Source organism: Streptomyces sp. NPDC030893 (assembly GCF_055571535.1).
The window spans coordinates 112,779-168,168 of sequence record NZ_JBVIFC010000002.1 but is presented as its reverse complement, the minus strand read 5'-3'; the positions used below and the strand labels follow the sequence as shown (position 1 = coordinate 168,168).

Here is a 55,390-nt window from a genome sequence, read left to right as displayed (position 1 = left end):
CCAGGAAGCGGCAGCCATCCGGTTCGGTGCAGGGGCGGCGCTATGCGCCCTGGGTGCCAAGCCCCCGGTAGGGGTTGCCCTCCGCAGGCGTCACCCGCCAATAGGTCTCGACCATGGCCTTGAACTGTCGGTGCGAGGGGTTCAGGCCCGTGTGTTTCAGCGCCCACATCTCCACCGGCTCAGGGGAGCCGTCCGACGCGGGAGCCTCCGCCCCACACGTCATGCACAGGGCGGAATGGATGGCCTGCGGGGCGCCCTCGCCGGTTTCCGGCCCCAGCGCCCACTGAGCCGCTTTGATGATCGAGCGATTGACGTGCTCCCCGCCCTAAAGGACGGGGATTCCAGCCTGGGCCGTCTGGCCCTTCTGGGGGCTTCCTGCTTCACGGCGCGGTGCGGGCACGGGTGCCCGACTTACCTGCGCTCCACAGGCGTTTAGCCTGTCCGCCCGTCCGGCGGCCAGGATGTTGCGTGCGGCGTTGACGTCGCGGTCGTGGACGGTTCCACACTCCTTGCACGTCCATGCGCGGACATGCAGGGGCTTGGGGCCGTCCTTGATCCCGCAGGTCGAGCAGACCTGGGAGGTCGGTTCGAAGCGGCCGATGCGGCCGAAGTACCGTCCGTGCTTGGCGGCCTTGTACTCCAGCATGCCGAGGAACGCGGACCATCCGGCGTCGTGCACGGACTTGGCGAGGCAGGTGCGGGCGAGGCCGGACACCGCGAGGTCTTCCACGTACACCGCTTGGTTGTCGCGGATGATCTTCGTGGATTCCTTGTGGTGCCAGTCTCGGCGCCGGTCCGCTACGCGGGCGTGCTGGCGTGCGACCCTGATGCGGGCCTTGGCCCGGTTCTTGGAGCCCTTGGCCTTGCGGCTGAGGTCCTTCTGCAACCGCTTGAGCTTGCGTTCGGCCCGGCGCAGGAAGCGCGGGGCAGCGATCTTCGTGCCGTCGGAGAGGACCGCGAATGCCGACAGGCCAAGGTCGATACCGGTCTCGCCGGCTGTCTCGGGGAGGAACTCGGGGTCGGTGTCCACGACGAACGAGGCCCAGTACCGGCCGGCCGCGTCCATCGTGACCGTGGCTGAGGTCGGTGCGGCCGGAAGGGGGCGCGACCAGCGCACCCGCAGGTCTCCGACCTTGGCCACGTACAGGCGGCCGTTGTCTCGCAGGCTGAACCCGTTGGCGGTGAGGCGGATGGACTGCCGGTTGTCCCGCTTGGACTTGAACCGGGGCGGCGCGACCTTCGGCCCTTTGCGCTTGCCGGTGACGGAGGAGAAGAAGTTCCGGTAGGCGGTGTGCAGGTCCCTCAGGGACTGCACCAGCACGACGGAGGACACCTCACCCAGCCACGCCCGTTCGTCGGTGCGCTTGGCGGCGGTGATGACCTGCTTCTGGAGGTCGGTGTCCTTGATGTACGGCAGTCCCGCCACGTGGGCTTCCTGACGGGCCCGCAGGCCGTCGTTGAAGACCACGCGGGCGCACCCGAACGCCCTGGCCAGCGCGCGGCGCTGGGCGGGCTCGGGGTACACGCGGAAGTTGTACCGGAGCTGCACGACCGTGACCCTACCATTTGGTCTATGACTACCGAGGGCGAGTACAGGCGTGGCAGGCACGTGGTTTCGGCGATGCACGTTCATTTGGTCTTCGTGACCAAATACCGGCGCGGCGTGTTCAACGACGACATGCTGACCGTGTGTGAGGCGACCATGCGGAAGGTGTGCGAGGACTTCGAGGCCGAGCTGGTCGAGTTCAACGGCGAGGACGACCACGTGCACCTGCTCGTGCACTACCCGCCGAAGGTCGCCGTATCGAGCCTCGTGAACAGCCTCAAGGGCGTCTCCGCCCGCATCCTGCGCCGGGACTTCACCGGCCGCGTGAACCGGGCGATCATGCACGGGCATTTCTGGTCACCGTCCTACTTCGCCGCCTCGTGCGGCGGTGCCCCGCTCACGGTGGTGCGGCAGTACATCGAGCAGCAGCGCCGTCCGCTGTAGCTTCGCTCTGCGGACCGTTCCGGCTTACCCCGCCCTGAAGGACGGGGCTTGCACCGGCACCATCCGGTCACCGTTCCCCCCGGCTCCGCGCGTTGGCCTCCGCCACCTGGGCGCGCATCTTGTCGGCTGCCCGTGCCCGGCAACACGGGCAGGCGCAGGGCGGAAACCCGCTGAAAAGGTCCGGCACCTTCGGAGGCTTGACCGTTCGCAATGGCCGGACCTGGGTGCGTACGCCTGTCCGCGGATTGATCCGATAGACCTCGATCGTCATCGTCACCGGACGTCCCCCCAGGGGTGCGCCCAGGGCCCTGCCCAGGGTGCTGCCGGGGTGTCTGCGCGATTGTTCCTGGGCGAGGCGGAGCTCAGGCGCGCCACATAGGGCCGGACAAGAGCGCCTGTCGGCTCCCAGGCTTCCTTTGCCTCCCAGTCGCGGAACGGCTCCGGGAGAGCCGGGCGCACCTTCGCGCGGAGCCTGCGCACGGTGATCAGCCTCGCCCCCAACACGTGGGGACAAGGCGAGAGTCGGGCCCTGCGAGGCGTAGCGGGGGTTGCGTGCCGCCTGTGCCTGCCGGGGGTGCGCGGTCCAAAGAGAACCGCCCTCACCCATTCGAGTGCCTGCGTGATAAGCATGGACTGTTGACGCTCCTAGATCAGCGTTGGCCACGCCCCCGGTCCGTTCGCGCGGTCGCGGGGGTCCTTCCGTCCGGCCACACTTCCGCGCGGCATGCAGGCTGCACCACGGCAGAAATGCTGCATTTGGGCGGCAGGAAGGCTGCAGGCGCTACGCTGACCAGGGCAGACGGCATCCCGGACGGAGTGCGGGCATGGCAGCAAAGCGGCACCGGCTGGCGCAACGCCGGAAGGCGAGCGGGTACACACAGGAACAGCTCGCGGACGCCCTGAGCGTCGACCGCACCACGGTGCAGCGCTGGGAACGGGGCGAGGCAGACCCCCAGCCGCATCAACGACCGAAGATGGCAAAGCTCTTGCGGCTCACGTCCAAAGAGCTTGATGAATTGCTGGCGGCAGATGTTCTGCCCGCTGCCATTGCACGCAATGGGATATCCCCCACTACGCCGGCCGACGATGATGAGATGGCCGCTTGGGAGTTGTCTCGGCGCGTGCAAGCCAGCGACGTGGGGTCCGAAACGCTCACCCGATTAGAGCGCGCCTTCGATGAGTTGGCGACGGCTTATCCGGCCACTTCTCCGACCGAACTCTTGGAGCGAGTACGGAAACACTCTGCATACGTCGTGCGACTACTCGACGCGCGCAAGACGCTTGCAGAGCACCGCCGGTTGCTCATCGTAGGGGGTTGGCTGTCTCTACTTGGGGCAACCTTGCATATCGACCTGAAACAGGAACATGCGGCAACGGCCGGACTGCAAGCTGCGGTTACTCTCGCACGGCAGGCGGAACACCCAGAAATCGAAGCATGGTGCTTTGAAACCGACGCGTGGCGTGTCCTCACGGATGGCGACTACGTGCACGCGCTTGAGCTGTCTCTAGCCGCTCAGAATGTCGCACCCAAGGGGACGTCTGCCCTTATTCAGGCGACCGCCCAGGAAGGGCGCGCACGCGCGAGGCTTGGTCACGCGAAAGAGACATACACAGCTCTCGACCGGGTACAGAAGATGGCTGCAAAGCTCGAAATTCCGGAGCGTCCGACAGAGCATCACTACCAATACGACCCGGCAAAGTGTCTCGCCTACACGGCAACGACCCTCGCATGGTTGGGTGACGCTGCCGCGGAGCCGTACGCGCGTGAGGTGATCGCGCGCCTGAGTCCGTCGAACGACGTCAGTAAATGGCCACGTCGTGTGGCTTCCGCGAACATCGATCTGGCGCTGGTGCTGCTCGCAGGAAACCGCCTTGATGAAGCCTGCGATTCCGTCCAGAGAGCCATACTGAGTGGTCGAGTAGTGCCCTCGAATCATTGGCGAGCACTGGAAGTCGTCAAGGTGGTTGAGGCTAAGCAACTACCGGAGGCGCCCGATTTGCGCGAGGCGTACGAGGGTTTAAAGGCTATCGGTGCCTGAGCGATGTCCTGTAATTCCTGCTCGAATCTGCGCAGGCTCCCATCTGGGACTGGTGCCAGCCCGATGTCTGGAGTGGCGGGGTCAGTTGCAGTCGGATGGGTCTTCCGGCAGGTGGTCGATGTGGCGTTGAAGGGTGCGCGGTGGCCGGTGAGTGGTGGCCTGCCAGAGCGGCGGCGTGAGCACACGGCGTTCCCGGCGCCGCAGGCCCCAGCACTGGCGGTGGCGTAGGTGATCCCGCTCACGACTCACCACCCCCAGAGGTCGCTCCGCGGCGTGCTTGAATCACCGGGTGATCGACTGGTCCGCACTCCACGACGCCTACGGCCCGGCACATGCGATACCCGGGCTGCTGGACCGAGCCATCGGTCGTGACCAGGAGGCCATCGACAGGCTTTGGGGGCGCTTGTGCCACCAGGGGACGATCACCCCGGCGAGCATCGCCGCACTGCCGCAGCTGGCGGACATCGCGAAGACCCAGGGCGCCGGGGACTGGGCGCTCGATCTGGCCGGAGCCATAGCGGGTGGCCTCCTCCAACCACACGGCGCCGACGAAGAAGTCGCACGCCGTGAGGAGACCTTGGCCGAGCTTCGCGCCCTGGCCGCCGCCCGGCTGCGGTCTGGCCTGGACGGGAAGATCTACCTGAGCAGACTGCGGGCCATGCTCGCGTTCGACGGCCAGCCCTTGTGGTTCGAGACCCTGGACGACTTCACCGATTCCTTCGTCACTGTCGCTTGTCCGCACTGTGACGCACCGGTGACGATCGCAATCGGCGACTACGGCTGCTACTCCTCGATCCGCGACTGGAATCTGGGAGATGTCCACCAGGTCCCGCTCCGGCCAGCCGGCCCGTACGAGCTGACCGGCACCGGGAGGATGTTGCACGAGACGGCCGTACGGGATGGCCAGCAACGGCTCGCCTGGGGCCTGACGCACCTGTTCGGCCAGGCGGAATGCCCAGGATGCGGGAGCGACTTCGGCATCGCAGACGAATACGCAGCCACCAATGCACCCGCCCCATGGGACTTCGCCCGAGGCCACACCAAGGACGCTCTCTGATGACCACCTGCAGGGCACTCGAAATCGAACAGTGAGCTCGTGCCCGCTGTCCAGACTTGACGGCTTGGTGCCGTGAGGTGCCTGGACAGCCCCGTTCCCCGGGCTGAACCCTCGCACTTTCGGCAAGCTGGTGACGGCGCTGCGGCGCCAGGGCGCGGCCACGGTCCGCAAGGGCCGGCGGTGGAGCCTCAGTGTTGTTTCGTGATCGGCGGCTCTGTCGGTGCTTCCTCATACGCTGCTGTGCATGGGGTATGAACTGCACATCACGCGGCGTGAAGACTGGTGGGACGAGGGGGGCGCTGAGATCAGTCGGCAGGAGTGGGAGTCCGCTGTTGCGGCCGATCCCGATCTGGTCATGCAGCCCATCCCTGATGGCTGGCCTGGCGATGCCTTTTCCTCGGCTTTGATGACGACGGGGTCGGGACGGGGGGACGGGATCGAGGCGCTGCACTGGGACCGGGGCCTGGTCAGCGCCAAGCACCCGAGCGACGTGTTGATCGCCAAGATGTGCGAGCTTGCCAGGCTCTTGGGGGCTCGGGTACTAGGCGACGACGGTGAGTGCTACGGCAGTTGAGCGCGGTCACCGCGAGACGGTCAACGGCTGTGTGGACCCTTGAAGATCGTGCTGTGGCCGCGGGCCACAGCACAGATGCAGTCCCTTGGCGGGCGATGTTCGACCAGGCCACAAAAACAGCGGAGAGCCCCGCTACTGCGATTGGGCCTGGATCGATATCGGCGCTGACGGTCACCGCCACCTACTGATCTGAACAAGCTGCTGGCCTGGTCGGCCTGGCGCAGGCTCCACCAGGCCACAGCTCGCAGGAGCCGTTGCCGACGACGGATCTTCCCTTCGAGCGAAGCCGAGAGTGGGGGAGGGAAGGGGCGGCGGGGGCGAAGCCCACGGACGCGAGCCGCCTCACCCCTCACCGTGCCCCACCCCCACCGCCCCCTCCCGCTTGCGCCCCGCACGGGGCAGGCGCACCGTGGGCCCTGTGCAAGCCCCCGCACCAGCCATCGGCACGAATGGGTAACGCCCCACGGAACCCCGTTCCCAGGAGTTTCTACGCGCGTTAATGTGCGCCGAACCGAGCGCCCGCTGCGGGGCTTTGGAGAATGGGGACTTCAGATGCGTCGGATATCCACACTGACCCGCGCCGCGGTGGGGGTCGCCTCGCTCGCACTCGCCGCCACCGCCTGCGGCGGCACCAGCAGCGACAGCAACGACAGCGGCGGCTCCAAGGAAGACCTCGGCGTCGCCATCGCGTACGACATCGGCGGCAAGGGCGACCAGTCCTTCAACGACGCCGCCTACGCGGGCCTGACCAAGGCCAAGGACGAGTTCGGCTACAAGACCGCGGACGTCGAGCCCACCGAGGGCGAGACCGACGCGGACAAGGAGCAGCGCCTGTCCTCGCTGGCGAAGCAGGGCTACAACCCCGTCATCGGCGTCGGCTTCGCCTACGGTCCCGCCATGGAGGCCGTGGCCGCGAAGTACCCGGACACCACCTTCGGCATCGTCGACTCCGTCGTCGAGGGCGACAACGTCGCCTCCCTCGTCTTCGCCGAGGAGCAGGCCTCCTACCTCGCCGGTGTCGCCGCCGCCAAGGCCACCAAGACCAAGACCGTCGGTTTCGTGGGCGGTGTGGACATCCCGCTGATCCACAAGTTCCAGGCCGGCTACGAGCAGGGGGTCAAGGACACCGACCCCGCGGTCAAGGTGATCCCGCAGTACCTGACGCAGACCGCGGAGGAGGGCGGCTTCTCCAGCCCGGACAAGGGCAAGGCCGCGGCCGAGGGCCAGATCGAGAAGAAGGCCGACGTCATCTACCAGGCGGCCGGTCTGTCCGGTCAGGGCGTCATCGAGGCCGCCGCCAACGCGAAGGTGTGGGCGATCGGCGTCGACTCCGACCAGTACCAGCAGGAAGCCCTCGCCCCGTACAAGGAGTTCATCCTCACCTCCGCCCTCAAGGACGTCGGCGGCGCGGTGTACGCCCTGTCCAAGTCGGTTCAGGACGACAAGCCGCTGACCGGCACCCAGGTGTTCGACCTGAAGGTGAACGGCGTCGGCCTCTCCGAGAGCAACCCGAAGATGGCCGAGGTCGCCGGCCTGACGGACGCCGTGGCCAAGGCCAAGGAAGGCATCATCGACGGCTCGATCCAGGTCAGGACCGAGTAGTACCGAGCACGGCACATCCGTTTCGGAGCGGGCGGGACCCCAGGGTTCCCGCCCGCTCCGCCGTGCCCGCCCGCTCCGCCGTGCCCGCCCGCTCCGCCGTGTCCGAAGCGAGGCCGTGCCCGCCCCGCCCCGCCCACCCACAGCCGCTCACCCACAGCCACCCCCCGTCAGCGGTAGGCAAGGCCGTGACCACGGCTCGGAGCCGGGTTGGGCACGGGCGCATAACAAGGTGGACAGAAGGGGTTTTCAGGCAGGTCTACGCGCGTTAATCTGCGGCGAAGCCAGCGCCGTAGCTGAACCGTCCCGGCGCTTTGTACGACTAGGAGCACCACACATGCGCCGGATTTCCCGGATCACGGTCGCAGGCGCAGCGACCGCCTCCCTGGCCCTCGTCCTCTCCGCCTGCGGCGGCACCTCCACCTCCTCGGGTTCCTCCGACTCGAAGGGCGGCGACAAGGGCCTCGCCATCGCCTACGACGTCGGCGGCCGCGGCGACCAGTCCTTCAACGACGCCGCCTTCGCCGGCCTGGACCTGGCGAAGAAGGAGTTCGGCTACGAGACGGCCGACGTCGAGCCCACCGACGGCGAGACGGACGCCGACAAGGAGCAGCGCCTGTCCTCGCTGGCGAAGCAGGGCTACAACCCGGTCATCGGGGTCGGCTACGCGTACGCCGCCGCCGTGAAGGGTGCTGCCGAGAAGTACCCGGACACCACCTTCGGCATCGTCGACGACGCCACGGTCGAGGCCGACAACGTGGCCGACCTGGTCTTCTCCGAGGAGCAGGCCTCCTACCTCGCCGGTGTCGCCGCCGCCCAGAGCACCAAGACGAACGTGGTCGGTTTCGTGGGCGGTGTGGACATCCCGCTGATCCACAAGTTCCGCGCCGGTTACGAGCAGGGTGTCAAGGACACCAACCCCAAGGTCAAGGTCATCTCGCAGTTCCTGACCCAGACCGCGGAGGAGGGCGGCTTCTCCAGCCCGGACAAGGGCAAGTCCGCCGCCGAGGGCCAGATCGAGAAGAAGGCCGACGTCGTCTACGCGGCCGCCGGTCTGTCCGGTCAGGGTGTCATCGAGGCCGCCGCCGCCAACAAGGTGTGGGCGATCGGCGTCGACTCCGACCAGTACAAGCAGGAAGCCCTCGCGAAGTACAAGGACTCGATCCTCACCTCGGCGATGAAGGACGTCGCCAAGGCGGTGTACAACCTGGCGAAGTCGGTCGAGGACGGCAAGCCGGCGACCGGTATCGTCAAGGGCGATCTGAAGACGGGTGAGGTGAGCCTGTCGAACTCCAACCCGAAGTTCGCGGACGACGCCGAGCTCCAGGAAGCCATCAACACGGCCAAGGAGAAGATCATCAGCGGCGAGATCAAGGTCAAGTCGAGCTGAGCAACCTTCCGAACCACCGCGGGGTCGCGACCGCTCGACGGGGTACGGGGAGCCAGGCTCCCCGTACCCCGTCGGCCGAGGGTGCCACCCCTATGTATGCCGTAGGGGCGCTACGCGCGTAGACGGCCCCCGTCCCCAGGAGTGTGCGTCATCAACGCGTCCAGCAGCCCTCCGGCCGGAGCGGCGGTCAACGATTCGGTGACCGCCGTGGAGCTCGCCGGGATCACCAAGCGCTTCCCCGGTGTCGTCGCCAACCACGACATCCACCTCACCGTCCGCAAGGGCACCGTCCACGCCCTCGTCGGTGAGAACGGCGCCGGCAAGTCGACCCTGATGAAGATCCTCTACGGCATGCAGAAGCCGGACGAGGGCACCATCACGGTCCACGGCGAGCAGGTGAGCTTCTCGTCGCCCGCCGACGCCATCGCCCGCGGCATCGGCATGGTGCACCAGCACTTCATGCTCGCCGACAACCTCACCGTCCTCGAGAACGTCGTCCTCGGCAGCGAGAAGCTCTACGGCATCGGCGCCCGCGCCCGCCGCAAGATCAAGGAGCTCTCCGACCGCTACGGCCTCGGCGTCCGCCCCGACGTGCTGATGGAGGAGCTCGGCGTCGCCGCCCGCCAGCGCGTGGAGATCCTCAAGGTCCTCTACCGCGGCGCCACCACCCTGATCCTCGACGAGCCCACCGCCGTCCTCGTCCCGCAGGAGGTCGACGCGCTCTTCGACAACCTGCGCGAGCTCAAGGCCGAGGGCCTGTCGGTCATCTTCATCTCCCACAAGCTGGGCGAGGTCCTCTCCGTCGCCGACGAGATCACCGTCATCCGCCGCGGCACCACCGTCGGCACCGCGGTCCCCGCCGAGACCACCCCGCGCCAGCTCGCCGAGCTGATGGTCGGCAGCGAACTGCCGACGCCCCAGACCGCCGAGTCCACGGTCACCGACCGCCCCGTCATCACCGTCGACAAGCTGCGCCTGGCCGCCCCCGGCGGCAAGGCCCTCCTCGACGACATCACGTTCACCATCCACGAGGGCGAGATCCTCGGCATCGCCGGCGTCGAGGGCAACGGCCAGACCGAACTCGTCGACGCCCTCATCGGCCTGCGCCACGCCGACTCCGGCGTCATCCGGATGGCCGACGAGGAGATCACCGCCTGGCCCACCCGCAGGCGCCGCGAGCAGGGCATCGGCTACATCCCCGAGGACCGCCACCGCCACGGCCTGCTCCTCGAAGCCCCGCTCTGGGAGAACCGCATCCTCGGCCACGTCACCGAGAAGCCCAACGCCAAGGGCGTCTGGCTGGACCCGAAGGCCGCCCAGGAGGACACCCGCCGCATCGTGCGGACGTACGACGTCCGCACCCCCGGCATCGACGTCACCGCGGCCTCCCTGTCCGGCGGCAACCAGCAGAAGCTGATCGTCGGCCGCGAGATGAGCCACAAGCCGCGCTTCCTGATCGCCGCCCACCCCACCCGCGGTGTGGACGTCGGCGCGCAGGCCGCCATCTGGGACCACATCCGCGAGGCCCGCCGCGAAGGACTCGCCGTGCTGCTGATCTCCGCCGACCTCGACGAGCTCATCGGCCTGTCCGACACCCTCCGGGTGATCTACGACGGCAAGCTGGTCGCGGACGCCGACCCCGCGACGATCACTCCGGAGGAACTCGGCACCGCCATGACCGGCGCCGCCGAGGGCCACCTCGAACACGACGAGACCCCCGAGACACCGGCCGGCCCGTCCGAGTCCGCCGCGTCTCCGGAAGACGAGGCCCGCTGATGAAGAAGTTCGACAAGGAGCGCCTGCTCCTCGCGGTGGCCGGGCCGGTCATCGCGCTGGCCGTGGCCTTCGTGCTCAGCGCGATCGTGCTGCTCGCCTCCGGCAAGAACCCGGTCGAGCCGTTCGCCCTCATGTTCGAGCAGGCCGGTTTCTCGGACATCCAGGTCCTGATCATCAACCAGGCGTCGATGTACTACATCGCGGCCCTCGCGGTCGCCATCGGCTTCCGGATGAACCTGTTCAACATCGGCGTCGACGGTCAGTACCAGCTCGGCGCCATGATGGCCGCCATCGTCGGCGCCCATGCCGCCCTGCCCTCCGCCCTGCAGATCCCGCTGCTGCTCCTCACGGCCGTATTGACCGGCGCCTTCTGGGCCGGCATCGCCGGTGTCCTCAAGGTCACCCGGGGCGTCAGCGAGGTCGTCGCGACGATCATGCTCAACGCGATCGCGACCTCCGTCATCGGCTACCTGTGGCTGCCCACCGTCTTCGGCGTCAAGGTCGGCAACAACAACACCACCGGCGAGATGAACGAGTCCGGCTGGATCCCCGGCATCGGCATGGGCGAGGCGGGCGAGATCTACGGCCTGGTCATCCTCGCCGTCCTGCTCGGCATCGCCTACTGGGTCGTCCTCAACCGCACCCGCTTCGGCTTCGACCTGCGCGCCTCCGGCGCCTCGGAGTCCGCCGCCTCCGCCAGCGGCGTCGACCCCAAGCGCATGGTCCTCACCGCCATGCTGCTCTCCGGCGCCATCGCCGGCCTCGCGGGCCTGCCGATCCTCCTCGGCGACTCCCACACGTACAACCTCAACTTCCCCACCGGTATCGGCTTCCTCGGTATCGGCATCGCCCTCCTCGGCCGCAACAGCCCGGTCGGCATCGCCTTCGCCGCCCTGCTGTGGGCCTGGCTCGACAAGGCCTCCCCCGAGCTGGACTTCCACGGCTACGACAAGGAGATCGCGGTCATCATGCAGGGCCTGATCGTCCTCTCGGTCGTCGTCTCCTACGAGGCCGTCCGCGAGTGGGGCCTGCGCCGCCAGCAGCGCCGGGTCGGCGCCGAACTCGCCGCCGGTCACGTCCTGGGCGCCGACAACAACACCACGAAGGAGGTGGCCGGCCGATGACCGCTCCGACCACAGCGACCGACGTCAACCAGCCGTCGCTCGAGCACACACCGCCGACCGGCCGCCGTATGTCGTGGCCCGTCCTGGCCCTGGTCATCGCCGGAGCCCTGGCCCTGGTCTCGGCCGTGCGCCTGATCACCGGCGCCGACGGCATCACCAACGTCAGCCAGATGTCCACCGCCCTCCAGCTCGCCGTCCCGATCGGCCTCGCCGGCCTCGGCGGTCTGTGGGCCGAACGCGCGGGCGTCGTCAACATCGGCCTCGAAGGCATGATGATCATGGGCACCTGGTTCGGTGCCTGGGCCGGATTCCAGTGGGGCCCGTGGACCGGCATCGTCGTCGGCCTCATCGGCGGCGCGCTCGGCGGTCTGCTGCACGCGATCGTCACCGTCACCTTCAACGTCAACCACATCGTCTCCGGTGTGGCCATCAACATCCTCGCCCTCGGCGCCACCCGCTACCTCGCCCCGCTGGCCTTCGAGGGCCACCAGGGCGGCTCCGCCAAGCAGTCCCCGGCGGTCGACTCCCTCGGCCACTTCACCGTGCCCGGACTGTCCGACTGGCTCAGCGACCTCAACGACCAGGGCTGGTTCTTCGTCTCCGACATCGCCGGCCTGCTCGGCGGACTGGTCACCGACGTCTCCTGGCTGACCCTGATCGCCATCGCCCTCGTCCCCGCCTCCTGGTGGATCCTGTGGCGCACCGCGTTCGGCCTGCGGCTGCGCTCCTGCGGCGAGAACCCGGTCGCCGCCGAGTCCCTCGGCGTCAACGTCTACAAGTACAAGTACCTCGCCGTGATCATCTCCGGCGCCCTGGCCGGCCTCGGCGGCGTCTTCCTGTCCATCGTGGCCAACCCCTTCTACCTGGAGGGCCAGGTCAGCGGCCGCGGCTTCATCGGCCTCGCCGCGATGATCTTCGGCAACTGGATGCCGGGCGGCCTCGCCATCGGCGCCGGGCTCTTCGGCTACACCGACAGCCTCAACCTGCGCGGCGGCTCCGCCAACGTGCACGCCCTGCTGCTCCTCGGCGCGCTGCTGCTGCTCATCGGCGCGATCTGGCTCGTCGTCCGCAAGAAGTACGTCCACGCCGCGATCACCCTCGTCATCGGCGGCCTCGTCTTCGCCTGGTACGCCGGCACCAACGAGGTCCCCAACCAGGTCGTCGCCGCCACGCCGTACGTCATCACCCTCGTCGTGCTCGCCCTCTCCGCCCAGCGGCTGCGCATGCCCCGGGCCAACGGCATGCCGTACCGGAAGGGACAGGGCAAGTGACCGGCGCCGACTGGGAGGCGCTGCGCGCGGTGGCACGGGAGGTCATGACCCACGCGTACGTCCCCTACTCGGGCTACCGGGTCGGCGTCGCCGCCCTGGTCGACGACGGGCGCACGGTCTCCGGCTGCAACGTGGAGAACGCCTCGTACGGGCTCGGACTGTGCGCCGAGTGCGGCATGGTCTCCGAGCTGCACCGCACCGGAGGCGGCCGGCTCACGCACTTCACCTGCGTGGACGGAAACGGCGACATCCTCGTCCCGTGCGGCCGCTGCCGCCAGCTGCTGTACGAGTTCGGCGGCCCCGGACTCCTGCTGGACACCCCGGCGGGCATCCTGCCGCTCTCCGAGATGCTGCCCCAGGCCTTCGGCCCCCAGCACCTCACCAAGTGATTCCCGTGCGGCCCCTCCGGCCGGCTGTCGATACCGTCGATACGTCGGCCGGAGGGGCCGCACCCTTCGCACCTTCGGAAGGAAGGCCGGCCATGGCCATGGACGTCATCTCCGTCATCCGCACCAAGCGGGACCGCGGCGAACTCGGCGACGAGCAGATCGACTGGGTGATCGACGCGTACACCCGCGGGGAGGTGGCCGACGAGCAGATGTCGGCGCTCGCCATGGCGATCCTCCTGAACGGCATGAACCGTGGCGAGATCGCCCGCTGGACGGCCGCGATGATCGCCTCCGGCGAGCGCATGGACTTCTCCTCCCTGTCCCGCCCCACCGCCGACAAGCACTCCACCGGCGGCGTCGGCGACAAGATCACCCTCCCGCTGGCCCCGCTCGTCGCCGCCTGCGGCGCGGCCGTCCCGCAGCTGTCCGGCCGCGGCCTCGGCCACACCGGCGGCACCCTCGACAAGCTGGAGGCCATCCCCGGCTGGCGCGCCCTGCTCTCCAACGAGGAGATGCTGTCCGTGCTGGACGACGTCGGCGCGGTCATCTGCGCGGCGGGCGACGGTCTGGCCCCCGCGGACAAGAAGCTGTACGCGCTCCGGGACGTCACCGGCACGGTCGAGGCGATCCCGCTGATCGCCTCCTCGATCATGTCGAAGAAGATCGCCGAGGGCACCGGCTCCCTGGTCCTCGACGTGAAGGTCGGCACCGGCGCCTTCATGAAGACGATCGACGACGCCCGCGAACTGGCCCGCACCATGGTCGGCCTGGGCACCGACTCCGGGGTGAGGACGGTCGCCCTGCTCACCGACATGTCCACCCCGCTCGGCCTGACCGCCGGCAACGCGCTGGAGGTCCGCGAGTCGGTCGAGGTCCTGGCCGGCGGCGGCCCGGCGGACGTCGTCGAACTCACCCTCGCCCTGGCCCGCGAGATGCTGGACGCGGCCGGCCTGAAGGACGCCGACCCGGCGAAGGCCCTCGCCGACGGCTCGGCGATGGACGTCTGGCGCCGCATGATCGCGGCCCAGGGCGGCGACCCCGACGCGGAACTGCCGGTGGCCCGCGAGCAGCACGTGGTCAAGGCCCCGGCCTCCGGAGTCCTGACCCGCGTCGACGCCTACGACATCGGCGTCGCCGCCTGGCGCCTCGGCGCGGGCCGCGCCCGCAAGGAGGACCCCGTGCAGGCGGGCGCGGGCGTGGAGCTCCACGCCAGGCCCGGCGACACCGTGACCGAGGGCCAGCCCCTCCTCACCCTCCACACCGACACCCCGGACCGCTTCGACTACGCCCTCCAGGCGGTCGCGGGTTCCTACGACATCGCCGCCCCCGGCACGGACTTCACGGCGACCCCCGTCGTCCTGGAACGCATCGCCTGACCAGCGCTTTCCCCGATCGGGTGAACGGGACCGGTGGACCCCGCCGGTCCCGTTCGGCATACGGCACCGGTGGGCGGCGGCGTCCCGCCCGAGCGACTCACCGTGAGGTGGCCGCCCGCGATGAGTTACGCGGCCCTCGCCGGTCTACCGGTCGTGGACGCCATGACACCGCCCGTACTCGTGCTCAGCGGCCCCCTCACCCGGGACGAGGTGAACGGGCCGTGCGACGCGCTGCGTGCGCTGCTGGACAGCGGGGGCGGGGGCGGCGGCTCGGATGCCGGTGTGGTCGTCTGTGACGTCGGCGGGCTGGGGCCGCCCGGTCTCGCCGCCGTGAACCTCCTCGCCCGGCTGCAGCTCACCGCCCGCCGCGGCGGGGGCCGCATACGCCTGCGTGATCCCTCCCCGGCGCTATGCGCCCTGCTCGACCTCGTCGGCCTCCGCTTCGAGATGGAGGGGCAGCCCGAACAGCGGGAACCACCGCTTGGTGTCCAGGAAGCAGTGGAACCCGGTGATCCGGCCGTCTGAGATCTCCAGCACCTGGACCGCCCACGGAACGAAACCCCCGCTCTCCGGGTCCGGCTTGTACTGGGCGAACCCCGGCAGTCCGTTGACCTGCACCGGCACCAGCCGCGAACCCGCGCACGGGGCGCCCAGGGTCGTCATGAAGCCGGTGATGTCGCCGGCACCGGTCAGCCACAGGTCGAACGGCGGCATCGTCATGATGGCGTCCTCGTGCAGCAGCGCCGTCAGCGCCGACATGTCGTAGCCCTCGAACGCCGCCACATAGCGGTCGAGCAGCTTCTGCTGCCCCTCGTCCAGCGGGTCGGACACCGACGCCTCGGCGCCCGGCTGCCGCCGCTCCGCGAGCGTCGCCCGGGCCCGCTGGAGCGCGCTGTTCACCGACGCGACCGACGTGCCCAGCAGCTCGGCGACCTCGCTCGCCTTCCACGCCAGCACCTCGCGCAGGATCAGCACCGCACGCTGCTTGGCCGGCAGCTGCTGGAGCGCGGCCATGAACGCGAGCCGCACCGACTCCTTCGCGACGGCGGCCTCCGCCGGATCGGCGGGCGTGGGCAGCACCCGGGAGTCGGGCATCGGCTCCAGCCAGGTGCTGTCCGGGCGGGGGGACAGCGCGGCCTGCGCCAGCGGCGTGGACTCCGTCAGGTCCATCGGGCGGGCCCGCTTGTTGCCCGCCGTGAGCATGTCCAGGCACACGTTGGTCGCGATGCGGTAGAGCCACGAGCGCAGGCTGGAGCGGCCCTCGAACGTGGCGTAGCTGCGCCAGGCGCGGATCATGGTGTCCTGCACCGCGTCCTCCGCCTCGAAGGACGAGCCGAGCATCCGGTAGCAGTAACCGGTCAGTTCGACCCGGTACTGCTCCAGCCTGGCGTCCAGGTCGGTCGTTGTCGCCGTGCCGTTCGTCATCGTCCACCCACCCCAAGTGGTGTCGTCGTGGTCACCACTTCGGAAGCTACCGCAGCCCACTGACAACGGCCCGGCGAGCGGGTGAAGCAGCAGGTCGGGACCGGTGGAGGCGGACGTGGGGACCGCGCGGGACAACCGGCCGCCGACGCCGGAGCACGTCCTGACAGGGTGTGCCCATGGACATGGACATGGACAAGGACATGGACGCCGTGGTTCCGGGATTCATCAGGTCGGTGGAGGACAGCGCGGTGGTGAGCGCCCGCGCGAACAGCTGGATCGCGGACGAGCTCTACTCCTACCCGCCCGAGCGGCTCGACCGGGTCGGCGATCTCGTGGTGGCCGGCGGCGAACTCTCCTGGTTCAACCCCGAACACACCCGGCAAGGCGGTTTCGTCCACCGGGTGCCGGACGGGACGTATCCCGTCTACGCGGCCGGTGTCCTGCTCGACCACTACGTCGACGCGCCGGCCCGCCACTGCGTGGAGCTGCTCTTCATCCCGCTCGTCGCCGCGGATCGCCTCACGGCGCCGCGCTGGAGCTGGGGCTACAACGGGGTCGCCCAGCAACTGGAGGACTACGCCTGTCTGATGAGCGAGCGCGCGTGCCGGGTGACGCGGGAGGATCCGCAGCACGAGGCGATCGTCAGGGCGAGGGAGGCAGTGCTGTCCGACGGGGCACGCACCCGGAGCGACAACCGGTCCGACGAAGTCGTCGATCCGGAGACCGGCGCCAACGTGCTCACCTTCCCGGTGGAAGGCGGCCGGGTGTGCGGCTTCGAGGCCCGCGACGAAGCCGACGAACTCCTCGCCGTCCTCCTCATCTGCCAGCCCGACTAGCACGAACCCGCCCCGGCCCGCCGGGCCTCCCTCTTCCGTCCGCGACGGCATCGGACCCGCCCCGCACCGGCGATCCACTTTGCGACGATCCGTCCCCGGGGGCTTTGCCACCGTGGCCCCGCCCGGTGACCCGTGCGGGGCGTCGACCCGAGAACCGCCGCCGTGCCGCTCGGGTCGGTGGTGGCAGGGGCGGGGTGGCCTCTGCCGTGTTCCCGTTCTGTCGCCCGCTGTGGCGGGGTGGGCGTCCGGCCGTCGTGTTCCGGCGGTCAGGGCGTTGGGGTGCGTGCGGGGTGCTGGATTGAGTCGCTCCGCCGCTCGGCCGTGGGTCGGTGGTGGCAGGGGTGGGGTGGACTCTGCTGTGTTCCCGTTCTGTCGCCCGCTGTGGCGGGGTGGGCGTCCGGCCGTCGTGTTCCGGCGGTCACGGTGTCGGGTGCCGGTCCGAGGGGCGCGCCGTCCCGCCGGGGGACGGCCGGGCGGCGCGGTCTCTCAGGCCGTCGCGAGGCGGCGTTCCGTACGGGCCGCGCGGGTGCCGGCCAGGGTGATCGCCGTGACGCCGGCCACCGCCACCAGCCCGACCGCCACCGTTCCGCCCCAGCCCGCCGCGTGGAACGCCAGCGCACCCACCGTGCTCCCCGCGCTCGACCCGACGTAGTACGCGGACTGGTACAGCGCGGCAGCCTGCGCACGCCCCCGCGTCGCCGTCCTGCCCACCGCCGACGACGCCACCGCGTGCCCCGCGAAGAATCCGGCCGTGATCAGCACCAGCCCCAGCAGCACCATCGGCAGCGACCCGGCCAGCGACAGCACCAGCCCCACCGCCGCGGTCCCCCCGCCCGCGTACAGCGCGCCCCGGCGCCCCAGCCGCCCCACCAGCCGCCCGGCGGTCGAAGCGGACACCGTGCCCACCAGGTACACCAGGAAGATCGACCCGACCACGCCCTGCGGCAGTGAGAACGGCGCCTCGGTCAGCCGGTATCCGATGACCGTGTACACACCACCGAACACCGTCATGAACAGCGCACCGATCGCGAACAGCCGCCGCAGCAGCGGATCGCCCAGATGACGGCGGACCGTACCGGCCAGCACGCGCGGCCGCAGCGAGCCCGCACGGAAGTGCTTCGGCGCCGGCAGCAGCAGCCGGAACGCCACCGCGCACGCCACCGCGATCACCCCGATCACCGCGACGGCGACCCGCCAGCCCCACTCCTGCGCCACCCAGCCGGTGATCACCCGGCCGCTCATCCCGCCGACACTGTTGCCGGCGACGAACAGCCCGATCGCCGTCACCAGGGCCCTGGGCGTGACCTCCTCCGCCAGATACGCGGTCGCCGACGCGGGCAGCCCGGCCAGGGCCGCGCCCTGCAGCGCCCGCAGCGCCACCAGCGCGCCCAGCGACGGGGCGAACGGCACCAGCAGCCCCACCGTGACCGCGACGGCGAGCGAGACCGTCATGACGGTGCGCCGTCCGAAGCGCTCCGACAGCGCGCTCATCGGCAGCACGAACAGCGCCAGACCACCGGTCGCCGCCGACACTGTCCAGCTGGCGTCGCTCGCGCTCACCGCCAGGTCGCCGGAGATCAGCGGCAGCAGCGCCTGGGTGGAGTAGAGCAGCGCGAAGGTCGCGACGCCCGCGAGGAACAGGGCGAGACTCATCCGGCGGTAGCCGGGACCGCCCGGAGACATCCGGGTCTCGGAGACGGGCGGCGGGGCGGAGGGAACGGATGCGACGGCGCCCACGCTGGTGGACGCCCCGGTACTGGCGGGAGTCATGCACTCGAAGCTACGGACGCTCCCGCTCATCCGTCCAATGCATGGAATCGCCATAATCGTTCCCATGGAGCATCAGCAGAGGTCATGGAGTCGGCTGTCACAGACCGGTGACACACAAGACACGGAAGACATGGCGCGGCTGCTCGCCCCCCGCCTCGCCTACTTCGCCGGCGTCGCCCGCACCGAGCACGTCACCCGCGCCGCCCAGGAGATGCAGGTGCCGCAGTCCACCCTCTCCCGGGCCATCGTCCGCCTCGAAGAGGACCTGGGCGTCGACCTGTTCGCCCGTCACGGCCGCACCGTCTCCCTGACCCCGGCCGGCCGGACCTTCCTCACGTCCGTCGAGCGCGCCCTCGCCGAGATCGAGCGCGCCGCCGACGACGTGCGCGCCGACGCCGACCCCGCGACCGGCAAGGTCGCCTTCGGTTTCCTGCACACCATGGGCGCCGAGACCGTGCCGGGCCTGCTGCACGCCTTCCGCGCCGACCATCCGCGCATCCGCTTCAGCCTCGTCCAGAACTACGGCGAGGCCATGCTGGAGCGCCTCCGCGCGGGTGACCTCGACCTGTGTCTGACCTCCCCGGTGCCCGACGCCCCCGACCTCGTCGCCCGCCGCCTCGACGAGCAGAAGCTGCGCCTGGTCGTCCCCGCCGACCACCGCCTCGCCGGCCGCCGCCGCATCCGCCTCGCCGAGGCCGCCGAGGAGAACTTCGTGACCCTGGAACCCGGTTACGGCCTGCGCCGCATCACCGACGACCTCTGCGCCCAGGCCGGCTTCAAACCGCGTATCGCCTTCGAGGGGGAGGAGGCGGAGACCCTGCGCGGCCTGGTGGCGGCCGGCCTGGGCGTGGCGCTCCTCCCGCCGCCGCCCTTCCCCCGCCCCGGAGTCGTCGAACTGACGGTCACGGCCCCGAGGGCCGCCAGAGAGATCGGCGTCGCATGGCTCGCCGGCCACCCGGACACACCCCCCGTGGCCGCCTTCAAGAAGTTCCTGCTCTCGAAGAGAGGCACACTGCTCCCCACCTAGCGTCGCGCCGACGGCGGTCGGCTACCGCCGCAGCGACTTCCCGAACCCCGCGGCCAGCGGCATCCGCAACCCCAGCGGCGGAGGCGCCGCCAGGGCATCCCGTACGGGCCGCGAGAACCCCTGCCCGAACAGCACCCCCATCACGAAGTCCTCGGCCAGCGCCAGCACTTCGTCCCGGTACTGACTCAGCCCGTGCCCGTCCGCGTGGACCTCGAACCGGCACACCTCCCGGTTCGCCTTCTTCGCCCGCGCCGCCAGCCGGAACGACAACTCCGGGTCGGTGCGCGCGTCGTTCGTGCCGTGCACGATCAACACGTGCCGCCCGGCGAGCTGTTTCACCGGTTCGGGTGGCGCCGCCACATCGTCCTCGGGCAGCCATGGGGCCAGCGCCAGCACGGAGTTGACGGCCTCGTGGCCTCCCGCGCGGAGTGCGGCCCTGCCGCCCATGCCGACACCGGCCAGACAGACGGGGACGTCCCCGTAGCGCCGTACGGCCTCGTCGGCGGCCCAGCCGGCGTCGTGCGCGAGATGCGCCTCGCTGCCGTTCCAGCCGCGGTAGCGGTAGTGCACGACGTGGGTGGCGAGACTCCGGTCGCGTCCCGCGCGGGCCAGCCGGCGGCCGAGGCCCCGTACGGACGCCGCCGCCACGAGGGGAGAGGGTCTGCGGTCGGAGACCTCCTCGCCGCCGGGGAGCAGCAGCACCACCCCGTTCACCGCCGCCGGCTCCGGGCCGAGCGCCCTCCCCAGCCGGGCCGTGCGGACCGGCGTCGCTTGCTGTGCCATGACAGAACATTCTCAGAAGCGGCGGCGTACCCGACCCGTCCGTGCGGTCACCGTTACATATCGACGCCCGCACCCCCCGGTGATCTACGCGCGTAGGAGTTAGAGTGCGGAAATGACGAGCCAGACCATCGCGAACACCCCGACGACGGACCGGATCCGCCGGGCGCCCAAGGTCCTGCTGCACGACCACCTCGACGGCGGCCTGCGCCCCGGCACCGTCGTCGACCTGGCCCGGGAGAACGGGTATCTCCAGCTCCCCGAGGCCGACCCCGACAAGCTCGCCCTCTGGTTCAGGGAGGCCGCCGACTCCGGCTCCCTGGAGCGCTACCTGGAGACCTTCTCGCACACCGTCGGCGTCATGCAGACCCGCGACGCCCTCGTCCGGGTCGCCGCGGAGTGCGCCGAGGACCTGGCCGCGGACGGTGTCGTCTACGCCGAGGTGCGCTACGCCCCCGAGCAGCACCTCGAAGGCGGGCTGACCCTCGAAGAGGTCGTCGAGGCGGTCAACGAGGGCTTCCGGCTGGGGGAGCGGCGCGCGCGGGAGAACGGCCACCGCATCCGCGTCGGCGCCCTGCTCACCGCGATGCGGCACGCCGCCCGCGCCCTGGAGATCGCCGAACTCGCCAACCGCTACCGCGACCTCGGTGTCGTCGGCTTCGACATCGCGGGCGCCGAGGCCGGCTACCCGCCCACCCGGCACCTCGACGCCTTCGAGTACCTGAAGCGGGAGAACAACCACTTCACCATCCACGCGGGTGAGGCGTTCGGACTGCCGTCCATCTGGCAGGCCCTCCAGTGGTGCGGCGCCGACCGGCTCGGGCACGGGGTGCGGATCATCGACGACATCCGGGTCCGCGACGACGGCACCGTCGAACTCGGCCGGCTCGCCGCCTACGTCCGGGACAAGCGCATCCCGCTGGAACTGTGCCCGAGCTCCAACCTCCAGACCGGTGCGGCCACCTCGTACGCCGAGCACCCCATCGGTCTGCTGCGCCGGCTGCACTTCCGGGCCACCGTGAACACCGACAACCGTCTCATGTCCCACACCAGCATGAGCCGGGAATTCGAGCACCTGGTCGAGGCTTTCGGCTACACGCTCGACGACATGCAATGGTTCTCCGTCAATGCGATGAAATCAGCGTTCATTCCTTTCGATGAACGACTGGCCATGATCAATGACGTCATCAAGCCCGGATATGCCGAGCTGAAATCCGAATGGCTGTTCCGACAGACCGCCTCCACCAGCGGTTCTACGGGCTCGGAGGGCTGAGTACCGCGTTCTCGGGAAACGTGAACACGGACGACGTTCACCAACCGTCCGCATTTCGGTGATTGCGGCGGGTGGCGCCACCTGTTTACCGTCACAGCTCCGCTCACATCCCCGTATTCCATTTCGAGGACGCGTTTTCATGAAGCAGTCTGCTGCCAAGACCCTCGGTGTCGCCGCTCTCGGTGCCGCCTTCGCCGCCGCCGGTGCGGGCGCCGCGAACGCGGCCCCGGCCGCCCCGGACGCCACCCAGGCGCTGGACACCGTCACCCAGACCGTCCAGGCGGAGCAGCTGCCCGCCGCGGTGCCGGCGTCCGACGCGCTGTCGCAGGGCCAGGAGCTGGCCGGCACCGGCATGGCGGCCGTGCAGCCGGTGGCCGGCAAGGCGGGCACCGGCGGTTCGCCCACCGGCCTCCTCGGCGGTCTGCCGGTGGAGAAGCTGCCCACCCAGGGCGTCAACGTCAACGGCTTCCCGCTCGGAGGCTGAAACAGGCGGAAACGGCCGAGGGGGCGCACCCGGTTTCGGGGTGCGCCCCCTCGGCGTACTCGCGTGGGGAGACCGTTCGGCGCGTCACCAGGCCGTGCGGGCCTTGTCCTCCGAGGGCAGCAGCACCCACAGCGCGATGTACAGCAGGAACTGCGGTCCCGGCAGCAGACACGACGCCAGGAAGATCACCCGCATCGTGGTCGTGGAGGTGCCGAAGCGCCGGGCCAGCGCGGCGCACACTCCGCCGATCATCCGGTCGTTGGTGGGGCGGGCGAGGCGGCTCATCACAAGGCTCCTTCGTCGGTGGGTCGAGGCCTCCCGGCGGGCTGCCTCCGTATGTTCCACGCTACGGAGACGAGGGAGGAAACGCGTCGCTCCACGGAGCGATCCCGACCCTGGGAATCGTCGGGGTCCGCCCCTGAGCCGGCTCCTCCGCGAGAAGGGGCGCCGTGGCGGACCGGCGCCCGGCGGCCCGGCGGCGCAGCCAGGCGCGCCCCGCCGGCACCACGGCCGCGTGCGCGAGGGCCGCACCGGCCGTGTTCAGCAGCAGCGAGTCGACGTCCACGACCTGGCCCGGCACCGCCGTCTGCAGCAACTCGATGGCCAGCGAGACCAGGGCGGTCGCGGTCATGGTGCGGATCAGCGAACCCAGCCCGGACACCGCCAGTCGGCCCCCGACCACCGGCAGCAGCACACCCAGCGGAGCCAGCAGCGCCATCGACGCGCCGGCCCGGCGCACCCCCGTCGTCCACCCCAGCGCGAAATCGGCCCGGATGCCGTCGAACGGCCGCAGATTGGCGGGCATCACCCAGGGAACATCCAGCGGGCGCAGCGTGTACCAGGCGACGAACGCGAGATGCGCGGCCAGGAGGAGCCCTCCGGTCACACGGATACGGGACGCGGCGGTGCCGCCGATGAAGCCTTGACGCTGCACGATCCCCAAGACGCGGCGGTCGGCACGATCGGTTCCGGGACGTCACCCGTTCACCGCGTGAGGCCTGCGCCACAGCGCCGGGCGCCGGCCCCCAGGGGGCTCAGCCCCCCGTGACCTCCGTGGAGGGCGGCTCCTTGTCACCCGGACGCGAGCGGACCTCGTCCGTGCACTTGTAGCGGCGCGGCCGGCTGTCGTCCGGGCCGCCCAGGATCACCGAGCCGTCGCCCTCGGCCGCCGCCGAGTCGGAGAAGGTGCACACGACCTGCGCCAGCCCGGAGGGCGACAGGCCCCCCGGCGCGGTGCTCAGCCGCAGCGTGTCCTCCGGGTCGCCGGGCCGCGGACCGCGCACCGTCGTCCCGGGCCGCACCCGCGTGGTGTACCCGGCCTCCCGCTCGGCGTCCGACGGCTGAGCCGACAGCTCGTCCAGCAGCCCCTGCGCCACCAGCACCCGCCGCGCGTCCGCGGCCCCGTCCGGCACCGGGACGGTCCGGTCCACGGCCACCAACGACGATCCGCACAGCAGGAACACCTGCGCCGGCAGCCCCCGCCCGGCCTGCGTCGCCACCTCGGGCTCGGCCAGCGAGCACTGCACCCGCGAGGGCGCGGGACCGAATTCGGTCGGCACCTCCGTGGCCCGGACCCCGCACCCGGCCAGCAGCGCCCCCAGCACCCCCAGGGCCCCCAGCGCCGGCCACCCCCGCACACACCGCACGGCCCCACGTCGTACGTTCATCGGGCGTCCCCCTCGGCGCCTTCGCCCCCGGCGTCGGCGGTCCGCTCCGCCGGGCTCTGCGCGGACACGTCGCGCGGCAGCCGCAGCGTGAACACGGCACCGCCCTCGGGAGAGTTGACCGCGGTGATCTCGCCGCCGTGGATGTGCGCGTTCTCCAGGGCGATGGACAGCCCCAGACCGCTGCCCTCCGAACGCGGCCGGGAGGCGCTCGCCTTGTAGAAGCGGTCGAAGACGTGCGGCAGCACCTCCTCCGGGATGCCCGGCCCGTGGTCGCGCACCTCGATGACCACGGTGCCCCCGTCCCCGGCGCCCTCCCCGCCCTCACCGGGCTCACCGGGCTCCTCCCGCACCGCCACCCGCACCGGCGAACCGCCGTGCTTGAGCGCGTTGCCGATGAGGTTGGCCAGGATCACGTCCAGCCGGCGCGGGTCGATCCGCGCGTGGATGCCGCGCTCGGCGTCCAGGTCGACCGCGTCCAGCCAGGCACGCGCGTCGATGCAGGCGGTGATCTGGTCGGCGACGTCGACGTCGTCGAGGACCAGCCGGGCGGTGCCCGCGTCGAAGCGGGTCACCTCCATCAGGTTCTCCACCAGGTCGTTCAGCCGCCGCGTCTCGCTCACCACCAGCCGCACCGCGGGTTCGATCATCGGGTCGATGCCGCCGCCCTCGAACTCGAGCTCCTCCTCCAGGACCTCGGTCACCGCCGTGATCGCGGTCAGCGGCGTACGCAGCTCGTGGCTCATGTCCGCCACGAAGCGGCGCGACGCCTCGTCCCGGGCGGCCATGTCGGCCACCCGCTTCTCCAGCGCCTCGGCCGCCATGTTGAACGTGTGCGACAGGTCGGCCAGTTCGTCCGTGCCGGACACCCTGAGCCGGGTGTCCAGCTTCCCCTCGCCGAGCCGCCGCGCGGCCACCCCCAGCCGCTGCACCGGCTTCAGCACGGTCGTCGCCGCGGCGTGCGCGAGCAGCGCGGAACCTATCAGCGCGAGCGCCGTCGCGATCCCCAGCGACCAGGCCAGCGAGCCCAGGTCCTTGGCCTCCGGCTCCAGCGACTTCAGCATGTAGCCGGTCGGCCCGCCGCCGGTCACCCGCGTCCCCGCCACCAGGTACGGGGTGTCCTCGTCCACCGTCCGCAGCCAGTACATGTGGTGCGCGTACTTGTTCGTCGACGTGATCTTCTGCTGCTCGGTGACCGCGTTCCGCAACGACACCGGTACGTCCTTCAGCGAGAAGCCGCTCAGCCCGCCCGAACTGCCGTACACGGTCCGCCCGTCGGGGCCCTCCGCGACCAGCAGCACGGTGAACCGCTGGCCGCTGTTGGCCATCTGCCCGGCGGTCCGCTGGAGTTCGTCCTGCGTCGGATGCTCGGGCAGCGCACCGGCCCGGTTCTGCATCTCCTGCTCGAAGTCGCGCAGCACCGCGTCCTGCGCACGGTTCAGCACGGACTCACGGTTCAGCCAGTAGGCGATCCCCGACGCGGACACCGCCGCGGTGAGCGCGACCAGCCCGAACACCACGACCAGCCGCAGCCGCAGACTCGTGAACCGCAGCCGTGACCAGACTCCCTTGCGCGCCGCGGACCAGCCGCGGGCCCCTCCTTGGTGCTCGTGTGTCACCGGATTCCTCCGAAGGTGCCCCGGCCTTCGGTCCGGGGTGGGGGTACCTCCCGCTTGCGGGGGAGAATCGGTCTCCTGTGGAGCAGGGCAGGAAGTGCCGAGTCACCGTCAGGGCGATTTGGCGTCAGCGACGGCGGCGGCGCGCTCGACCTCCAGCCGGTAGACGATCTCGGAGTTGAGGGACCTGCGGGCGGACTTGGCCTGAGCGGCCAGCCACGCATGGAGGTCGGCGGGCAGGCGGAGCGTGATGCGCTTCTCTTCATCCATGACACCAGAATAGTGGACTGCAAGCATTGAAATAGGGGTAGAATGACACCATGGTGACATGGCGGAAGGCATCGGAGGATACCGGGCATGCCCGGTACACCTACCGTCTCCGTGTGTCGTCGACCGCCCGCACGAGCCTGATGGCCGAATGGGCGCGCTGCCGGTGGATCTGGAACGAGTGCGTAGCCATGTCCCGCAAGCTCCACGCGCTGAATCGCGACGCAGCCGAGAAGGCGACGTGCGGCCCGGCCCGGCTCGACAAGATGCTGACCGAAGCCCGCACTGCGATGGCGTGGCTGCGTCAGGGCGCCTCGGTACCGCAGCAGCAGGCCATCCGCGACTTCGCCAAGTCCCGCGCCAAGGCGATGAAGGACATCAAGGCGAAGTTGCCGGTCCGGCAGCGTGCCGGGATGCCCCGCATCAAGCGCAAGCGGGACGCGCTGCCCACGCTGAATTACACCGTGCGCGGGTTCCGCCTGAAGGGCGGCCGCCTGCACCTGGCGGGCGGCATCGCCCTGACCGTCGTGTGGTCCCGCGAACTGCCCGCTGCACCCTCCTCGGTGCGCGTGTACCAGGACAGCCTGGGGCACTGGTACGCGTCGTTCGTCGTCGCGACCGAAACCCAGCCGCTCCCCACCACGGGCCGTGTGCTCGGTGTGGACTGGGGCGTCAAGGAGACCGCCACCACCACATCCGACGCCCACGACCTGCCCCACGCCGAGCGCGGCAAGCGCGCCGCGCAGCGCCTCGCCCGTTATCAGCGGATGATGGCCCGCCGCAGGCCCGCGCGCGGGCAGGCCGCATCCAACGGCTACCGCAAGGCCCGGGCGCAGACCGCGAAGCTGCACAAGAAGATCGCACGGCAGCGGCAGGACACGGCCCGCACATGGGCGAAGAAGGTGGTCCGCGACCATGACGCCATCGCCGTCGAGGACTTCCGCCCGAAGTTCCTCAGCCGTACCACCATGGCCCGCAAGGCCGCCGATGCGGCGCTCGGCGCCACGAAGACGGCCCTGATCGAGATGGGCCGCAAGCACGGACGCGATGTGCGTCTCGTGCATCCCGCGCACACCACCATGGACTGCGCGTCGTGCGGAGCGAGAACCAAGCACGCACTTCCTCTTTCGGAACGTACCTACACCTGCACCGCATGCGGAGTCGCATCCCCCAGGGACAAGAACTCCGCGCGTGTGATGCTGGTCCGGGCTGGTCTCGACCCGGCTGGTGCTGATCGTGTAAGAGCCGGCGGACCGCTGGTCCCCAGCCGACGTGAGCCAGGAATCCCCGTCCTTCAGGACCGGGGAGGATGTCAATGAGGCGGGTCCAGTCGGTAGCCGACACCGCGCACGGTACGGATCAGGGTCGGGGACGACGGTACGTCCTCGACCTTGGCGCGCAGCCGCTGCACACACGCGTCCACCAGGCGCGAGTCGCCCAGGTAGTCGTGCTCCCACACCAGCCGCAGCAACTGCTGCCGGGACAGCGCCTGCCCCGGCCGCCGGCTCAGCTCAAGGAGCAGCCGCAGCTCGGTCGGCGTCAGCTGGAGATCCTCGCCGTTCTTCGTCACCGTCATCGCCGAACGGTCGATGACCAGGCTGCCGAAGGTCGCCGAGTCGCTCGACTCCCGCTCCCCGCGCCGCAGCACCGCCCGGATCCGGGCGTCCAGCACCCGGCCCTGCACCGGTTTGACGACATAGTCGTCGGCGCCGGACTCCAGCCCGACCACCACGTCGATGTCGTCGTTGCGCGCGGTCAGCAGGATGATCGGCAACTGGTCCGTGCGCCGGATACGACGGCACACCTCGAAGCCGTCGATGCCGGGCAGCATCACATCCAGCACGATCAGATCCGGCCGCTGCTCACGCAACAGCTTCAGACCGTCCTCACCACTGGCAGCGGTCGCCACCCGGTGACCCTGGCGCGTCAGTGAGAGCTCCAGGGCCGTGCGGATGGCGTCGTCGTCCTCGATCAGCAACAGGGAAGGCACGGGCTCATTCTGGCCCATGGAGGGCTCCCTGTTCGACCCGTGGGCGGGAGATGCCCATTGGGCCCGCATACGTGCCGCTACGTGCACGGACACCGGGTGAAGAATCCGTGGTCCCCCTGTGACCGGCCCCTGTGACACGTCTGTGACAGTCGGCAGACACGGCCATGAAGGTCCCCGGGCAAGCTTTTCGGCACAAGCACAACGGCAGGACAGGACGACGGAACTCCACGACGGGGGGCGCGAGATGAACACGCTGCACGGCACCAGCACCAGCGCAGTGATCACGCGCCTGCACGATGTGCACCGGGGTTCCGGGAAGTCCGGTGCCGCGAGCATGCGGGGGTGCGCTCGCGGCGCCGGGCGTCAGCACACCGCGATCATGACGGTGGTTGACGCGTCCACGGGGGACGCCAACGGGGGAAGCGCGTACGGGGAGGGCTCGGGGGAGCGCCGCTCGCTGTCGGAGGTGGAGTTCACCGCCTACGTCCAGGAGCGCCGCGCCTCCCTGTACGCCACCGCCTACCACCTGACCGGCGACCGCTTCGAGGCCGAGGACCTGCTGCAGAGCGCACTGTTCTCGACCTACCGGGCGTGGGACCGGATCAGCGACAAGGCGGCGGTCGGCGGATACCTCCGCCGCACCATGACCAATCTGCACATCAGCGCGTGGCGCCGCCGCAAGCTGAACGAGTACCCGACCGAGGAACTGCCGGAGACGGCCGGCGACACGGACGCGATGCGCGGCACCGAGCTGCGGGCCGTCCTGTGGCAGGCGCTGGCCCGGCTGCCCGAACTCCAGCGGACCATGCTGGTCCTGCGCTACTACGAGGGCCGCACGGACCCGGAGATCGCGGACATCCTCGGCATCAGTGTCGGCACGGTGAAGTCCAGCATCTGGCGGTCGCTCCGCCGGCTGCGCGAGGACGAGGTCCTCAGCTTCGGCCGTGACGAGGAGAACGCCTTCGGGGAGCTTGTCGCCTGAAGGCAGGGGGAAGCCCGGGGATCGGGGGATCCACGGGCCGGGGGGACGAGTAACGGGGGGAGCCGCGGGGACGCCGGGGGCGTCGCCGGGGTGAGTGAACGGGGGACCAAGAGGGGGAGCACAGGGGGGAACGGGGGCCCACCTCCCGGATCCGGGGGAAGCAGGAGGGATCCGGGAAGCAAGGGATCACGGGGGAGACACGGGGGGAGCACGGGGATCAGGGGGGGAGCACGGGGGAGTGCGAAACAGCGGGACTGGAGGGCCGGGGGGCCCGCCCAGTCCCGCTCTTCGTATGCGCCCGGCCCTTCCGCCGCCGGGTCAGGCCGGTGTGCCGGTCCCCGTCCGCGGGCGTACGGCGAACTCCGCTGCCGCGAGGCGGGCCAGCGCCTCGTCCCGGTCGCAGGCGTACGCGCCCAGCGCCGTCTGGTGGGCGATGATCGACCGCTCCAGCCGCATCAGCCGCCAGCCCCGGCGCAGCAGGAACGGCACCGACTTGCGGCCCTCCCTGAGGTCGCGCCGGAAGCGCCGCCGGAACGTCCGTACCGGACCCCGGCTCAGACACAGCGCGTCGGCCAGCAGGCCCAGTTCACGGCAGCGGGCGACGATCTCCGCGGCGAAGATGCCCTCCGCGATGAACAGCGGAGCCCCGCCGATGTCCACGCTCGCCTCACCCGTACGGGCGCTCAGCGCGATGTCGTAGACGGGGACCGGGGTACGGCGGGTGCGGCACAGCCGCTCGATCGCGGCGACGGCGGCGTCCGCGTCCCAGGAGCCGGGATGGTCCCAGTCGATGTCCGAGGACCCCGTCACCAGCGGGAGGGACGGGTCGTCGCCCTCCTTGTAGAAGTCGTCGAGGCGCAGCACCGGAAGGCCGGAGCGGGCCGCGAGGAGGGACTTGCCGGAGCCGGAGGGGCCGCAGAGCAGCACGACTCGCGCGGATATGGGCGACTGGGAACTCACGGGACACCAGTCTGAGGCATCGGAGGGACGGCGTACGCCCCGCGGTACGGCTTTGAAGCGCGCGTCACATCTCCACTACGCTGCGCGTCGGACCGATCACCCAGCGAAGGCAAGAGGTGGCCCAGCGATGGCCCGACACAAGGCACCCAAGACGCCGACCGCCCGACGCGCCCTGGCCGTCCTCGCGACCGCCGGCGCGGCGCTCGGCGCCGGCGCGACGACGGCCGCCGCCGCGGAATCCGTACCGCTCCTCGACGACGCCCGGCACTCCGTGGGCGCGGTCGCGGACCTCCAGCCCAACCCGCTGGCCGGCACGGGCGTGGACCCGCTCGACAACGGAGTCCGTACGCAGGTCGCCGACTTCCGGGCGGTGGACTCGCGGGCGGTCACCGGCCCGGTCGCCCAGGCGCCGTCGGTCGACAGCGTTCCGGGGGCGGGGCGGGCGACGGACGTGCTGAGGGGCTGAGGGGCTGACGGGGTGGTGGGGTGGTGGGCAAGGTCGGAGCGCCGTACTGCCTCCCGGACGGAGGAGGGGGTACGGCGCTCCGGTGGTGTGGGGGGTGGGGGGTGTGGATCAGTAGGCGGAACCCGACGCGCCGAGTGAACCCGTGGGGTGCCAGACGGTCTTCGTCTCCAGGAGCGCCGTCATGCGGTCCGTGCCGGGGGCTGCCGACCAGTTGTCCACAGGCTGTGGACGGAGAACCCGCTTGAGGTTGTCCGCCGCCGCGATCTCCAGCTCCTTCGCCAGCGCCTCGTCGGCGCCCGCGAGGTCGATCGCGTTGACGTCCTGGTGCGCGGCGAGCGGGGCGGCGATCTCCGCCGTACGGCCGGAGAGGATGTTGACCACACCGCCGGGGAGGTCGGAGGTGGCCAGCACCTCACCGAGGGAGAGGGCGGGGAGGGGGGACTTCTCGGACGCCACCACGACCGCCGTGTTGCCCGTCGCGATCACCGGGGCGACCACCGAGACCAGGCCCAGGAAGGACGACTCCTGGGGGGCCAGGACGGCGACCACGCCCGTCGGTTCGGGGGAGGACAGGTTGAAGTACGGGCCCGCGACCGGGTTGCCGCCGCCGACCACCTGGGCGATCTTGTCGGTCCAGCCCGCGTACCAGACCCAGCGGTCGATCGCCGCGTCGACCTGCGCCGCCGCCTTCGACCGCGACAGCCCCTCGGCGTCGGCGACCTCGGCGACGTACTGGTCACGGCGGCCTTCGAGCATCTCCGCGATCCGGTACAGGATCTGGCCGCGGTTGTACGCCGTCGCGCCGGACCAGCCGCCGAACGCCTTGCGCGCGGCGACCACCGCGTCACGGGCGTCCTTGCGGGAGGAGAGCGGGGCGTTCGCCAGCCACTTCGACTTGGAGTCGGTCACCTCGTACACCCGGCCGCTCTCCGAACGCGGGAACTTCCCGCCGACGTACAGCTTGTAGGTCTTGAAGACCGAGAGTCGCGGTTCGGTCTTTTCGGTCTTCTCAGACATCGAGGTACGCCTCCAGGCCGTGACGGCCGCCCTCGCGGCCGTAGCCCGACTCCTTGTAACCGCCGAACGGTGAGGTCGGGTCGAACTTGTTGAACGTGTTGGACCAGACGACGCCCGCGCGGAGCTTGTTCGCGACCGCCAGGATGCGCGAACCCTTCTCCGTCCAGATGCCCGCCGACAGGCCGTACGGGGTGTTGTTGGCCTTGGCGACCGCCTCGTCGGGCGTCCGGAAGGTGAGGACGGACAGGACGGGGCCGAAGATCTCGTCGCGGGCGACGGTGTGCGCCTGGGTGACGTTGGTGAAGAGCGTCGGCGCGAACCAGTAGCCGGAGGAGGGGAGTTCGCAGGCCGGGGACCAGCGTTCGGCGCCCTCCGCCTCGCCCTGGTCGGCCAGCGCGGTGATCCGGGCCAGCTGTTCGGCGGAGTTGATCGCGCCGATGTCGGTGTTCTTGTCCAGCGGGTCGCCGAGACGGAGGGTGGACAGGCGGCGCTTGAGGGAGTCGAGGAACTCGTCGTGGATCGACTCCTGGAGCAGGAGACGGGAGCCCGCGCAGCAGACCTGGCCCTGGTTGAAGAAGATGCCGTTGACGACGCCCTCGACGGCCTGGTCGATCGGGGCGTCGTCGAAGACGATGTTGGCGCCCTTGCCGCCCAGTTCGAGGGTGACCTTCTTACGGGTGCCCGCGACCGTGCGCGCGATCTGCTTGCCGACGGCCGTGGAGCCGGTGAAGGCGACCTTGTTCACGTCCGGGTGGGCGACCAGCGCGGCTCCGGCGCGGCCGTCGCCGGTGAGGATGTTGACGACGCCCTTGGGGAGACCGGCCTGGCGGCAGATGTCCGCGAAGAACAGCGCGGAGAGGGGCGTCGTCTCGGCGGGCTTCAGGACGACCGTGTTCCCGGTCGCGAGGGCCGGGGCGATCTTCCACGCCAGCATCAGGAGCGGGAAGTTCCAGGGGATGACCTGGCCGGCCACGCCCAGCGGCTTCGGGGCCGCGCCGCTGTGCCCGTTCGTCGTCCTCCGGCCGAACCCGGCGTGGTCGAGCTTGTCCGCCCAGCCCGCGTAGTAGAAGAAGTGCGCGGCGACCAGGGGGAGGTCCGCGTCGCGGGTCTCCTTGATCGGCTTGCCGTTGTCGAGGGTTTCGAGGACGGCGAGTTCGCGGCTGCGTTCCTGGATGATGCGGGCGATGCGGAAGAGGTACTTGGCGCGCTCGGAGCCCGGCAGCGCCGACCACTTCTCGAAGGCCCTGCGGGCGGCCTTCACCGCGCGGTCGACGTCCTCCTCGGTGGCCTCGGCGACCTCGGAGAGGACCTCCTCCGTGGAGGGGGAGACCGTCTTGAAGACCTTGCCGTCGGCGGCCTCGGTGAACTCGCCGTCGATGAACAGGCCGTAGGAGGGGGCGATGTCGACGATCGAGCGGGACTCGGGCGCCGGTGCGTAGTCGAAAACAGGTGCCATGGTGATCAGTCCACCGTCACGTAGTCGGGGCCGGAGTAGCGGCCGGTGGCCAGCTTCTGGCGCTGCATCAGCAGGTCGTTCAGCAGCGAGGACGCGCCGAAGCGGAACCAGTGGTTGTCCAGCCAGTCCTCGCCCGCGGTCTCGTTGACCAGGACCAGGAACTTGACGGCGTCCTTCGACGTGCGGATGCCGCCGGCCGGCTTCACGCCGACCTGGACGCCGGTCAGGGCGCGGAAGTCGCGGACGGCCTCCAGCATGAGGAGGGTGTTGGCGGGGGTCGCGTTGACGGCGACCTTGCCGGTGGAGGTCTTGATGAAGTCCGCGCCGGCCAGCATGCCGAGCCAGCTCGCCCGGCGGATGTTGTCGTACGTCGACAGCTCGCCCGTCTCGAAGATGACCTTCAGGCGGGCGTTCGTCCCGCAGGCCTCCTTCACGGCGGTGATCTCGTCGTACACCTTCAGGTAGTTCCCCGCGAGGAACGCCCCCCGGTCGATGACCATGTCGATCTCGTCCGCACCGGCGGCGACGGCCTCGCGGACGTCCGCCAGCTTCACGGCGATGGGGGCACGGCCGGCCGGGAACGCGGTGGCGACGGAGGCGACCTTGACGGCGGAGCCGGCCACCGCCTCCTTCGCCGTGGCCACCATGTCGGGGTAGACGCAGACCGCTGCCGTGGCGGGCGTGGTGCGGTCGGTCGGGTCGGGGCGGACCGCCTTCGCGCCGAGCGCCCGGACCTTGCCCGGGGTGTCCGCGCCTTCCAGCGTCGTCAGGTCGACCATCGAGATGGCGAGGTCGATGGCGTACGCCTTCGCGGTCGTCTTGATCGAACGGGTGCCGAGGGAGGCGGCCCGCGCCTCCAGGCCGACCGCGTCGACGCCGGGCAGCCCGTGGAGGAAGCGGCGCAGCGTGCCGTCGGACGCGGTGACGTCGCTGAGAGCGTGTGGTGCAGTGGTGGGCATGGTCACCAGACGAGCATATCTACGCGCGTAGCGGCTGTACAGCCCCGGGTGGGATCTGCCGCGGGGGCGGTGGTGCGGGGGCTGCTGCGGGGGTGGTGGGGCTTGTGGGGTGCGTTGAGTCCACCGCGTACGGGGTGGATTCAGGCGTCGGGCAGAATCGGGAGCATGACGAGCCCCGAGCACCAGTCGCCCGACCCGGAGCCCACGAAGCCCGCCGGGTCCGGGTCCGCGACGCCCCTCAACAAGGACCGGATCTACCGCTCGCCCGCGGCCCTGGTCGGCGGTGTGCTGCTGCTCGCCGTTGTCGGCTGGCTCGGCATCGACGCGGTGGTCGCCGGAGAGGGCCGTACCCCGTGGCTCGCCCTCGCCACCATGCTCCTTCTCGTGCCGCTGGTCGTCGCCTACACCCTGCGCCCCGCCGTCTACGTCAACGACGACCGCCTGCGCGTCCGCAACCCCTTCCGCTTGATCACACTGCCCTGGGGAGAGGTCGCCTCGCTGCGGTCCGGTTTCTCCAACGAGGTCTACGCCCGGACCGGCGAGAAGTACCAGCTCTGGGCCCTTCCGGTCTCGCTGCGGGCCCGTGGGCGGGCGGCACGGCACGAGTCGCGGGCCGCCGCGCGGGCGGCGCGGGACGCGCGCGTCGGCGGTGGTGGCGGTGGCGGTGGTGGCCGCGGTGGCCGTGGTGGCGGGGACGGGATCGGTCCGGGTGCCGTTGCCCCCGGGCCCCGGCGGCATGAGAGCGACCGGGCGATGGAGGAGATGCGTGAGCTGCGCGAGCAGCGGCACGGTGCGGAGGCCGCACAGGGCGAGGTGACCGTGCGGTGGGCCTACGAGGTCGTGGGGCCCGCCGTCGCGGGGGCGCTGTTGCTGGCTGTGCTGCTGGCGGTGGGGTGAGGGACGCGGGGCGACGTGTTCGCCCCGCGCGAGTTCGGTTCCTCAGATGCCGGCTGCTTCGGAAAGGTCTCGCTTGAGCCTTTCGAGGAGCGCCGTCGCCTTCGTACGGGCCTCCGGGAGGGCGGTCTTCGACGCCACCGGGACCACCACCTCCAGGTAGCACTTCAGCTTCGGTTCCGTGCCGCTCGGGCGGACGACGACCCTCGCGCCGTCCAGCGTGTAGCGCAGGCCGTCGGTGGGCGGGAGCGTCGCAGTGCCCCGGGTCAGGTCCTCGGCGGTGGTGATCCGCAGACCGGCCAGCTCGGTTGGCGGCTGGTCGCGCAGCCTGCGCATCGCGGAGGCGATCAGGGCGAGGTCCTCGACGCGGACCGAGAGCTGGTCGGTGGCGTGCAGGCCGTGCTCGACGGCGAGGTCGTCCAGGAGGTCGAGGAGGGTACGGCCCTCTTCCTTGAGCGTGGAGGCCAGTTCCGTGAGGAGCAGCGCCGCCGTGATGCCGTCCTTGTCCCTTACGCCGTCCGGGTCGACGCAGTAGCCGAGCGCCTCCTCGTAGCCGTAGCGCAGGCCCTCGACCCTGGCGATCCACTTGAAGCCGGTCAGGGTCTCCTCGTACGGCAATCCGGCCTTCTCGGCGATACGGCCCAGGAGGCTCGACGAGACGATCGACTCCGCGAACGTGCCGGTCGCTCCGCGGCGGACCAGGTGGGCGGCGAGCAGCGCGCCGACCTCGTCGCCGCGCAGCATGCGCCAGTCCCCGCCGTCCTTCACGGCGGCGGCGCAGCGGTCGGCGTCGGGGTCGTTGGCGATGACCAGGTCCGGGTCCGTCTCACGCGCCTTCGCGAAGGCGAGGTCCATCGCGCCGGGCTCCTCCGGATTGGGGAACGCGACGGTCGGGAACTCCGGGTCGGGGTCGGCCTGCTCGGCGACGAGGACGGGGGTGGGGAAGCCTGCGCGGGCGAACGCGGCGAGGAGGACGTCCTTGCCGACGCCGTGCATCGCCGTGTAGACGGTGCGGGCCGTGCGGGGGGAATCCTTGGCGAGGACCGCGTCCGTGCGGGCGAGGTAGGCGTCGAGGACCGTGTCGTCGAGGGTCTGCCAGCCTTCGGTGGGGCGGGGGACGGTGGTGAGGGAGGCCACCGCGTCGATCTCGGCGGCGATCTCCGCGTCGGCCGGGGGGACGATCTGGGAGCCGTCGCCGAGGTACACCTTGTAGCCGTTGTCGCGGGGCGGGTTGTGGCTGGCGGTGACCTCCACGCCGGCGACCGCGCCGAGGTGCCGTATGGCGAAGGCGAGGACGGGGGTGGGGAGGGGGCGGTTCAGTACGGCCGCTTTGAGGCCGGCGCCGGTCATCACGGCGGCGGTGTCCTCGGCGAACGTCTGCGACTTGTGGCGGGCGTCGTAGCCGATGACGACGAGGCCGTCGGTGTGGCCGTTCCTCTTGAGGTACGCGGCGAGGCCGGCGGCGGCTCGGATGACCACGGAGCGGTTCATGCGCATCGGGCCCGCGCCGAGCTCGCCGCGGAGGCCGGCGGTGCCGAACTGGAGGGTGCCGGCGAAGCGTGCGGCGAGTTCGGCGTGGTCGCCGGTGCGGATGAGGCCGGCGAGTTCGTCGCAGGTGTCCGGGTCGGGGTCCTCGGTGAGCCATGCCTGGGCCTGGGCGATGAGGGCGTCGTCGTCTGCCACGGTTGGTCGGCCTCTCTGGGTCGTGGTCTGTCAGGGTGTCACGTGGTGTGGGTGGTGGGTGGTCGGTGGTGGGTGGCTCGAGGCCGGTGGTCGTATGCCTGCGGCGCCGCTGTCCCTCCGGTGGGGGTGCGCGTAGCGCCTACGGGGGGTGGGTGGGTCGGGGCCGCGTCGGGGGTACTCGTCCTCGGACTGGCGCGGAATAGGTCGGCTGGAGGGGGTTCGGGGCGCGGACGCGCCAGTCGCTGCGGGCGAGCACCCCCGCCCCGTCCCCTTCCCGCCGCGCGCGACCATTGCCGCGCCCTCGCCGTCCACGCCGGTCGCCGTGTGCGGCTTTCCCACCGCCCGCGCCCTGCAAGGGCCGGGCTGCGCAACCACTCCCGGCCCCTCCGCGATCCGCGGGCAGCCGCCCGCCGCCCTACGCGGGCAGTCGTGCCTCCCCCAGAGGGGGTACCCCCAGGGCGGCACGGGTGGGCGCGACGGCACCCCGCTCGCGCCGGGCTGCGCAACCTCCCCCGGCCCGCACCCACGCCGGGCAACCGGTGAAACACGGGGCTGTACAGCCCACCTTGCCGGTGCCGGCGCCAGGGAGGCCAATGCAGCACGGGGCTGCACAGCCCGCCGGTACCCGCGCCGGGGGCACCGGCACCGCACCCGGGCTGGACAGCCCGCCGCCCTACAACCGCCCCAGCACCTGAGTCAGCAGCGCCCCCATCCGCGTCGCCGAGTCCCGCCCGGCCTGGAGGACCTCCTCGTGGTTCAGCGGCTCCCCCGTCATCCCCGCGGCCAGGTTGGTGACCAGCGAGATGCCCAGCACCTCCGCACCCGCCTCCCGCGCGGCGATCGCCTCGAGGACCGTCGACATGCCGACCAGGTCCGCCCCGATCACCCGGGCCATCCGGATCTCCGCCGGAGTCTCGTAGTGCGGCCCGGGGAACTGCGCGTAGACCCCTTCCTCCAGGCTCGCGTCGATCTCCTTGCACAGCGCCCGCAGTCGCGGCGAGTACAGGTCGGTCAGGTCGACGAAGTTCGCGCCGACGATCGGCGACGTGGCCGTGAGGTTGATGTGGTCGCTGATCAGGACCGGCTGGCCGGGGCGCATGCCCTGGCGCAGGCCGCCGCAGCCGTTGGTCAGGACGATCGTCTTGGCGCCCGCCGCGACCGCCGTACGGACACCGTGGGCGACGGACGCGACGCCCCGGCCCTCGTAGTAGTGCGTACGGCCCAGGAAGACCAGGGCGCGCTTCGCGCCGATGCGGTACGAGCGGATCTTGCCTCCGTGGCCCTCGACCGCCGGCGGCGGGAAGCCGGGCAGCTCCGTGACCTGGAACTCGGCCTCGGGCGTCCCGAGGGCGTCCACGGCCGGGGCCCAGCCGGAGCCCATCACGAGGGCGACGTCGTGGGTCTCGGCGCCCGTGAGTTCGCGCAGGCGCGCGGCGGCGGCGTCGGCCGCGGCGTAGGGGTCGCCCTGGATGTCGTCCGGAAGAAGAGAAGCGTTCACGCGAAGAGGGTAGCCGGTATTCGCCTACGCGCGTAGATGTCGAAGGTGACGGGTTGGCGATCGTTGTTTTGTCGTTTTCCACCAAAGGGCGTCAGCAGGGACGCTTGCGCAGTTCCATCACGTAGTCGTGGGGCGCCCCCGCGGACTCGGCCGCGTCGGCGATCTCCCCCAGGTAGCGGGCCGAGGGCAGGCCGCCCTCGTAACTGTTCAGGACGTAGGTCCAGGCCCGGTCCTCGCCGTCCAGGGTGTGGACGCGCACCCGGGTGCGGCGGTAGAGGTCCAGGCCGCTCGCCCCTTCCCAGCGGTCCAGCGACTCCTCGTCCATCGGGGCGATGTCGTAGAGCGCCACGAAGACCTGCGAGATCGGGTCCTCGACCAGGGTCGCGAGGGAACCGTCCCAGCCCATGTGCTCACCGCCGAACGTCAGCCGCCATCCGTTGAGCCAGCCGGTGGCGCGCAGCGGCGAGTGCGGGGCGCGGCGGGACATCAGCCGCGCGTCGAGGTTGCCGGCGTACGCGGCGTAGAGCGACATGGAGGAAGGGTACGGCAGGGACAACGGGCGACCCTTCCGTAACGGCGGGGCCACGGCTGCGGCCCCCGGGCGGTCGCACGGTGAAGTGTGCGGGACAATGGAGTACGTGACTCGGATCGTGATCATCGGTGGCGGACCCGGCGGATACGAAGCGGCGCTGGTCGCCGCGCAGCTCGGCGCGGAGGTGACCGTCGTCGACTGCGACGGCCTGGGCGGCGCGTCGGTGCTCACCGACTGCGTGCCGTCCAAGACCCTGATCGCCACGGCCGAGGTGATGACCACGTTCGACTCCTCCTACGAGGAGCTCGGCATCATCGTCGCCGACGACACCCCGCACATCGAGCAGGCCGCCCGCGTGGTCGGCGTGGACCTCGGCAAGGTCAACCGGCGTGTGAAGCGGCTCGCCCTGGCGCAGTCGCACGACATCACCGCGTCCGTGACGCGGGCCGGGGCGCGGGTGCTGCGCGGGCGCGGCCGGCTGGAGGGCATGCAGGCGCTCGACGGGTCGCGCAAGGTCGTGGTGCGCGCCGCCGACGGGAGCGAGGAGACGCTCACCGCGGACGCGGTGCTCATCGCCACCGGCGGCCACCCGCGGGAACTGCCGGACGCCCGGCCCGACGGCGAGCGGATCCTCAACTGGACGCAGGTGTACGACCTGGACGAGCTTCCCGAGGAGCTCATCGTGGTCGGTTCCGGTGTCACGGGCGCCGAGTTCGCCGGCGCCTACCAGGCGCTCGGGTCCCGGGTGACCCTCGTGTCCTCGCGCGACCGGGTGCTGCCGGGCGAGGACCCGGACGCGGCCGCCGTGCTGGAGGACGTCTTCCGGCGCCGCGGCATGAACGTCATGGCACGCTCCCGAGCCGCCTCCGCCAAGCGGGTCGGCGACCGGGTGGAGGTGACGCTCGCCGACGGGCGCGTCATCACCGGGTCGCACTGTCTGATGGCCGTCGGCGCCATTCCGAACTCCGCGGGCATGGGCCTGGAGGAGGCCGGGGTCAGGCTGCGGGACTCCGGCCACATCTGGACCGACAAGGTCTCCCGGACCACCGCCCCCGGCGTCTACGCCGCCGGTGACGTCACCGGTGTCTTCGCGCTCGCCTCGGTGGCGGCGATGCAGGGCCGCATCGCCATGTACCACTTCCTGGGCGACGCGGTCGCCCCGCTGAACCTCAAGACGGTCTCGTCGAACGTCTTCACCGACCCCGAGATCGCCACCGTCGGCTACTCCCAGGCCGATGTCGACGGCGGGAAGATCGACGCCCGCGTGGTGAAGCTGCCACTGCTGCGCAACCCGCGCGCGAAGATGCAGGGCATCCGCGACGGCTTCGTCAAGATCTTCTGCCGTCCGGGCACCGGCATCGTGGTGGGCGGAGTGGTCGTGGCGCCGCGCGCCTCGGAACTCATCCACCCCATCTCGATCGCGGTCGACAACAATCTGACCGTCGAGCAGATCGCGAACGCCTTCACCGTGTACCCCTCGCTGTCGGGGTCGATCGCCGAGGTGGCGCGGCAGTTGCACACGCGTAAGACGGGCGGCGAGGGCTGACCACCGGAACCCGCACCGGCCCTATACCACTTGGTGTGGGGCCGTGCGAACAACTTCTGCTATTCAGCGCAAACTGCTGAAAGCAGACGGTCGCCGGCGTTACTGTCAGTTTCGTGTTCGCTGCAGAACGTCGCCAATTGATCCTCGAAATGGTGCGAGCGAACGGAGCCGTGTCGCTCCGTGAACTCGCCCGCGTCGTCCAGACCTCCGAAGTGACCGTACGGCGGGACGTGCGCGCGCTGGAGGCAGAAGGACTCCTCGACCGCCGGCACGGCGGTGCGGTACTTCCGGGCGGTTTCACGCGAGAGTCCGGATTTCCGCAGAAGTCTCATCTCGCGACCGCCGAAAAGACCGCCATCGCCGACCTCGCCGCGAACTTCGTGGAAGAGGGCGAGGCCATCGTGGTCGGCGCGGGTACCACCACGCAGGAGCTGGCCCGCCGGCTCGCCCGGGTGCCCGGGCTGACGGTCGTCACCAACTCCCTGCTGGTCGCCCAGGCGTTGGCCCACGCCAACCGGGTGGAGGTCGTGATGACCGGCGGTACGCTCCGCGGTTCGAACTACGCCCTCGTCGGCAGCGGTGCCGAGCAGTCCCTGCAGGGGCTGAGGGTGTCGCGGGCGTTCCTCTCCGGGAGCGGTCTGACCGCCGAGCGCGGGCTGTCCACGTCCAACATGCTGTCGGCGTCCGTCGACCGGGCGCTGGTGCAGGCCGCGGCGGAGGTGGTGGTCCTCGCGGATCACACGAAGCTCGGTACGGACACGATGTTCCAGACCGTGCCGACGGATCTGATCACCCGGCTGGTGACGGACGAGCCGCCCGCGCACGACGACCGGGCGGCGACCGAGCTTCAGGCGCTCGCGGATCAGGGCGTGCAGATCGCTGTCGCGGGGGCGCCGGGGGGTTCCGCGGGCGCCGGGGGTGAGGGCCCGCCGTCGGCCGGCCGGCGCCGGGACGTACCGCTTCCCGGTCCCCGACGGCAGGGGCCCGGACTGCGTACGGCGGTGGCGCTGGGGGCGGCGGCGGAGCAGGGGCCGGGCGCGGGGCCGGTGGGGCAGGGGGCTGAGCGGGCGGCTCGGGTGGCGGATCTTCGGAGACGGTGAAGCGCTGCGCGGCGGGTGGGGTGCCCGGTGCCGGGTGTCTGGTGCCGGGTGTCTGGTGTTGACGGGGGTGGCCCCGTCGTCCCCCGGTCCGGGGGGTGACCGCGCCTGATGGCGGCGGCGGGGATGCGCACCCGCGATGCCGGCCGGGTGGCGCCGCGCGGCCCGGTGCCTTTGCACTCGCCGTGCGTGGGTGTGGGCCGGGGGGTGTTCGCGCAGCCCGGCGCTTACGGGGTGCCGTCGCGCCCACCCGTGCCGCCCCAGCGGCACGACTGCCCGCGGAGCGCGGGGGAGCGGGACGACTGGTCGCGGAGCGCGGGGGAGCGGCATGACTGCCCGCGGGGCGCGGGGCAGCGGGGCGACTGGTCGCGGAGCGCGGGGGAGCGGCATGACTGGTCGCGGGGCGCGGGGGAGCGGCATGACTGGGCGCGGGGGAGCGGGACGACTGGTCGCGGGGGGTTGCCCGCGGGCGCGTATGGCGATCGGGGTGGATGGCGCAGTGGGCGGCAGTGGTCGCGGGCGGCGGGGAGGGGTCGGGGCGGGGGTGGTCGCCCGCAGTGGCTGGCGCGTCCGCGCCCCCAGCCCCTCCAGCGAGCCTATTTCGCGCCAGTCCGAGGACGGCCACCCCCGACCCGGCCCCGCACCACCCACCGCCCGTAGGCGCTACCGCACCCCCACCGGAGGGACAGTGGCGCCGCAGGCATACGACCACCGGCCGTCAGCCGGACGACGTGTCAGTCCTTGATCTCGCAGATGGCCGCGCCGGACGTCACCGACGCGCCGACCTCCGCGGTCAGGCCCTTGACCGTGCCCGAGCGGTGGGCGTTCAGGGGCTGTTCCATCTTCATGGCCTCCAGGACCACGACCAGGTCGCCCTCCTTGACCTCCTGCCCCTCCTCCACGGCGATCTTCACGATCGTGCCCTGCATCGGGGAGGCGAGGGTGTCGCCCGAGGCCACCGGGCCGGACTTCTTCGACGCCCGCCGCTTCGGCTTGGCGCCCGCCGCCAGACCCGTACGGGCCAGGGACATCCCCAGCGACGCCGGCAGTGAGACCTCAAGGCGCTTGCCGCCGACCTCGACGACCACCGTCTCGCGGCCCGCGTCCTCCTCGGCCTCCACGTCCACCGCGGCGGCGAACGGCTTGATCTCGTTGACGAACTCCGTCTCGATCCACCGCGTGTGCACCGTGAAGGGATCGTCCGAACCGGTGAGTTCGGGCGCGAACGCCGGGTCCTTCACCACCGCGCGGTGGAACGGGATGGCCGTGGCCATGCCCTCGACCTGGAACTCCTCCAGCGCCCGGGACGCCCGCTCCAGGGCCTCCTTGCGGGTACGGCCGGTGACGATCAGCTTCGCCAGCAGCGAGTCCCACGCCGGACCGATGACCGACCCGGACTCGACACCCGCGTCCAGCCGCACGCCCGGACCCGACGGCGGGGCGAACGTGGTGACCGTGCCGGGGGCCGGCAGGAAGTTGCGCCCCGGGTCCTCGCCGTTGATGCGGAACTCGAAGGAGTGCCCCCGCAGCACCGGGTCGTCGTAGCCGAGCTCCTCGCCGTCGGCGATGCGGAACATCTCCCGTACGAGGTCGATGCCCGCGACCTCCTCGGTCACCGGGTGCTCCACCTGCAGACGCGTGTTGACCTCGAGGAAGGAGATCGTCCCGTCCAGGCCGACCAGGAACTCCACGGTGCCGGCACCGACGTAACCGGCCTCCTTGAGGATGGCCTTGGAGGCGGAGTACAGCTCCTCCAGCTGGGCGTCGGAGAGGAAGGGCGCGGGGGCCTCCTCGACCAGCTTCTGGTGCCGCCGCTGGAGCGAGCAGTCACGGGTGGAGACCACGACCACGTTGCCGTGTCGGTCGGCCAGGCACTGCGTCTCCACGTGCCGCGGCTTGTCGAGGTAGCGCTCGACGAAGCACTCGCCCCGCCCGAACGCGGCCACCGCCTCGCGCACGGCGGAGTCGTACAGCTCCGGCACCTCTTCGAGCGTGCGGGCGACCTTCAGCCCGCGCCCGCCACCGCCGAACGCGGCCTTGATGGCGATCGGCAGCCCGTGCTGCTCGGCGAAGGCGACGACCTCGTCGGCACCGGAGACCGGGTCGGGCGTGCCCGCCACCAGGGGGGCGCCCGCGCGCTGAGCGATGTGCCGGGCGGCGACCTTGTCACCCAGGTCGCGGATGGCCTGCGGCGGCGGGCCGATCCAGTTCAGGCCCGCGTCCAGGACCGCCTGCGCGAACTCGGCGTTCTCGGAGAGGAAGCCGTAGCCGGGATGGACGGCGTCCGCGCCCGATTCACGGGCTGCCTTCAGGACCTTGTCGATGTCGAGGTAACTGGTGGCCGGAGTGTCACCGCCCAGGGCGAACGCCTCATCCGCGGCGCGGACATGCAGAGCGTCCCGGTCCGGGTCGGCATAGACGGCAACGCTCGCGATTCCGGCATCCCGGCAGGCCCGGGCCACGCGGACAGCGATTTCGCCACGGTTGGCGATGAGCACCTTGCGCACGATTGAGGCTCCCTCCTTGAAACAAGCCGAGTTTAGGGACTGCCGACACGGCACTTCGACCCGTCCCCAGTGGTGAGCTTGCCCACACGGAGCGTGATGCCAGGCTTGCTCGACCCGCGAAATCCCTTGTCGCACCTGGGTACGCGGGATTCCTCCCGGAAACCCTAGCCGCCAGATGTGGTCAAGGTCTCTGTGAGAGCGTGCTGCGGCCCACTCTGATTCTTTGTCGAGTCCCTACGAATGGCCCAATGATTCTTTGCCCCTCGTAGAACCCTTGTACCGAGGTTTACCCGTTAGTAGCCTTCGCGTCGGCCCGAACATACTCGGGGTAACCACAGTCATGCTCGAAAGTGGGTGGGGGCCGGTGGTGCGCAGACCGGTGGCGTGGGTCGTGGCGCTCGTACTGTTCGCCGAGGCGCTCGGCATCGCGGCGGTGAACTGGTTGCTGGGCGTCGTCGTCGACCGGCAGGACATGTCCCTGGCGGGTCTCGACCCGCACATGATGTCGGTGTCCTCGAAGGCGGGCGGAGTCGTCTTCGGGCTCTACTTCGCCCTGTGCGGCCTGGTGGCCCTGCTGGTCGCCCTGCGCGACCGGGCGCCGGCCGGTGCCGGCAGGGTGCTGCTGATCAGCGCCGCGGTGGTGCACGGGCTGCTGGGCGCGTTCGCGTGGGGGCTGATCGGCTGGGCCGCGTTCCTGTTCATGGTGGTCGTCCTCGGCCTGATCGTGCTGCTCCTGATGACGTACGACGGCCGCCCCGACGCGCCCGTCGGCACCACGCCCGGGAGCAGTCCCGGTACGGATCCCGGGAGCGGCCCCGGTACGGCTCCCGCGGAGGGCTCCCCCGTCACGCCTCCCGCGGCGCCCACAGCTCCGTGATGCCGACGCCCAGTTCGGCCAGCAGACGGCGCACCAGGGGCAGGCTGATGCCGATCACGTTGCCGTGGTCGCCGTCGATGCCGTCGATGAACGGCGCCGAGCGGCCGTCCAGGGTGAACGCCCCGGCCACGTGGAGCGGTTCCCCGGAGGCGACGTACGCGGCGATCTCCTCGTCCGAGGGATCACCGAAACGGACGACGGTGGAAGCGGTGGCGGACGCGTACCGGCCGCTGAGCGTGTCGTAGACGCAGTGGCCGGTCTGGAGCGTGCCCGCGCGGCCCCGCATGGCCTTCCAGCGTGCGGTGGCCTCCTCGGCGTCCGCGGGCTTGCCGAGGGCTCGGCCGTCCAGGTCAAGGACCGAGTCGCAGCCGATCACCAGAGCCCCCTTGACCTCCGGCTTCGCGGCGACGACGGAGGCCTTGGCCTCGGCCAGGGCGAGCGCCAGTTCGGCGGGGGTGGGGGCGGTGACGGCGTCCTCGTCGACCCCGCTCACGATCACCTCGGGCGCGAGTCCGGCCTGGCGGAGCAGCCCGAGCCGGGCGGGGGACTGGGAGGCGAGCACGAGGCGGCGGCGCGGGTCAGCTGTCATGCGGTCAGCGTATCGACGTCGCCCGGACGCCTCACCTCACACCGATCACGATCATGGCGAGCACCATGGCCAGCGCCATGAGAACGCCCAGCCGCCGCAGCATGTCCTGCATGTCCCGCAGTTCTTTCGGCGGCTCGTTCTCGGGGTCGGACCACAGCATGTCACCAGCGTGCGGCTTGGCAGGCCGGGGTGCCTGAGTACGCGTACTCAAGTAGGGGTGCGGCGTTGTTCCGCCGTGCGGCTGCTTAGGCATGCGGCCGCTTTGTCGTGCGGCTGATCCGCGCGGCTGCTTTGTCGTGCGGCCGCTCCGTCGTGCGGCCGCTCCGTCGTGCGGCCGCGGGCGCGGAGCTGGGGGTGCAGCTCCGCGCGACCGGGTCTAGCTCGGCCAGTAGGTGCGCGTCCACGACACCGGGCCCGGCTGGGGCAGGCGGTGGGCGGCGATGCGGGACGGGTCCGACCAGGCATCGCGCGGTGCGGGCGCGCCGGACGGCACGGCGGACGCCGCCGCGGCGCGGGCCCGGACCACCGCCAGTGCGGCGGCCAGCTCCTCCGGGGTGGGGTTGCCCCGTACGACCTTGATCACAGCAGCTCCTTACCGGTCTCTACAGGGGGATGTTGCCGTGCTTCTTCGGGGGCAGGCTCTCGCGCTTGGTGCGCAGCTGGCGCAGGCCGCGGACGATGTGGCGGCGGGTGTCGGACGGCATGATCACCGCGTCGACGTAGCCGCGCTCGGCCGCGACGTAGGGGTTGAGGAGGGCGTCCTCGTACTCCTGCATCAACCGGGCGCGGGCCTCGTCCGGGTCGTCCGACTCGGCGATGGTGCGGCGGTGCAGGATGTTGACGGCGCCCTGCGCGCCCATCACGGCGATCTGCGCGGTGGGCCAGGCAAGGTTGAGGTCGGCGCCCAGGTGCTTGGAGCCCATGACGTCGTAGGCGCCGCCGAAGGCCTTGCGGGTGATGACCGTGATGAGGGGGACGGTGGCCTCGGCGTAGGCGAAGATCAGTTTGGCGCCGCGGCGGATGATGCCGTCGTGCTCCTGGTCCACGCCGGGCAGGAAGCCAGGGACGTCGACGAAGGTGAGCACCGGGATGTTGAAGGCGTCGCAGGTGCGCACGAAGCGGGCCGCCTTCTCGGAGGCGGTGATGTCCAGGCAGCCGGCGAACTGCATCGGCTGGTTGGCGACGATGCCGACGGGCCGGCCCTCGACGCGGCCGTAGCCGGTGAGGATGTTCGGCGCGAACAGCGGCTGCGTCTCGAAGAACTCGCCGTCGTCGAGGACGTGCTCGATGACGGAGCGCATGTCGTAGGGCTGGTTCGCCGAGTCCGGGACGATCGCGTCGAGTTCGCGGTCCTCGTCGGTGACCGTGAGGTCGGCCTCCTCGGGGAAGGCCGGGGGCTCGGAGAGGTTGTTGGACGGGAGGTAGGACAGGAGCTGCTTGACGTACTCGATCGCGTCCTTCTCGTCGCCGGCCATGTGGTGGGCGACGCCGGAGGCGGTGTTGTGGGTGCGGGCGCCGCCGAGTTCCTCGAAGCCGACGTCCTCGCCGGTGACCGTCTTGATGACGTCCGGGCCGGTGATGAACATGTGGCTGGTCTGGTCGACCATGATCGTGAAGTCGGTGATCGCGGGGGAGTAGACCGCGCCGCCCGCGCAGGGGCCGACGACCAGGCTGATCTGCGGGATCACGCCGGAGGCGTGGGTGTTGCGGCGGAAGATCTCACCGTACGCGCCGAGGGAGGCCACACCCTCCTGGATGCGGGCGCCGCCGGAGTCGTTGATGCCGATGACCGGGCAGCCGGTCTTCAGCGCGAAGTCCATGACCTTGACGATCTTCTGGCCGTAGACCTCGCCGAGGGCTCCGCCGAAGACGGTGAAATCCTGGGAGAAGACGGCGACCGGGCGGCCGTCGACGGTCCCGTAGCCGGTGACGACGCCGTCGCCGTAGGGGCGGTTGGCGTCCAGGCCGAAGTTGGTGGAGCGGTGCCGGGCGAACTCGTCCAGTTCGACGAAGGAACCCTCGTCGAGCAGGAGATCGATCCGCTCACGCGCCGTCAGCTTGCCCTTGGCATGCTGCTTTTCGACGGCGCGTGCGGAGCCGGCGTGCGTCGCCTCTTCGATGCGACGCTGAAGATCCGCGAGCTTGCCCGCGGTCGTGTGAATGTCAGGCTGCTGCTCTTCCGGCTCGGACATCGGGATGCGGCTCCCTGCCTGCTCAAAAGGGGGGACGGTTACTCATCCGTAGCGTAGTGGGGGGTCTTCGCTTCGGCAGTGCGGCGTTCCCCACACCTAGGGTGACTTGCATGACGCCGCGAGATGCATCAGAACCGTACGGGAGCCGTTGGTCCGACCTGGAGCGGCCGCCGCTCAACGCGCGGGCGTTGAGGCGGGGGCTGGTGCGGGAGGGGGCGCTGTGGTCCTCGGTGGAGGTGGTGCAGCGGACCGGGTCGACGAACTCGGACCTGGTGGCGCGGGCCGTGGCGGGCGAGGTGGGTGAGGGTGCCGTTCTCGTCGCCGAGGAGCAGACGGCCGGGCGGGGGCGGCTGGACCGGCAGTGGAGCGCGCCCGCCCGGTCGGGGCTGTTCTTCTCCGTGCTGCTCACTCCGCGGGACGTGCCGGTGGACCGGTGGGGGTGGCTGCCGTTGCTGACGGGGGTGGCGGTGGCCACGGGGCTGTCGCGGGCGGCGGGGGTCGATACGGCGCTGAAGTGGCCGAACGATGTGCTGGTGACCGTGGGGGGAGCCGAGCGCAAGGCCGGGGGGATCCTGGCGGAGGGGGCCGGTCAGGGCGGTGGTGTCGTGGTGGGGGTCGGGATCAACGTCAGCCTGCGGGCGGAGGAGCTTCCGGTGCCGGGGGCGGGGTCGCTGGCGCTGGCGGGGGCGGTGAGCACGGACCGGGATCCGCTGCTGCGGGCTGTGCTGCGGGGGCTGGAGGAGTGGTACGGGCGGTGGCGGGACGCGGGCGGGGACGCGGGGGCTTGCGGCTTGCAGGAGACGTACGCGGCGGGGTGCGCGACGCTCGGGCGGAGGGTGCGGGCGGAGCTGCCGGGGGGGCGGGCGCTGGTGGGGGAGGCGGTCGCGGTGGACGGGGACGGGCGGTTGGTGCTGGCTACGGAGTCGGGGATGCGGGAACCGGTGGGCGCGGGGGACATCGTGCACCTGCGGCCTGCGTCGTCGTCCGGCTGACGGCGGGTGGTCGTATGCCTGCGGCGCCGCTGTCCCTCCGGTGGGGGTGCGGGTCTTGTGCCTGCGGCGCCACTGTTCCTTCGGTGGGGGTGCGGGTAGCGCCTGCGGTGGGTGGGTGGGTCGGTGCCGGGTCGGGGGTGGCCGTCCTCGGACTGGCGCGGAATAGGCCGGCTGGTAGGGGTTCGGGGCGTGGACGCGCCAGTCGCTGCGGGCGACCACCCCCGCCCCGTCCCCTCCCCGCCGTACGCGCCTGCGGGCAGCCCCCCGCGCTCCGCGGGCAGTCGTGCCGCTGGGGCGGCACGGGTGGGCGCGACGGCACCCCGCTCGCGCCGGGCTGCGCGGACACCCCCCGGCCCGCACCCACGCCGGGCAACCGGTGCAGCGCCGGGCTGCACAACACCCCCCGGCCGCCATCAACGCCGGGTTGCGAAACCCGCCCCGCCCCCACCCCCGGCCCAACCCAACAGAGTGAGCTGGCGCACACCTGCCGTAGAGTTGAGGCCGGTCGATACAGGGCCGTGGCAGATCGGAAGGGCAACAAACGCGTGACCGTCGACGACTCGGGTTCTGCGGACGCGCAGGGCGACGGCGAGGATCCGCTTGCTCTGCGCCTCGAGCAGCTCATTCTGGGCGCCGAGCGCCGCTACACACCGTTTCAGGCGGCCCGCAGCGCCGGTGTGACCATGGAGCTGGCCACCCGCTTCTGGCGAGCCATGGGTTTCGCCGACGTCGGACAGGCCAAGGCCCTGACGGAGGCCGACGTCCTCGCGCTGCGCCGGCTCGCCGGTCTCGTGGAGGCGGGGCTGCTCAGCGAGGCCATGGCGGTGCAGGTGGCGCGGTCCACCGGGCAGACCACCGCCCGGCTGGCCGAATGGCAGATCGATTCGTTCCTGGAAGGGCTGACCGAGCCGCCCGAGCCGGGGATGACCCGTACCGAGGTGACGTACCCGATCGTCGAGTTGCTCCTGCCCGAGCTGGAGGAGTTCCTGGTCTACGTCTGGCGCCGGCAGCTCGCCGCTTCGGCCGGGCGGGTCGTGCAGGGGGCCGACGACGAGGAGATGGTCGACCGGCGGCTGGCGGTCGCCTTCGCGGATCTCGTGGGGTTCACGCGGCTGACCCGGCGGATGGAGGAGGAGGAGCTCGGCGAGCTCGTCGAGGCTTTCGAGACCACCGCCGCCGATCTCGTCGCCGCGCGCGGCGGGCGGCTCATCAAGACGCTGGGCGACGAGGTGCTCTACGCCGCCGACGACGCGGGTACCGCCGCGGAGATCGCCATACGGCTGGTCGAAACCCTGGCGAACGACGAGACCATGCCGGAGCTGCGGGTCGGTATGGCGTTCGGCACGGTGACCACCCGGATGGGCGATGTGTTCGGTACGACGGTCAATCTGGCTTCCCGCCTCACCTCCATAGCCCCCCGTGACGCCGTGCTCGTCGACACCGCGTTCGCCGAGGAACTGATCCGTACCGGTGACGCACCCGCCTCCGAGGCCGCCGCGGCCGAGGCGGTCGCCGCGGCGGAGAAGGAGGGCGAGGAGCCGCCGACGTACCGGTTCGCGCTCCAGCCGATGTGGCAGCGGCCGGTGCGTGGACTGGGTGTGGTGGAGCCCTGGCTGCTCACTCGTCGTCACGAGGCTCCTCCGTCTGCCTCCTAGCCCTTCTGGTCCCTCTGGTGCGTGCGCCTAGTACGGCTGTCCCGTGCCCACGCACAGGCCGATGATCGGTACGCACAGGCCGGGAGCAGGCACGGGGTCCGGTTCCGGGGGCGGTGCGGTCGGTCTGTCCGGTGGGGGCGGTTTCCCGTGTGCGGGGGGTGGCGGGCCGGGTGGGCGGGGTGTGTCGGGGCGTCTGCCGGTCGGGGGTTCGGGGGGTGGTGGGTTCGTCGTCGTTTCCGGGGCCGGGGGGCTGGGGGGTGTGGGTGGGCGTGGGCCGGGTGGGGTGACGGGGGTTGTGCGCTTGCCGCCGAGGGCCTTGGGGGAGGACGGGCTCGGTTGTGGGGTCGGTGGCGTCGTCGGCGTGTTCCGCGGGGGTGTGCTCGGCGGGGTGCTCGTGGGCGTGTCCTGGTGGACGGTGGGGCGGGGGCCCGCTTCCACGCCGGTGCCCGGTCCTCCTTCGGGGGCCGTGGTCAGGCGGAGCAGGGCGACGGCTCCGGCGGCCAGGGCCAGGCCGCTCGCGGCCAGCAGCGCCTTGCGGGGGCGGGGCCTGCGGTGGCGACCCCGGAGGCGGCCGGTCCGGGTGGGTGGCTGCGCCGGTCTCTTCGGTGTCATCGCTGTCCTCCCCTGCCGCGCGCCCCCGACGCGCCGCGGTGTGCGCACGCTATGCGCTCCCGTGAGGGGAGGGACCGCAGTCGGCCGGATGTCACTCGAACGGGTGGCCGGGGGGTGACGAGGGAACTGGACGTGCGCCCTTTTCCGGGTGGGCGTCGGCTGCGATGATCGGGACGAGCGAAAAGTTAACCCGCGTTAACCGGAGGGTGTCATGAGTGAGGAACGGTTCGGGGAGTTCGTGCTGGTGCGCCGGCATGAGCGGGGGCATGTCGCGGAGCTCGTTCTCGACCGGCCCAAGGCCATGAACGCCGTGTCCACGGAGATGGCCCGGTCGATCGCCGGGGCCTGCGCGGCGCTGGGTGAGGACCGTGACGTACGGGCGGTGGTGCTGACCTCGTCGCACGAGCGGGCGTTCTGTGTGGGGGCCGATCTGAAGGAGCGCAATTCCTTCAGCGATGCCGATCTGGTGCGTCAGCGGCCCGTGGCGCGCGGGGCGTACACCGGGGTGCTCGGGCTGCCGGTGCCCACGGTGGCCGCCGTTCACGGCTTCGCGCTCGGGGGCGGCTTCGAGCTCGCCCTGTCGTGCGATGTGATCGTCGCCGACCGTACGGCGGTGGTGGGGCTGCCCGAGGTGTCCGTCGGGGTGATTCCGGGCGGGGGCGGTACGCAGTTGCTGCCCCGCAGAGTGGGGGCGGCGCGGGCCGCCGAGCTGATCTTCACGGCCCGGCGGGTGGAAGCCGGTGAGGCGCGGGAGCTGGGGCTGGTCGACCAGTTGGTGGACGAGGGGCGGGACCGGGAGGAGGCGCTGGCCATGGCGTCCCGGATCGCCGCGAACTCCCCGGTCGGACTGCGGGCGGCCAAGCGGGCGCTGCGGCTCGGGCACGGGCTCGATCTGCCCGCCGGGCTCGAGGTCGAGGATGCCGCCTGGCGGTCCGTGGCGTTCTCGGGGGACCGGGCGGAGGGTGTCGCCGCCTTCAACGAGAAGCGCAGGCCGGAGTGGCCCGGGGAGTAGAGGGGAGAGCTCCTCGTTCGCTTCCTCGATGTCCCCATAAGTGAAGAACCTCCCTAATCTTGGGATATGGGTGAGGAGAGCCGGCTGGCGGCCGTGGTGGCGCTGGCGCAGGGCATGGCCGCCGCGCACGGATCGCGGGAGGCCTGGCGGGCCGCGGCCGGCGGGGCCTGCCGGGCGCTGGGCGGGAGTTTCGCCGCGCTGTCGGTGTGGGAGCGGGAGCTCGGGCGGCTGCGGGTGCTGGTGAATGTCGGGGAGCTGGCCGAGGGGGAGGAGGAGTTCCCGGAGGACGAGTCCTATCCGGTGCATCAGTTCGCGGAGATCACCGAGTTCCTGCACGAGCGGTGGGCGGGGGGCGGTGAGCCCGACGCGTGGGTGGAGACCGCCGAGGGGCCCTCGGCGGGGCGGGCGGGGTACTGCCAGCAGCGGGTCGCGGCCCTCAGGCGGCGGGGGCGCGGATGCTGTGTGGTCGCGCCGATCGTGCTGCACGGGCGGGCCTGGGGCGAGCTGTACGTGGCCCGGCCGGCCGGTGTGCCGGTCTTCGGGCGCGGTGACGCCGACTTCGCCACCGTGCTGGCGGCCGTGGTGGCGGCGGGGATCGCCCAGACGGAGCGGCTGGAGGAGGCGCGGCGGCTGGCCTTCACGGACGCGCTGACCGGGCTGGCCAACCGGCGCGCCGTGGACGCCCGGCTCGACGAGGCGGTGGAGCGGCACCGGCGGGACGGGGCCGTCGTCAGCCTGGTGGTGTGCGATCTGAACGGGCTGAAGCGGGTCAACGACACGCTGGGGCACGCCGTGGGGGACCGGCTGCTGGAGCGGTTCGGGACCGTGCTGTCGCTGTGCGGGGCCATGCTGCCCGGGGCCCTGGCCGCGCGGCTCGGCGGGGACGAGTTCTGTCTGCTGGTGGTGGGGCCGCCGGCCGACGAGGTCGTCAAGGCCGCCGACGAGGTGTGCCGGCGGGCCGTGGAGCTGGGCATCGGGGACGGTGTGGCCTGCGGGGTGGCGTCCACGGAGGATCCCGTCGGGCCGGTGCACTCCGCCCGGCGGCTGTTTCGGCTGGCCGACGCGGCGCAGTACCGGGCGAAGGCCGAGCGCGCCGCGCATCCGGTGGTGGCCGGGCGGGAGGCGCCGGACGATCCCGTGGTGCGGCTCGCGGACGAACCGTCGCGGGCGCCGGACGGGGAGCGGCGCCGGTTCCGGGGGCGCCATTCGCCGTAGCGTGCCGGTAAGGGGCGCGGCTCCGGTCCAGGGGTGACACCGTGGCATTCACTGCGTACGCTCCTGAATATGGATATGCACAATGTGGTGGTGGGGCCGGCCGGCGTGACCGCGTCCGACGTGCTCGCCGTGGCGCGCGGCGGTGCCCGCGTCGAACTGTCCGCGGAGGCGGTGGCCGCTCTCGCCGCGTCCCGCGAGATCGTGGACGCCCTGGCCGCGAAGCCGGAACCCGTCTACGGGGTGAGCACCGGGTTCGGCGCCCTGGCGACCCGGCACATCAGCCCGGACCTGCGCGACCGGCTGCAGCGCAACATCGTCCGCTCGCACGCCGCCGGCATGGGGCCCCGGGTGGAGCGGGAGGTCGTCCGCGCGCTGATGTTCCTGCGGCTGAAGACGGTCTGCTCCGGGCGCACCGGCGTCCGGCCCGAGGTCGCGCGGACCATGGCGGAGGTGCTGAACGCCGGGATCACCCCGGTCGTCCACGAGTACGGCTCGCTGGGCTGCTCCGGCGACCTGGCGCCGCTGTCCCACTGCGCCCTCACCCTCATGGGCGAGGGTGACGCGGAGGGCCCCGACGGGAGCGTGCGGCCGGCCGGCGAACTGCTCGCCGAACACGGCATCCGGCCCGTCGAACTGCGCGAGAAGGAGGGGCTCGCCCTCCTCAACGGCACCGACGGCATGCTCGGCATGCTGGTCATGGCCCTCGCCGACCTGGACCTGCTCTACAAGTCCGCCGATGTCACGGCCGCCCTCAGCCTCGAGGCCCTGCTCGGCACCGACCGGGTGCTCGCCCCCGAGCTGCACGCCATCCGCCCGCATCCGGGTCAGGCCGCCAGCGCCGCCAACATGCTGGCCGTACTGAAGGATTCGGGGCTGACGGGCCATCACCAGGACGACGCCCCCCGGGTCCAGGACGCCTACTCGGTGCGCTGCGCCCCGCAGGTCGCCGGTGCCGGGCGGGACACCCTGGCCCACGCCCGGCTGGTCGCGGAGCGTGAACTGGCCGCCGCCGTCGACAATCCGGTGGTGCTGCCCGACGGGCGGGTGGAGTCCAACGGCAACTTCCACGGGGCGCCGGTCGCCTATGTCCTGGACTTCCTCGCCATCGCCGTCGCCGACCTCGCCTCCATCGCCGAGCGCCGCACCGACCGCCTGCTCGACAAGAACCGCAGCCACGGCCTGCCGCCGTTCCTCGCCGACGACGCCGGCGTCGACTCCGGGCTGATGATCGCTCAGTACACGCAGGCGGCGCTGGTCAGCGAGTTGAAGCGGCTCGCCGTACCGGCGTCGGCGGACTCGATCCCGTCCTCCGCGATGCAGGAGGACCACGTCTCCATGGGCTGGTCGGCGGCGCGCAAACTCCGTACGGCCGTGGACAATCTCACCCGGGTCGTCGCCGTGGAACTGTACGCGGCCACGCGGGCCGTGGAACTGCGGGAGGGGCTGACGCCGGCTCCGGCGACACGGGCCGTCGTCGAGGCCTTGCGGGAAGCGGGCGTGGGCGGCCCGGGGCCGGACCGGTACCTGGCCCCCGACCTCGCGGCGGCGGACGCGTTCGTACGGGACGGGCGGCTGGTCGAGGCCGTGGAGAAGGTCACCGGGCCGCTGCGCTGACCCCCCTGCCGTGCCCCGCGGACGGAGACCGATCGCGGGGCCGGCGCACGGGCCCTAGAAGTCCAGCCGCTCCCGGCGCACCGAATAGGCGACGAAGCCGGCGCCGAGGGCGAGGCTGGCCGTGCCGCCGATGATGTACGGCGTGCTGTCGAAGCTGCCGGTGTCCGCGAGGCGGACGTCCTCGCCGGTGCCCTCCAGCGAGGCCGGCGCGGTGTCGGTCACGGCTCTCGCCTGCTCGGTGACCTGCGGAGACGGGCTCGCCGACGAGGTGTCGGCCACCGGCGTGTCGGACGACGCGTTGGCTGAGGGGACGAACCACAGGGCGCACAGCAGGGTGCCCGCGGCGGTGGCGGTCAGCAACGGACGGAGCGCGGATGACACGGAATATCGATCCCCTTGTGGCGCTGGCGAATTGGCCGTGTGGTGCGATGTTAATGAAAGGCGCGGGTCACAGGAAAGTCACGGGAGCCCGAAGCCGTACGCTCCGGGCATGAGCACTCCAGAGACATCACGTTTTGTCCGGCTTCGTGTCGAACTCGTCCTCGAAATCGACGACGAGGAGGCGGTGACCGGGGCCGCCCTGCAGCGGATCTCCGACGAGAGCGATATGCCGGACGGGGAACGGGTACACGCCGAGAGTGCTGTGACGGAGGACTCCGCGGAGGCGCTCGCCTACCTGGTGGATCCCTTCAGCCTGGTCGGCGAGGTGCCGGGGGTCGAACTCCTGCAGGCCTCCTGGAGCAGCGAGCAGGTCGACTACGACCCGGACTCACCGGAGTGGGACCTCGACGAGGACGACGGCGAGGAGCCCTACGGCACGGAGGACGACACGGAGGACGGGGCGGGACGGGCCGGCTGAGGCGACTTGGGGAAATCGTGACCCCGCGCGGCAACCGCCGCCGGGGTCACGACGTCTCAACGGGAGCACTGACCGCCGTTCTCGCCGTTCGCGTTCGCGGACGTGGTGAGCCCCACATCCGTGGGCCGTGGGGAACCGGATCACCCGGTCGTAGCGTTGATGGTTGTGGACGGGCCTCTCGGCTTCGAGCCGGGGACTCGTGGGGTTGGGATTCGGCAACGATGGAGAAGCGTGTGATGACGGACGGTAAGCGGCGCAGGGGTCTGGCGGCCGCGTCCGCTCTGCTCGGCGGAGTGCTGGTGCTCTCGGCGTGTTCCGGCGGTGACGACAGCGCGTCGGGCGGCGACGGGAAGGACACCTCGCAGGCCCAGGTCGACGAGGCGGCGGCGAAGAAGTCCTCCGAGGCGCAGATCAAGATCGAGCCGAAGGACGGCTCGAACAACGCCTCCATCAACAACT

54 protein-coding genes and 1 pseudogene (1 of these 55 running past the window's edge) are annotated in these 55,390 nt (G+C 71.3%); 31 read left to right on the top strand and 24 right to left on the bottom strand.

Features of this window, described 5'->3' with window-relative positions:
- Positions 1-40 precede the first annotated feature (40 nt).
- A complete protein-coding gene (locus tag ACZ434_RS05480) occupies positions 41-298 on the bottom strand; it encodes a DUF7848 domain-containing protein (protein WP_468452907.1) in 258 nt (85 codons plus the stop codon).
- Between the two features lie 27 nt (positions 299-325).
- On the bottom strand, positions 326-1,549 hold the full coding sequence (locus tag ACZ434_RS05475; protein WP_468452103.1) for an RNA-guided endonuclease InsQ/TnpB family protein: 1,224 nt from the start codon (positions 1,547-1,549) through the stop codon (positions 326-328).
- Between the two features lie 24 nt (positions 1,550-1,573).
- Between ACZ434_RS05475 and tnpA the strand changes: the two genes are divergently transcribed.
- The 13 genes and pseudogenes from tnpA to ACZ434_RS05410 all read left to right on the top strand — a co-directional run bounded on the left by tnpA (position 1,574) and on the right by ACZ434_RS05410 (position 15,110).
- Positions 1,574-1,990: an IS200/IS605 family transposase gene (tnpA, locus tag ACZ434_RS05470; RefSeq protein ID WP_468452101.1), complete on the top strand. Its 417-nt coding sequence runs from the start codon at positions 1,574-1,576 to the stop codon at positions 1,988-1,990.
- An 824-nt stretch (positions 1,991-2,814) separates the two neighbouring features.
- Complete coding sequence (locus tag ACZ434_RS05465; protein WP_468452099.1) at positions 2,815-4,029, top strand: helix-turn-helix domain-containing protein; 1,215 nt, start codon at positions 2,815-2,817, stop codon at positions 4,027-4,029.
- A 289-nt stretch (positions 4,030-4,318) separates the two neighbouring features.
- Positions 4,319-5,086, top strand: coding sequence for a hypothetical protein (locus ACZ434_RS05460; protein ID WP_468452097.1), 768 nt, complete (start codon positions 4,319-4,321; stop codon positions 5,084-5,086).
- 103 nt (positions 5,087-5,189) lie between these two features.
- A pseudogene (locus ACZ434_RS05455) lies at positions 5,190-5,282 on the top strand (IS5/IS1182 family transposase); the annotation flags it as partial.
- Positions 5,283-5,330: 48 nt separating this feature from the next.
- A complete protein-coding gene (locus ACZ434_RS05450; protein ID WP_468452095.1) occupies positions 5,331-5,660 on the top strand; it encodes a hypothetical protein in 330 nt (109 codons plus the stop codon).
- Positions 5,661-6,212: 552 nt separating this feature from the next.
- Entirely contained in the window at positions 6,213-7,262 is a 1,050-nt protein-coding gene (locus tag ACZ434_RS05445) for a BMP family lipoprotein (protein WP_468452093.1), read from the top strand.
- Between the two features lie 334 nt (positions 7,263-7,596).
- Complete coding sequence (locus ACZ434_RS05440) at positions 7,597-8,649, top strand: BMP family lipoprotein (RefSeq protein ID WP_468452091.1); 1,053 nt, start codon at positions 7,597-7,599, stop codon at positions 8,647-8,649.
- A gap of 198 nt (positions 8,650-8,847) precedes the next feature.
- A complete protein-coding gene (locus tag ACZ434_RS05435; RefSeq protein WP_468452089.1) occupies positions 8,848-10,425 on the top strand; it encodes an ABC transporter ATP-binding protein in 1,578 nt (525 codons plus the stop codon).
- Complete coding sequence (locus ACZ434_RS05430) at positions 10,425-11,549, top strand: ABC transporter permease (protein WP_468452087.1); 1,125 nt, start codon at positions 10,425-10,427, stop codon at positions 11,547-11,549. Before ACZ434_RS05435 ends, ACZ434_RS05430 begins: the two co-directional genes overlap by 1 nt.
- Complete coding sequence (locus ACZ434_RS05425) at positions 11,546-12,820, top strand: ABC transporter permease (protein WP_468452085.1); 1,275 nt, start codon at positions 11,546-11,548, stop codon at positions 12,818-12,820. Before ACZ434_RS05430 ends, ACZ434_RS05425 begins: the two co-directional genes overlap by 4 nt.
- Entirely contained in the window at positions 12,817-13,209 is a 393-nt protein-coding gene (locus ACZ434_RS05420; RefSeq protein ID WP_468452083.1) for a cytidine deaminase, read from the top strand. Before ACZ434_RS05425 ends, ACZ434_RS05420 begins: the two co-directional genes overlap by 4 nt.
- A gap of 98 nt (positions 13,210-13,307) precedes the next feature.
- Positions 13,308-14,585, top strand: coding sequence for a thymidine phosphorylase (locus tag ACZ434_RS05415; RefSeq protein ID WP_468452905.1), 1,278 nt, complete (start codon positions 13,308-13,310; stop codon positions 14,583-14,585).
- 120 nt (positions 14,586-14,705) lie between these two features.
- The gene (locus ACZ434_RS05410) at positions 14,706-15,110 is read left to right on the top strand and encodes an STAS domain-containing protein (protein ID WP_468452081.1); all 405 of its coding nucleotides are present in this window, start codon (positions 14,706-14,708) and stop codon (positions 15,108-15,110) included.
- Here ACZ434_RS05410 and ACZ434_RS05405 read toward each other — a convergent pair.
- Positions 14,994-16,010 (bottom strand): sigma-70 family RNA polymerase sigma factor, encoded by a 1,017-nt coding sequence (locus ACZ434_RS05405; protein WP_468452079.1) that lies wholly within the window; start codon positions 16,008-16,010, stop codon positions 14,994-14,996. The genes ACZ434_RS05410 and ACZ434_RS05405 overlap by 117 nt on opposite strands.
- A 176-nt stretch (positions 16,011-16,186) precedes the next feature.
- Here ACZ434_RS05405 and ACZ434_RS05400 point away from each other — a divergent pair, with 176 nt between their 5' ends.
- Positions 16,187-16,846 (top strand): hypothetical protein, encoded by a 660-nt coding sequence (locus ACZ434_RS05400; RefSeq protein WP_468452077.1) that lies wholly within the window; start codon positions 16,187-16,189, stop codon positions 16,844-16,846.
- Between the two features lie 486 nt (positions 16,847-17,332).
- On the opposite strand, the gene ACZ434_RS05395 is transcribed toward ACZ434_RS05400, so the two are convergent.
- On the bottom strand, positions 17,333-18,616 hold the full coding sequence (locus ACZ434_RS05395; RefSeq protein WP_468452075.1) for an MFS transporter: 1,284 nt from the start codon (positions 18,614-18,616) through the stop codon (positions 17,333-17,335).
- 64 nt (positions 18,617-18,680) lie between these two features.
- On the opposite strand from ACZ434_RS05395, the gene ACZ434_RS05390 reads away from it, so the two are divergent.
- Positions 18,681-19,643, top strand: coding sequence for a LysR family transcriptional regulator (locus ACZ434_RS05390; RefSeq protein ID WP_468452073.1), 963 nt, complete (start codon positions 18,681-18,683; stop codon positions 19,641-19,643).
- Positions 19,644-19,664: 21 nt separating this feature from the next.
- Here ACZ434_RS05390 and ACZ434_RS05385 read toward each other — a convergent pair whose 3' ends face one another.
- Positions 19,665-20,426, bottom strand: a complete 762-nt coding sequence (locus ACZ434_RS05385) for an alpha/beta hydrolase (protein ID WP_468452071.1) — start codon at positions 20,424-20,426, stop codon at positions 19,665-19,667.
- 112 nt (positions 20,427-20,538) lie between these two features.
- On the opposite strand from ACZ434_RS05385, the gene ACZ434_RS05380 reads away from it, so the two are divergent.
- Complete coding sequence (locus ACZ434_RS05380) at positions 20,539-21,696, top strand: adenosine deaminase (RefSeq protein WP_468452069.1); 1,158 nt, start codon at positions 20,539-20,541, stop codon at positions 21,694-21,696.
- Positions 21,697-21,835: 139 nt separating this feature from the next.
- Complete coding sequence (locus ACZ434_RS05375; protein ID WP_468452067.1) at positions 21,836-22,180, top strand: ATP-binding protein; 345 nt, start codon at positions 21,836-21,838, stop codon at positions 22,178-22,180.
- A gap of 84 nt (positions 22,181-22,264) precedes the next feature.
- Here the strand turns inward: ACZ434_RS05375 and ACZ434_RS05370 are convergent, their stop codons facing one another.
- From ACZ434_RS05370 to ACZ434_RS05350, 5 genes are all read right to left on the bottom strand, one after another.
- Positions 22,265-22,465: a PspC domain-containing protein gene (locus ACZ434_RS05370; RefSeq protein ID WP_468452065.1), complete on the bottom strand. Its 201-nt coding sequence runs from the start codon at positions 22,463-22,465 to the stop codon at positions 22,265-22,267.
- A 61-nt stretch (positions 22,466-22,526) separates the two neighbouring features.
- Positions 22,527-23,114, bottom strand: a complete 588-nt coding sequence (locus tag ACZ434_RS05365; protein ID WP_468452063.1) for a VanZ family protein — start codon at positions 23,112-23,114, stop codon at positions 22,527-22,529.
- A 100-nt stretch (positions 23,115-23,214) separates the two neighbouring features.
- Positions 23,215-23,847 carry a hypothetical protein gene (locus ACZ434_RS05360; RefSeq protein WP_468452061.1) on the bottom strand — a complete coding sequence of 211 codons (633 nt, stop codon included), beginning with the start codon at positions 23,845-23,847 and terminating at the stop codon, positions 23,215-23,217.
- Positions 23,844-25,463, bottom strand: coding sequence for an ATP-binding protein (locus ACZ434_RS05355; protein ID WP_468452059.1), 1,620 nt, complete (start codon positions 25,461-25,463; stop codon positions 23,844-23,846). The genes ACZ434_RS05360 and ACZ434_RS05355 overlap by 4 nt, the downstream gene beginning before the upstream one ends.
- A gap of 108 nt (positions 25,464-25,571) precedes the next feature.
- Positions 25,572-25,730: a toxin-antitoxin system HicB family antitoxin gene (locus ACZ434_RS05350; RefSeq protein ID WP_468452057.1), complete on the bottom strand. Its 159-nt coding sequence runs from the start codon at positions 25,728-25,730 to the stop codon at positions 25,572-25,574.
- Positions 25,731-25,780: 50 nt separating this feature from the next.
- Between ACZ434_RS05350 and ACZ434_RS05345 the strand changes: the two genes are divergently transcribed.
- The gene (locus ACZ434_RS05345) at positions 25,781-27,046 is read left to right on the top strand and encodes an RNA-guided endonuclease InsQ/TnpB family protein (protein ID WP_468452055.1); all 1,266 of its coding nucleotides are present in this window, start codon (positions 25,781-25,783) and stop codon (positions 27,044-27,046) included.
- On the opposite strand, the gene afsQ1 is transcribed toward ACZ434_RS05345, so the two are convergent.
- Positions 27,040-27,717, bottom strand: a complete 678-nt coding sequence (gene afsQ1 / locus ACZ434_RS05340) for a two-component system response regulator AfsQ1 (protein ID WP_468452903.1) — start codon at positions 27,715-27,717, stop codon at positions 27,040-27,042. The genes ACZ434_RS05345 and afsQ1 overlap by 7 nt on opposite strands.
- A 244-nt stretch (positions 27,718-27,961) precedes the next feature.
- Here afsQ1 and ACZ434_RS05335 point away from each other — a divergent pair, with 244 nt between their 5' ends.
- Positions 27,962-28,699, top strand: coding sequence for a SigE family RNA polymerase sigma factor (locus tag ACZ434_RS05335; protein ID WP_468452053.1), 738 nt, complete (start codon positions 27,962-27,964; stop codon positions 28,697-28,699).
- Positions 28,700-29,017: 318 nt separating this feature from the next.
- Here ACZ434_RS05335 and ACZ434_RS05330 read toward each other — a convergent pair whose 3' ends face one another.
- Positions 29,018-29,659 (bottom strand): uridine kinase family protein, encoded by a 642-nt coding sequence (locus ACZ434_RS05330; RefSeq protein ID WP_468452051.1) that lies wholly within the window; start codon positions 29,657-29,659, stop codon positions 29,018-29,020.
- A 127-nt stretch (positions 29,660-29,786) separates the two neighbouring features.
- Here ACZ434_RS05330 and ACZ434_RS05325 point away from each other — a divergent pair, with 127 nt between their 5' ends.
- On the top strand, positions 29,787-30,125 hold the full coding sequence (locus tag ACZ434_RS05325; RefSeq protein WP_468452049.1) for a hypothetical protein: 339 nt from the start codon (positions 29,787-29,789) through the stop codon (positions 30,123-30,125).
- A gap of 108 nt (positions 30,126-30,233) precedes the next feature.
- Here ACZ434_RS05325 and ACZ434_RS05320 read toward each other — a convergent pair whose 3' ends face one another.
- The 3 genes from ACZ434_RS05320 to deoC are packed head-to-tail and all read right to left on the bottom strand — an operon-like array spanning position 30,234 to position 33,557.
- Positions 30,234-31,142 (bottom strand): aldehyde dehydrogenase family protein, encoded by a 909-nt coding sequence (locus ACZ434_RS05320; RefSeq protein WP_468452047.1) that lies wholly within the window; start codon positions 31,140-31,142, stop codon positions 30,234-30,236.
- Positions 31,135-32,598 (bottom strand): aldehyde dehydrogenase family protein, encoded by a 1,464-nt coding sequence (locus tag ACZ434_RS05315; RefSeq protein ID WP_468452045.1) that lies wholly within the window; start codon positions 32,596-32,598, stop codon positions 31,135-31,137. The genes ACZ434_RS05320 and ACZ434_RS05315 overlap by 8 nt, the downstream gene beginning before the upstream one ends.
- A gap of 5 nt (positions 32,599-32,603) precedes the next feature.
- Positions 32,604-33,557 carry a deoxyribose-phosphate aldolase gene (gene deoC / locus ACZ434_RS05310; protein ID WP_468452901.1) on the bottom strand — a complete coding sequence of 318 codons (954 nt, stop codon included), beginning with the start codon at positions 33,555-33,557 and terminating at the stop codon, positions 32,604-32,606.
- A gap of 165 nt (positions 33,558-33,722) precedes the next feature.
- Here deoC and ACZ434_RS05305 point away from each other — a divergent pair, with 165 nt between their 5' ends.
- Positions 33,723-34,454, top strand: a complete 732-nt coding sequence (locus tag ACZ434_RS05305) for a PH domain-containing protein (protein WP_468452043.1) — start codon at positions 33,723-33,725, stop codon at positions 34,452-34,454.
- A gap of 42 nt (positions 34,455-34,496) precedes the next feature.
- On the opposite strand, the gene ACZ434_RS05300 is transcribed toward ACZ434_RS05305, so the two are convergent.
- The 3 genes from ACZ434_RS05300 to ACZ434_RS05290 all read right to left on the bottom strand — a co-directional run bounded on the left by ACZ434_RS05300 (position 34,497) and on the right by ACZ434_RS05290 (position 38,164).
- Positions 34,497-36,134, bottom strand: coding sequence for a phospho-sugar mutase (locus ACZ434_RS05300; RefSeq protein ID WP_468452041.1), 1,638 nt, complete (start codon positions 36,132-36,134; stop codon positions 34,497-34,499).
- Positions 36,135-36,807: 673 nt separating this feature from the next.
- Positions 36,808-37,632 (bottom strand): purine-nucleoside phosphorylase, encoded by an 825-nt coding sequence (locus ACZ434_RS05295; protein WP_468452039.1) that lies wholly within the window; start codon positions 37,630-37,632, stop codon positions 36,808-36,810.
- A gap of 91 nt (positions 37,633-37,723) precedes the next feature.
- Positions 37,724-38,164, bottom strand: a complete 441-nt coding sequence (locus ACZ434_RS05290) for a gamma-glutamylcyclotransferase family protein (protein WP_468452037.1) — start codon at positions 38,162-38,164, stop codon at positions 37,724-37,726.
- Positions 38,165-38,261: 97 nt separating this feature from the next.
- Between ACZ434_RS05290 and ACZ434_RS05285 the strand changes: the two genes are divergently transcribed.
- A complete protein-coding gene (locus ACZ434_RS05285) occupies positions 38,262-39,710 on the top strand; it encodes an NAD(P)H-quinone dehydrogenase (RefSeq protein ID WP_468452035.1) in 1,449 nt (482 codons plus the stop codon).
- A gap of 149 nt (positions 39,711-39,859) precedes the next feature.
- A complete protein-coding gene (locus ACZ434_RS05280; RefSeq protein ID WP_468452033.1) occupies positions 39,860-40,810 on the top strand; it encodes a DeoR/GlpR family DNA-binding transcription regulator in 951 nt (316 codons plus the stop codon).
- Positions 40,811-41,541: 731 nt separating this feature from the next.
- Here the strand turns inward: ACZ434_RS05280 and ACZ434_RS05275 are convergent.
- Positions 41,542-43,314, bottom strand: a complete 1,773-nt coding sequence (locus tag ACZ434_RS05275; RefSeq protein WP_468452031.1) for an acetyl/propionyl/methylcrotonyl-CoA carboxylase subunit alpha — start codon at positions 43,312-43,314, stop codon at positions 41,542-41,544.
- Between the two features lie 340 nt (positions 43,315-43,654).
- Between ACZ434_RS05275 and ACZ434_RS05270 the strand changes: the two genes are divergently transcribed.
- The gene (locus ACZ434_RS05270; protein ID WP_468452029.1) at positions 43,655-44,191 is read left to right on the top strand and encodes a hypothetical protein; all 537 of its coding nucleotides are present in this window, start codon (positions 43,655-43,657) and stop codon (positions 44,189-44,191) included.
- On the opposite strand, the gene ACZ434_RS05265 is transcribed toward ACZ434_RS05270, so the two are convergent.
- From ACZ434_RS05265 to ACZ434_RS05250, 4 genes are all read right to left on the bottom strand, one after another.
- Positions 44,160-44,780: a Maf family protein gene (locus ACZ434_RS05265; RefSeq protein ID WP_468452027.1), complete on the bottom strand. Its 621-nt coding sequence runs from the start codon at positions 44,778-44,780 to the stop codon at positions 44,160-44,162. The genes ACZ434_RS05270 and ACZ434_RS05265 overlap by 32 nt on opposite strands.
- A gap of 31 nt (positions 44,781-44,811) precedes the next feature.
- Positions 44,812-44,940 (bottom strand): morphogenic membrane protein MmpB, encoded by a 129-nt coding sequence (gene mmpB, locus ACZ434_RS05260; protein ID WP_099499542.1) that lies wholly within the window; start codon positions 44,938-44,940, stop codon positions 44,812-44,814.
- Positions 44,941-45,156: 216 nt separating this feature from the next.
- Positions 45,157-45,363: an acyl-CoA carboxylase epsilon subunit gene (locus ACZ434_RS05255; protein ID WP_468452025.1), complete on the bottom strand. Its 207-nt coding sequence runs from the start codon at positions 45,361-45,363 to the stop codon at positions 45,157-45,159.
- A 19-nt stretch (positions 45,364-45,382) separates the two neighbouring features.
- Positions 45,383-46,972 carry an acyl-CoA carboxylase subunit beta gene (locus ACZ434_RS05250; protein WP_468452023.1) on the bottom strand — a complete coding sequence of 530 codons (1,590 nt, stop codon included), beginning with the start codon at positions 46,970-46,972 and terminating at the stop codon, positions 45,383-45,385.
- A 110-nt stretch (positions 46,973-47,082) separates the two neighbouring features.
- Between ACZ434_RS05250 and ACZ434_RS05245 the strand changes: the two genes are divergently transcribed.
- From ACZ434_RS05245 to hutH, 5 genes are all read left to right on the top strand, one after another.
- Entirely contained in the window at positions 47,083-47,964 is an 882-nt protein-coding gene (locus tag ACZ434_RS05245; protein ID WP_468452021.1) for a biotin--[acetyl-CoA-carboxylase] ligase, read from the top strand.
- 545 nt (positions 47,965-48,509) lie between these two features.
- Positions 48,510-49,619: an adenylate/guanylate cyclase domain-containing protein gene (locus tag ACZ434_RS05240; protein WP_468452899.1), complete on the top strand. Its 1,110-nt coding sequence runs from the start codon at positions 48,510-48,512 to the stop codon at positions 49,617-49,619.
- Between the two features lie 823 nt (positions 49,620-50,442).
- A complete protein-coding gene (locus tag ACZ434_RS05235; protein ID WP_468452019.1) occupies positions 50,443-51,243 on the top strand; it encodes an enoyl-CoA hydratase/isomerase family protein in 801 nt (266 codons plus the stop codon).
- Positions 51,244-51,309: 66 nt separating this feature from the next.
- Positions 51,310-52,458: a GGDEF domain-containing protein gene (locus ACZ434_RS05230; protein ID WP_468452017.1), complete on the top strand. Its 1,149-nt coding sequence runs from the start codon at positions 51,310-51,312 to the stop codon at positions 52,456-52,458.
- Positions 52,459-52,533: 75 nt separating this feature from the next.
- Complete coding sequence (hutH, locus tag ACZ434_RS05225) at positions 52,534-54,072, top strand: histidine ammonia-lyase (RefSeq protein ID WP_468452897.1); 1,539 nt, start codon at positions 52,534-52,536, stop codon at positions 54,070-54,072.
- Between the two features lie 54 nt (positions 54,073-54,126).
- On the opposite strand, the gene ACZ434_RS05220 is transcribed toward hutH, so the two are convergent.
- Positions 54,127-54,453, bottom strand: a complete 327-nt coding sequence (locus tag ACZ434_RS05220; protein WP_468452015.1) for a hypothetical protein — start codon at positions 54,451-54,453, stop codon at positions 54,127-54,129.
- 109 nt (positions 54,454-54,562) lie between these two features.
- On the opposite strand from ACZ434_RS05220, the gene ACZ434_RS05215 reads away from it, so the two are divergent.
- Together ACZ434_RS05215 and ACZ434_RS05210 are read left to right on the top strand one after the other, a co-directional pair.
- Positions 54,563-54,931, top strand: a complete 369-nt coding sequence (locus tag ACZ434_RS05215) for a hypothetical protein (protein WP_468452013.1) — start codon at positions 54,563-54,565, stop codon at positions 54,929-54,931.
- A gap of 236 nt (positions 54,932-55,167) precedes the next feature.
- Positions 55,168-55,390, top strand: the 5' end (the start) of a protein-coding gene (locus ACZ434_RS05210) for a L,D-transpeptidase (protein WP_468452012.1). The gene runs 1,028 nt beyond the window's last position; 223 of the gene's 1,251 nt are visible here — the first part of the coding sequence; its start codon is at positions 55,168-55,170; its stop codon lies off the right edge, out of view.

What these genes read in the sequence shown, in the direction of transcription:
- ACZ434_RS05400 (WP_468452077.1), top strand. Translation starts at nt 16,187, where the DNA reads ATGGACATGGACATGGACAAGGACATGGACGCCGTGGTTCCGGGATTC.
- ACZ434_RS05375 (WP_468452067.1), top strand. Translation starts at nt 21,836, where the DNA reads ATGAAGCAGTCTGCTGCCAAGACCCTCGGTGTCGCCGCTCTCGGTGCC.
- ACZ434_RS05270 (WP_468452029.1), top strand. Translation starts at nt 43,655, where the DNA reads ATGCTCGAAAGTGGGTGGGGGCCGGTGGTGCGCAGACCGGTGGCGTGG.
- ACZ434_RS05405 (WP_468452079.1), bottom strand. Translation starts at nt 16,010, where the DNA reads ATGACGAACGGCACGGCGACAACGACCGACCTGGACGCCAGGCTGGAG.
- ACZ434_RS05325 (WP_468452049.1), top strand. Translation starts at nt 29,787, where the DNA reads ATGGCCCGACACAAGGCACCCAAGACGCCGACCGCCCGACGCGCCCTG.
- ACZ434_RS05285 (WP_468452035.1), top strand. Translation starts at nt 38,262, where the DNA reads ATGGAGTACGTGACTCGGATCGTGATCATCGGTGGCGGACCCGGCGGA.
- ACZ434_RS05425 (WP_468452085.1), top strand. Translation starts at nt 11,546, where the DNA reads ATGACCGCTCCGACCACAGCGACCGACGTCAACCAGCCGTCGCTCGAG.
- ACZ434_RS05410 (WP_468452081.1), top strand. Translation starts at nt 14,706, where the DNA reads ATGAGTTACGCGGCCCTCGCCGGTCTACCGGTCGTGGACGCCATGACA.
- hutH (WP_468452897.1), top strand. Translation starts at nt 52,534, where the DNA reads ATGCACAATGTGGTGGTGGGGCCGGCCGGCGTGACCGCGTCCGACGTG.
- ACZ434_RS05230 (WP_468452017.1), top strand. Translation starts at nt 51,310, where the DNA reads ATGGGTGAGGAGAGCCGGCTGGCGGCCGTGGTGGCGCTGGCGCAGGGC.
- ACZ434_RS05350 (WP_468452057.1), bottom strand. Translation starts at nt 25,730, where the DNA reads ATGGATGAAGAGAAGCGCATCACGCTCCGCCTGCCCGCCGACCTCCAT.
- ACZ434_RS05265 (WP_468452027.1), bottom strand. Translation starts at nt 44,780, where the DNA reads ATGACAGCTGACCCGCGCCGCCGCCTCGTGCTCGCCTCCCAGTCCCCC.
- ACZ434_RS05450 (WP_468452095.1), top strand. Translation starts at nt 5,331, where the DNA reads ATGGGGTATGAACTGCACATCACGCGGCGTGAAGACTGGTGGGACGAG.
- ACZ434_RS05280 (WP_468452033.1), top strand. Translation starts at nt 39,860, where the DNA reads ATGGTGCGAGCGAACGGAGCCGTGTCGCTCCGTGAACTCGCCCGCGTC.
- ACZ434_RS05385 (WP_468452071.1), bottom strand. Translation starts at nt 20,426, where the DNA reads ATGGCACAGCAAGCGACGCCGGTCCGCACGGCCCGGCTGGGGAGGGCG.
- ACZ434_RS05415 (WP_468452905.1), top strand. Translation starts at nt 13,308, where the DNA reads ATGGACGTCATCTCCGTCATCCGCACCAAGCGGGACCGCGGCGAACTC.
- ACZ434_RS05315 (WP_468452045.1), bottom strand. Translation starts at nt 32,598, where the DNA reads ATGGCACCTGTTTTCGACTACGCACCGGCGCCCGAGTCCCGCTCGATC.
- deoC (WP_468452901.1), bottom strand. Translation starts at nt 33,557, where the DNA reads ATGCCCACCACTGCACCACACGCTCTCAGCGACGTCACCGCGTCCGAC.
- mmpB (WP_099499542.1), bottom strand. Translation starts at nt 44,940, where the DNA reads ATGCTGTGGTCCGACCCCGAGAACGAGCCGCCGAAAGAACTGCGGGAC.
- ACZ434_RS05430 (WP_468452087.1), top strand. Translation starts at nt 10,425, where the DNA reads ATGAAGAAGTTCGACAAGGAGCGCCTGCTCCTCGCGGTGGCCGGGCCG.
- ACZ434_RS05305 (WP_468452043.1), top strand. Translation starts at nt 33,723, where the DNA reads ATGACGAGCCCCGAGCACCAGTCGCCCGACCCGGAGCCCACGAAGCCC.
- ACZ434_RS05245 (WP_468452021.1), top strand. Translation starts at nt 47,083, where the DNA reads ATGACGCCGCGAGATGCATCAGAACCGTACGGGAGCCGTTGGTCCGAC.
- ACZ434_RS05235 (WP_468452019.1), top strand. Translation starts at nt 50,443, where the DNA reads ATGAGTGAGGAACGGTTCGGGGAGTTCGTGCTGGTGCGCCGGCATGAG.
- ACZ434_RS05370 (WP_468452065.1), bottom strand. Translation starts at nt 22,465, where the DNA reads ATGAGCCGCCTCGCCCGCCCCACCAACGACCGGATGATCGGCGGAGTG.
- ACZ434_RS05445 (WP_468452093.1), top strand. Translation starts at nt 6,213, where the DNA reads ATGCGTCGGATATCCACACTGACCCGCGCCGCGGTGGGGGTCGCCTCG.
- ACZ434_RS05345 (WP_468452055.1), top strand. Translation starts at nt 25,781, where the DNA reads ATGGTGACATGGCGGAAGGCATCGGAGGATACCGGGCATGCCCGGTAC.
- ACZ434_RS05250 (WP_468452023.1), bottom strand. Translation starts at nt 46,972, where the DNA reads ATGTCCGAGCCGGAAGAGCAGCAGCCTGACATTCACACGACCGCGGGC.
- ACZ434_RS05335 (WP_468452053.1), top strand. Translation starts at nt 27,962, where the DNA reads ATGAACACGCTGCACGGCACCAGCACCAGCGCAGTGATCACGCGCCTG.
- ACZ434_RS05320 (WP_468452047.1), bottom strand. Translation starts at nt 31,142, where the DNA reads ATGTCTGAGAAGACCGAAAAGACCGAACCGCGACTCTCGGTCTTCAAG.
- ACZ434_RS05390 (WP_468452073.1), top strand. Translation starts at nt 18,681, where the DNA reads ATGGAGCATCAGCAGAGGTCATGGAGTCGGCTGTCACAGACCGGTGAC.
- ACZ434_RS05290 (WP_468452037.1), bottom strand. Translation starts at nt 38,164, where the DNA reads ATGTCGCTCTACGCCGCGTACGCCGGCAACCTCGACGCGCGGCTGATG.
- tnpA (WP_468452101.1), top strand. Translation starts at nt 1,574, where the DNA reads ATGACTACCGAGGGCGAGTACAGGCGTGGCAGGCACGTGGTTTCGGCG.
- ACZ434_RS05440 (WP_468452091.1), top strand. Translation starts at nt 7,597, where the DNA reads ATGCGCCGGATTTCCCGGATCACGGTCGCAGGCGCAGCGACCGCCTCC.
- ACZ434_RS05395 (WP_468452075.1), bottom strand. Translation starts at nt 18,616, where the DNA reads ATGACTCCCGCCAGTACCGGGGCGTCCACCAGCGTGGGCGCCGTCGCA.
- ACZ434_RS05465 (WP_468452099.1), top strand. Translation starts at nt 2,815, where the DNA reads ATGGCAGCAAAGCGGCACCGGCTGGCGCAACGCCGGAAGGCGAGCGGG.
- ACZ434_RS05360 (WP_468452061.1), bottom strand. Translation starts at nt 23,847, where the DNA reads ATGAACGTACGACGTGGGGCCGTGCGGTGTGTGCGGGGGTGGCCGGCG.
- ACZ434_RS05380 (WP_468452069.1), top strand. Translation starts at nt 20,539, where the DNA reads ATGACGAGCCAGACCATCGCGAACACCCCGACGACGGACCGGATCCGC.
- ACZ434_RS05215 (WP_468452013.1), top strand. Translation starts at nt 54,563, where the DNA reads ATGAGCACTCCAGAGACATCACGTTTTGTCCGGCTTCGTGTCGAACTC.